Below are 55,938 nucleotides of genomic sequence, written 5' to 3' on the forward strand. Positions count from 1 at the left end.
CCGACAGCCCGGCGAGCCCGCCACCGATCACCACCACGTGGTCACTCGGACCGGTGACAGTGCGCATCAGTAGGTCCGCTGGGTCGCCTTGACGACCAGTCCGGTCAGCGCGGCGGGGGCGGGTTCGGCCAGATGCGCGCGGTCCAGCGCCGCCATCGCGGACTCGGTGAGTTCGTCGATCCGGCGTTCCACCGCGTCGACCGCGCCGACGTCCTGCAGCGCCTCGCGCACGCTTTCGACGGCGTCCTCGGACAGGTGCGCGTCGCCGATGGCTTCGGAGATGACCCGTGCGGCGGCGTCCTTGCCCTGCTCGGCCGCGCGCTGGAGACCCAGCGCGACCAGCAGGGTGCGCTTGCCCTCGCGCAGGTCGTCGCCCGCCGGTTTCCCGGTGACCGACGGGTCGCCGAACACGCCGAGCAGATCGTCCCGCAGCTGGAACGCCACACCGACCTCGTCACCGAACTCGCGCAGCGTCGCGATCAGGGCCTCGTCGGCGCCGCCGAGCGCGGCACCGAGGTGGAGCGGGCGCTGGACGGTGTACGCGGCCGTCTTGAGCTTGCAGATGTGCAGCGCGGCCTCGGGGGAGGCGTCACCGGTGGCCTGCGTGCGGACGTCGAGGTACTGCCCGGCGAGCACCTCGGTGCGCATCGCGCGCCACGCCGGGCGTGCGGCGGCGAGTGTCGCGGGCGGCAACGGGGCCTCGCCGAACATGTCGTCGGCCCAGGCCAGGGCGAGATCGCCGACCAGGACGGCGGTCGCGAGCCCGAACGTGCTCGGCGAACCCAGCCAGCCGCTGTCGGCGTGGAGTTTCGCGCCCGCGATGTGCACCGTCGGCGAACCGCGGCGCGAATCGGAGGAATCGATGAGGTCGTCGTGGATCAGCGCGCACGCCTGGATCAGCTCCAGGCTCGCCACCGCCTGCAGCACGCCTTCGACGTCCGGCCCCGCCGGATCGCCGCCCGCGCCGCGCCAGCCCCACCAGGCGAACGTGGGGCGCAGGCGTTTGCCGCCGCCCAGCACGAACCCGGCCAGTGCGTCGATCCCGACGCCGACACTCGGTTCGGTGCGACGGATTTCGGCACCGGCGCGCTCGAGGAACCCCGCCAGCGCCCGCTCGACGTGGGCGGGCAGATCGGCGTCGTAGGCGGACGTGTCCATGCCCACATCCTCCGGGAAGGACGCCTTCGTGACCCAGCCGGGTGCCGTCGAATGTGGCGGAACTCGCCGCATTGAGAGGACTAGACGCGGGTCTTGTCGTAGTGCCGCTTCGCCCGCGCCCGGTTTCCGCAGTCCGACGAGCTGCACCAGCGTCGCGACCGGTTGCGCGTGTGATCGGTGAAGACCCAGCCGCACCCCGGTCCTTCGCACTCCCGGACCCGATCGAGTGCTTCCGAGCGCAGCAGGTCCTCGGTCGCGAGCGTGAGAAAGTGCGGCAGCGCGTCGCCGTTCTCCAAGGGCACCACCCACCGCAGCGGCAAGGACGATGGGAGTGACGCGTGCCGGTACGCCTCGATCAGGGGCTTTCGCAGCGCCGTGAGGTCCGGCGGATCCGAGACGAGCACGCGGTAGAGCGTCTCGCGGAACGCCTTCACCGTCTCCAGGACGGCTTCGGAGATCTCCAGCCGTTCGCTACCCGCGCCCACCAGGACGACCCATTCGGACAGCCGCGCCGGATCCGAAAGCCGGTCGTTCCGCCTGCTGGGATCGCGTCGCCACGAAACGGTGTTGACCAGGTCCAACGGCACGCTCCCGCCGATGCTGTCGTACCCGTCCCAGTGGTCGTCCACAGGTCCTCCTAATGGTCAAACTCAGTTTAGCTTGTTAGGCTCGGTTGTATGACCACGCTCCGGCAGCACTATCTGTCCGGCGCCCGAGTCGGGCTCGGACTGGGTGTCGCGACCTTCGTCCTCGGTGTCACCTTCGGCGCCTACAGTCAGACTCTGGCGTGGGGGATCGCGGCCCCGATCGTCGCGTCGATCATCGTGTTCTCCGGCTCGGCCCAGTTCGCGATGGCCACCGCGCTCGCGGGCGGCGGCAACATCGCCGTGGCGGTCGGCGCCGCGGCCCTGATCAACGCCCGGTTCCTGCCGATGGGCGCCGCCGTCGCCGCGGACCTGCGCGGCGGGCGCCTGCGCCGCGCGTGGGAGGGCCAGGCCGTCGTCGACGGCTCGTGGGTCGCCGCCCACCTCGGCGGCGGGCGCTTCGACCGCGAGAAGCTCATCGGCTGCACGCTCGTCCAGCTACCCGCGTGGGTTCTGGGCACCGTGCTGGGTGTCCTCGCCGCCCCGTCACCGGACATCGTCGCGCGCTTCGGGCTCGACGTCGTGTTCCCAGGCTTCTTCCTGGTCCTGCTCATCGACGAGCTCCGCCGGTCGCGTGAGGCGGTCTGGACGGCGGCGCTCGCCGCCTGTCTCGCCGGCGTGCTGGTGCTGTTCGTCCCGGTGGGGCTCGCGCTGATCGGAGCTTCGGCGGCGGCGCTGGTGGGATCGGGGGCCCGGCGATGACACTCTGGATCGCCATCGTCGCCGTCGCGCTGGTCAGCATCGGGTTCAAGGCGGCGGGTCCGGTCCTGCTCGGCGACCGGCAACTGCCGCCGCGGCTGGCCGGGGTCATCGCACTGCTCGCACCCGCGCTCCTGGCCGGTCTCGTGCTCACCGACGTGACCGGTCCGGCCTGGTCCGGGGTCGACTGGACGCTCTGCGCCGGACTGGCCGCGATCGCGGTGACCTACGTACTGCGCGTGCCGGTACTCGCCGCGATCCTCTGCGGCGTCGTCGTCACCGCCGCACTGCGGTTCTTGATCTAACTCCAGAACGGGCCGCTCAGCCCGGCCTTCGCGAAGTACGCCGCCGCGGAGGCCGGGTCCCGGCGGGTGTACCCGTGGTCGAGCCTGCCCTCGTACCAACCGGCCGCGAGTCGCCACAGCGTCGCGAGATCCATGACGTAGCCCTTGTCCTGTCCCGTTTCCGTGAGCCATCCGTCCACACAGGACTCACCGCAGAACAGCCGCTGGTTGGCGCACGTGTGCACCACGTCGTCCCACATCCGCGCCGCCGGCACCAGGAAATGCGCGACCAGATCACCCTTCGGTGGTGCCTGGTCGTTCACCATCAACGCCTGCGGTTCACCGCAGCCGCGGCAGCGCGTGGACACCAGCACCTCGGGTTCGGCCTTGACCAGATGCGGGATCGCGAACGCGTCCCACGCGCAGCCGCCCCACCACAGCGTCCGCTCGCCCATCACGGAGAACCCCAGCGGGATCGCCGCGAACGGATGCGCCATCACGACGTGCTCACGGGCGTCGAGCACCAGATGCCGCTGCTCGGCGAGCCGGTGGAGCGCCTGTTTCGCCACCGCGAGCGATCCGTGGGCGGCGTCGGCCAGTTCCGGTGCCGTCGGCGGCCTCCCGTGCTCGGCGAACGCGCGGTAGACCGCGACGCGGACGTCCTCGTCCCAGCTGGTGTCGGTTTCGGCGCTCATGGCGGCTCCCTGTGCTCGCCCCCGAGTCTCCCCAGGCTCACGCCACTCGGCAACCGCTCGAGAGTGGCTGAAGTCGCATGTCCATTGCCTGAGAGGGGGCTCCCAGCCAGCGGACTTTCCCCCTTAACATGGCGGTATGACGTCGGTGGTCGAGCGGTTGCAGGGTGATGGACCCGTGTTCTCCATCGAGTTCTTCCCGCCTCGCGACGCGGCCGACGAGGCCGTGCTGTGGAAGTCGATCCGTGAACTCGAGCCACTGGACCCGGCGTACATGTCGATCACCTACGGCGCCGGCGGGTCCAGCCGCGACGGCACGATCCGCAGCATCGCCCGCGTCGCCACCGAGACCACGCTGGTGCCGATGGCGCACCTCACCGCCGTGAACCACTCGGTCTCGGAGCTGCGCAACGTCATCGGCTGGTACGCCGCCGTCGGCGTGCGGAACATCCTCGCGCTGCGGGGTGACCCGCCGGGCGACGTCTACGGCGACTGGGTCCCGCATCCGGAGGGGCTCAACTACGCCGAGGAACTCGTCGAACTGGTGCGGTCACTCGGTGACTTCTGCGTCGGCGTCTCGGCGTTCCCGTACGGTCACCCGAGGTCGGCGAACCTCGAAGCCGACACCGAGTACCTCGTGCGCAAGCTCCGCGCGGGCGCGGATTTCGCGATCGCGCAGCTGTTCTTCGAGCCCGAAGACTTCCTCCGCCTGCGGGACAGGGTCGCGGCCACCGGCTGCGAGGCGCTGGTCATCCCCGGCATCATGCCGCTGACCACGCTGCGGACCCTGCACACGTCGATCAAGCTGTCCGGCGCGCCCGCGCCGCGGCGGCTGCTGGACCGGCTCGAACCGCTGGCCGACGACCCGAAGGCCTTCCGCGCGGCGGGTATCGACACGGTGACCGAACTCTGCGAGCGGCTCATCGCCGAAGGCGTCCCCGACCTGCACTTTTACACGTTCAACCGGTCCAAGGCCACGCGCGAGGTGGTCAGCAGGCTCGGCCTGGTCCCGGCCAGGGCGTAACTCCGTACCGAAGTGGCCCGGCATCCCGGTAGCGTGCCGGGCATGGCTTCGACCGCGCAAAGTGTGCACCAGATCTGTGACCGGTACGTCGACGAGTACGCCGCGGCCGACCCGGTCGCCGCGACCACGTTCGGCATCTCCGGATACGACGACCAGCTGACCGACTACTCGCCCGCCGGGCACGCGGCGCGGGCCGCCATCGCAGCCCGCGCGCTGGCCGACATCGAAGCGGCCCAACCCGCCGACGACGGCGAGCGCGCGGCCAAGGCGGTGTTCACCGAGCGGATCGGGCTGCAGCTGGAGATCCACGACGCGGGTCTCGACATCGCGGCGCTGAACGTGATCGAAAGCCCCGTCCAGGAACTGCGCATGGTCTTCGACTTCATGCCCACCGACACCGAAAAGGACTGGGCGACGATCGCCGCCCGGATGGCGAGGGTGCCCGAGGCGCTCGACGGTCTCCGTGCCTCGCTGCTCGCGGCCGCGGGCGCCGGCCGGGTGTCGGCGTTGCGCCAGGTCAGCAAGGTCGCCGAGCAGGCGGAGACCTGGGCCGGGCTCAAGGACGAGACCGGGTTCTTCAGCACGTTGGTCTCGGGTGCGAAGGACGTGTCCGACAAGCTCCGCGCCGAACTCGACCAGGCCGCCAACGCCGCACAGGAGGCGTACGCGGAGTTCGCCGGCTTCCTCCGCGCCGAACTCGCTCCGCTGGCGCCGGTCAAGGACGCCGTCGGCGCCGAGGTCTACCGGCTGTGGTCCCGGTTGTTCACCGGAGCCACCTTCGATCTGGACGAGGCCTATGCCTGGGGATGGGCCGAGTTCACCCGTATCGAGACGGAGATGCGCGAGGTCGCCGGCCGGATCAAACCCGGCGCGACCCTCGCCGAGGCGGCCGCCGTCCTCGACGCCGACCCCAAGTACGTCGTGCGCGGCCGGGCGGAATTCCAGGCCTGGATGCAGAACCTCTCCGATAACGCGCTGAAGTCGTTGCGTGGCAAGCATTTCGACATCTCCGACCGGGTGATGGCGCTGGAGTGCAAGATCGCCCCGCCCGGTGGCACCGTCGGCGCGTACTACACCGGCCCGAGCGAGGACTTCTCCCGTCCCGGCCGCATGTGGTGGTCGCTGCCGCAGGGCCGGGACGAGTTCACCACCTGGCGCGAGGTCAGCACCGTCTACCACGAGGGCGCGCCGGGGCATCACCTGCAGATCGCGACCGCGGTGGACCAGTCGGAGTCGCTCAACAAGTACCAGCGCTTGCTGGCGTTCACCTCCGGGCACGCCGAGGGCTGGGCGCTGTACTCCGAGCGGCTCATGGAGGGCCTCGGGTTCCTCGACGACGACGGCGAACTGTTCGGCATGCTGTCCGAGCAACTGTTCCGCGCCGCGCGCGTGATCGTCGACATCGGCATGCACCTGGAACTGGAGATCCCGGCCGGGACCGGATTCCACGAGGGCGAGCGGTGGACGCCGGAACTGGGCCTGGAGTTCATGCTCACCCGTACGGTCACCGACCCGGCCCACGTACACGACGAGATCGACCGCTACCTGGGCTGGCCAGGGCAGGCGCCGTCGTACAAACTCGGCGAACGCCTGTGGCTCGCCGCGCGTGAGGAGGCCCGCGCCCGGCAGGGCGACGCGTTCGACATCAAGCAGTTCCACACGCGGGCGCTGGCGCTCGGCGGGATGGGGCTGGACACGCTGCGGGAGATGCTGGCGGCGCTGGACTGATCCGTCTCGCGTCCGGTAGTGCCATGAAAGGTCCTTTCCTTGCAAATTTTGCAAGGAAAGGACCTTTCATGGCATCTTTTCCTCTTGGTTCGCGGTGCTGACCGTCGCAAGTGGCCGACTACTCGATGAAGGAATCAGGACACTCACCGTCCCGGATCCTCCCGCGAACCCAGGCGAAGATTCACCGACGCTCAACACTCTCGACACCGCCGTGCCTCAATTCACGTGCGCCCACCGCCACCTCCTTGATACGTTCGGCCCGTGCACCGGATCTTTCTCGTCACCCCACCCCCCGCTTCCTGAGCGGGGTGTCTCCGGCCGCGCGGCGTTCCAGCCGCCCGGCCGATCCGTGCTGCACTGAAGCACCCCGCGTCGTCGACGTCCTTTCCGACAGACACAGACGCAGGAGCGTTTCCCCATGTCCGTTGCCGTACCCACGCGCGCCCGATCGTCGGCCGCGCTCGTTCTCGCCGGTGTCCTCTGGGGGACCGGCGGCCTCGCCGGATCCCTGCTGGCGTCCCGCGCGGGACTCCATCCGCTGAGTGTCGCCGCGTACCGGCTGCTGATCGGCGGCGTGATCGCCACCGGCTACCTCTGGCTCACCGGCGGTCTCCGCGGCCTTCCGCGCACGCGAGAGGTCCGCCGTCGCCTCCTGGCGGTCGGCGGCCTGTTCGCCCTCTTCCAGACCAGCTACTTCGCCGCTGTCTCACTGAGTTCGGTGAGCGTCGCGACGATGACCACCATCGGCAGCGCGCCCGTGCTGCTCGCCGTCGTGACGGTCGTCAGGACCAGGAAACTCCCCACGCGCTGGACCTTGGTGTCCCTGACCGGTTCCCTCACCGGACTCGCGCTGCTGCAGTGGACACCCGGCGAGAAAGTCGACGTCGCCGGAGTGTTGTTCGCCTTGCTCGCCGCGGCCGGGTTCGCCGCGCTGACCCTGGTGACCGCGACCCGCGTCGAGGGGCTGGATCCCTTGCCCACCACGGCTTTCGGCTGCCTGATCGGCGGCGCCGTGCTCGCCCCCGCCGCGGCGTGGTTCGGGATGGCGGTGCCGCTGCACGCTGACGTTCTCGCGCTCGTCCTGTACTTCGGTGTCGTGCCCACGGCGCTGGCGTACGCCGCGTACTTCCGCGGTCTGGAAAGCGCGCATCCCGTACTGGCCGCGTTGTCCGCCCTGCTCGAACCGCTGACCGCCGCGCTGCTGTCCATGGCCGTGCTCGGGGAACGGCTCGGCGCCGTGGGCTGGTGCGGCGCGGCGGTGCTCATCGCCGCGCTCGCCGTCGCCTATACGAGGCCTTAAAGGGGCAGCGTCCGGCCGAGGATCGCGAACGCCCGCGGATCCCCGGCGAAGTGGTAGTCCCGCAGCACATCGACGAATCCGACGCGCCGGTACAGGTTCCAGGCCCGGCTGGTGCCTTCCGGCGTGGAAAGGAGGACGTGGGCGTTGGGCACGCCGTCGAGCAGCCGTCGCAGGAGGTCCTCGCCGATCCGCTTCCCCTGGCTTTCGGGGCTGACGTGGATCTCGGTGAGCTCGAAGTAGTCGGACATCCAGTGCTCGGCGGCGGCCTGGCCCTCACGGCGGGTCAGGCCGTGGCGGACCTGCTCATGCCACCACTGGCCGCCGCGGCCCTTGTAGCCGTAGGCGAGCCCGAGCAGGACGCCGTCCGCGTCGAGCGCGGCCATGCAGCGCCAGCCCTCGCGCAGCGCGTGCGTGAGCCACATCGGCGCGCGTTGTTCCGCCGTGCCTTCGGGGTAGCGCATGGCGTTGACGTAGATGGTCAGCGCCTCGGGGAGCCGGGCGCGGAACTCGTCCGCGGACAACTGGACGTAGCGGGTGCATTCCGAGGACATCGCGGTCACGGGCGTCCATCCTGCCCGCCGCCCGCGACGGCCGCGGGAGTACCCCCGGTCAGCGCGACCAGCTCCTCGAACGTCGTGGGGAACACGGACTTCGGATGCCCGGCGGCGGCCCAGACGACGTCGTGGGCGCGCAACGCGGTGTCGACGAGGGTGGTCAACGCCTTCGGGTGACCGACCGGGGCGACGCCGCCGATCGGCTGCCCGGTGTGCTCACGGACGAAGTCCGCGTTCGCCTTGCCGATCTCGTCTGCGCCGGTCAGCGTGGCCAGCAGCCCGGTGTCGGCGCGGTGCGCGCCGGAGGTCAGGGCGAGCAGGGCCGTCTCCGTGTCGCCGGTGCGGCTGCGGAACACGAGGCTGTTCGCGATCGCGCCGACCTCGACACCGAGTGCTTCGGCGGCTTGCGCGGCCGTGCGGACTTCGGCGGGGAGGATCCGGATCCCGTCCGCGGCGGCCTGCTGACCCGCCTCGGCGAGCGCGGCCGCGACCTTGGCCACCGAGGGATGGCCGGACTGGTCGATGGTGCTCATGGAGCTATGAGATCACGTGACCGATCCCGTGTCCCGCACCACATGCGGCGATCGCCCCGTTACGGGGTCGAGGCGGCCGGGGTTGAAGAAAGGGCCACTTCGGGGTTACATTGGACTTGTTCGAACAGACGTTCGACATTCGGTGAGCGCGCACCGGTAGGTGCCCGGCGCGGGGGCGGGGGAAGCGCCTCGGCGCCGGGCACCGGCCGGCGCTCACGTACAGGAGGAGGGTCGTCATGTCCGTTTCGGTCGTGTCCCCTGACGAAGCCGAGAGGCCGGGGGGCTCCGCGCAGCCCGCCCTGCCGATGTCGTTGCGCCCGCCGGCACCACCCGCGGCGGTCTCCTTGTACGCACAGGCAAGGCGAGGCCTTGGCGAAGCAGAGCGGGAGAGCGATCCCGCGGAGCGGTTCATCGGCGCGTACCTCGCCGCGTTGCGGGGCGCGGCGGCGGTTCTGGAGGCCCGTGGCCGTCCGCACCGGGGCCGGGCCCGGCCGGCGAGCGGCTGGGTGCTGCTCGAATCCGTCGCGCCGGAGCTGAAGGAGTGGGCGGCGTTCTTCGCGGCCAACTCCGCGACGCGGGCCGCCGCGCAGGCGGGTATCACGGGCAAGGTCACCGTCGAACTGGCGGACGGGCTGGCGAAGGCCGCCACGGTGTTCCTGGAACTGGTCCGGCGGGTGGTGCACGGGCTGCCGATGGGTGATTCGGCGCATGTGGCCTAGCGCGCCACGGAGAGGGGGAGGCCGATGGCCGGGCAGGCCATGATCGACCAGGGCAGGTTCCTGGAGGTGATCGGCGCCGAAACCGAGCTGATGGCTCAGGTGGCGCACCACGCGTCCGCCGACGCGCCGGTCCCGACCTGCCCCGGCTGGACACTCGGCGAGGTGCTCCGGCACGTGGGCAGCGTGTACCGGGTCACCCGCCGGTGGATCACCGACGGGCGCCGTCCCGAGCACTGGCAGCGCAAACCTGGGCCTGGCCAGACCCTGGACGAGTACTTCCGCCAGGGCCGGGACGAACTCGTCGCCGAACTGTCCGCGCACGACGCGGACGAACCGGCGCCGACCTGGTGGCCGGCGGACCGCAGCTACGGGTTCTGGCGGCGGCGGATGGCGCACGAGGCGACGATCCACCGGATCGACGCGGAGAGCGCGGCCGGGCGGGACGTTTCGGAGATCCCGGAAGACGTGGCACTCGACGGGATCGACGAGGCGCTGGCGCTCTGGTTCGGCCAGCGGCTGCCGTTGCTGGGACTGTCCGGGACGAAGAGCGGATCGGTCGGTGTGCGCACCGCGGGCCACCACTGGATCGCCAGGGCCGGGCCGACGGAAACGGTCGCCTGGCGATGCTCGGCCGAGGACGCCCAGCGCGCGGACGATCTGGTCACCGGACATCCGGACAAGATCTACCGCTGGCTCTGGGGCCGGGCGGGTCCGACGGCGGTGACGGTCAGCGGAGACCAGGACATGGCGGGACAACTCTGGGCCCTTCTGCGGCTCGCGACCCGATGACCGGTCGGTGGGGAAGCCAAACCGGTCAAAAGTGTCGGTGGTGCCGTCTAGGTTCACCGGCGTGGTGACACGCCTGGTGAACCTGGTCTTCGACTCGGCCCTTCCCAGAGATCTGGCGGGTTTCTGGGAAGGGCTGTTCAGCTGGGATGCCCCGTTCGACCCGGCCTTCCGCTCCGAGGCCGGGCCCAAACAGGGCAAGAACCGGCTGCATCTGGATCTGGCGAGCCGCTCGCCGGAACATCAGGCCGGACTGGTGGACCGTGCGCTGTCCCTCGGCGCACGGCACATCGACGTCGGCCAGGGCCCGCCGGAGGAGAAACGGGTGCCGTGGGTGGTACTGGCGGATCCCGAGGGCAACGAGTTCTGTGTCCTCGAACCCCGCGAGCAGTACGCGGGCACCGGGGCGATCGCCTCGATCGTCATCGATGCCCGTGCCCCGGAGCGGCTCGCGCGGTTCTGGGCGGCCGCGCTCGGCTGGGAGATCGCCGTCCGGGAGGCGACGATCGTGGGCCTGCGGCCGCCGGGCGGTCGCGGTCCCTGGCTCGAATTCCTCGCCACCGAGGACGAGAAACGGCACCGGAACCGGCTGCGGTTCGAGCTCGCGCCGCGGCGAGGCGGAAGCCGGGCCGCCGAGGTCCGGCGCCTGCGGGAACTCGGCGCGACAGGGGCACACGGCGAGGCCATGGCAGACCCGGAGGGCAACGAGTTCAGCGTGCTTTCCCCGCGCTGAGTGTTTCGCCGGGGTTGCGCGGTGGTGCCGAACGCTGACCTGAGCGAAACACCGGCGCCGTGGGCAGGCAACAACCGGCGGGGACCGTTGAGGCCATGGAGACCTATCGAATCCGGCCCACCCAGGTCCATCCCGGTGAAGAGACGGCGGCCGCGTCCGCCTGGCGGGTCCGGATCCGCGTGGACGACCGGCCGGGCACCCTCGCCAGGATCGCGATCAGGCTGGCCGACCTCGAGTGCAACATCCTCGGGCTCTCGGTGCTGCCGGTCCCCGGTGGCGTGCTGGACGAGATCGTCCTGCGGCCCGCCGCGGGCCTGCCCCGGCAACTGCTCATCGACGCGATCCGCGACGAAGGCTGCGAATGCTCCGCCGTCATCGACGCCGACCTGGCCGAACTGGTCGATCCGGCCACCGCGACGTTCACCGCGGCCAAACAAGCCGTCGAGGATCCCGGCGGACTCGCGGAGGTGCTTCGCGGCGTCCTCGCGGCCGATGTCGTCACGAAGGTTCCCTCCATCGAGGCCAACCCCGCGCGGACGGAGGGCGGGCATCGGGCGGTGTTCCCCGCCGGGGACGGAACCGCGTTCGTCGCTCGCCGCCGGTGGTCGCCCTTCGTCGAACTGGAACTGAGCCGGGCCGTCGCGCTGATCGGCCTGATGACGGCCGTCCGCGACAACGTGACCGGACCGATCGTGCTCGACCGGCCCGACGGCGCCGCGATCGTCCTGCGCAAGGGTGTGCCCGGTGACGCGGAGGCGGTGTCCGCACTGCACCAGAGATGCTCGATGACCACGCTTTTCCACCGGTACCACACGGGGCTGCGCGCCGTGCCGCGTCGCTGGCTGCACCGGCTCCTGATGCCGCCGCGCGGGGTGAGCCTGCTCGCTGTCTGCGGCCGCGACGTGATCGGTCTCGGCCAGTTGATCCCGGCCGCCGGCGGCGGGGCGGCCGAAGTCTCGCTCCTGGTCGAGGATTCCTGGCAGCGCCAGGGCGTCGGCACGGCCTTGCTCGCCCGGCTCGCCGTTCTCGCCACGGCCAAGGGGGAACGCGAACTCGCCGCCGTCTGCCTTCCCGGCGACGACTCCCTCTACCGCACCGCGGCCAGGGCGGGGCTCCGCCCCGAACGCCTCCCCGGCGAGTCCGGCACCCTGCGCTTCACGCTCCCCAACCCCCGCGTTCAGTCCTCTTGATGCGGTTCTCAACGCGAGGGGAGGTCAGCGCTTCCAGAACCAGTCTTTGCCGCGGGCCTCGCCCAGCGCGCGCTTCTTGCGCTCGGGGGTGAGCCGGTCCAGGTACAGCTTGCCGTCGAGGTGGTCGGTCTCGTGCTGCAGGCACTGCGCGAGCACGTCGACGCCTTCGACCTCGACCGGTTCGTTGCGCAAGTCGACACCGCGCACGACGGCCCGCTTCGCGCGGACGACCGGGAACCACAGTTCCGGCACGGAAAGGCAGCCCTCGCCGATCTCGTGTGTCTCCTCGGAAAGCTCGACGAGCTCCGGGTTGATCACGTATCCGGTCAGCCCGCCGACGTCGTAGCTGAACACGCGAAGGCCGACCCCGATCTGCGGCGCCGCGAGACCCGCGCGTCCGGCCGGTTTCACCCCGTCCATCAGGTCGGTGACCAGCGACTCGATCTTCTTGTCGAATTTCGTGACCGGGTCGCATACGGTCTTGAGCACGGGATCCCCGAAGTAGCGCAGGTCGCGCATCACCATGTTCGAACGTCCTTCTCCACTGGCCTGAGCGGCAATTCTAGGCCCGCAGGCGCAGGCCCTTCGGAGTCGCCCGGAATCCCGCCTCCTGGAGCACCGCCGACAGCTCGGAGGTGAGCGCCACTTCACCGTCGGCCTTCTGCACCGCGAGCTGCCCCAGCCAGCCTTCCCGTACCGCTGTGGACAGTGCCCGCGCGGCCGACCGCAAGGTCTCCTGATCCTCGGTGAAACTCAGCAGCGACCGGCCACCACGTTCGACGTACATCGCCGGGACACCGTCCACGAGCACCGCCAGCGCGCCCGCTTTCCTTGCGGGACGGTGCTTTGTGTCACCCGTCGCGGCAGGCCACGGCAACGCGGCGCCGTAAGGCTGGGCCGGGTCGGCGGCGGCGAGCACGACCGCCCCCTCCCGGGTGGTGCGCTGGTTCCCGGACTGCGCGCGCAGCCTGTCGACGGCGCCCTTCGCCGCGAACTGCGCGGCTCCGAGTCCCTCGACGACGTAGCCACGGACGACCTGGCCCGAGTCCTCCATCCCGCGCAAAACCTTGTAGATCCCGGAAAAACCGCCGGTCACCCGCTCGGTGTCGAGCGCGCCGCGGGTGAGGACGCCGTGCCGTTCCAGGAACGCCTCCGTCCGCGCGAGCGCACGTCTGGTCGGGTCCGGTGCGCGTTCCGGGGTCAGCGCCCAGCGTCCGGCGACCGTCGGTGGACCGGTGCGCGACGGCATCGCCGGCCTTCCGGCCCGAAGCCGCGCGTACCGGCCGCGAGGAGCCTGCCGTCGTGGCTTGTGCGCCGCGCCCGAACCGGAGACCTGCGCCCGCAACGGGCCAAGCGTGTCCCCGGTGACCAACCCTGCCCACACCAGATCCCACAGTGCGGCAACGACTTCACCGTCGTTGGGCGGGGTTTCGACCAACGGTGACGCCCGGTCCACGAGCTGGCGGAAGAACTGCGCCCCACCCTCCAAAGTGGACAGAATGGCCTCGTGGAGCGGACCGGAGGGCAGATCGTCGTCGAGGTCGGGAAGCAGCAGATCGGCGACGTCCGTCGGCGCGAGCGCCAGCCAGCCGTCCCCGCCGGACAGGGAACCGCATCCGCACCAGGTGACCTCGCCCGCCGTGGTCAGTTCGTCGAGCAGCGACGGCGTGTAGCCGGGCAACCGGCTCGGCAGGATCAGCGACTCGACCGCGCTCGCCGGCAGCGGGGCCCCGGCCAGCTGCTCGACCACGGACAGCACGTCGTCCGCCGTCGGCGCCGAACGCACTCGCGCGCCGATGCCGTGCCAGGACGGCAGGAACCGCCCCAGGGCCGCCGGTTCGACCGGTTCGACCTCGGCACGCAGCCGCGCCAGTGACGCCCTCCGGAGCCGGCGCAGCACCGACGCGTCGCAGAACTCCACCCCGACGCCGTGGGTTTCCGGATGGCCGACCGGGCTCAGCTCACCCCGCACCAGCCTGCCTTGCGCGGTCAGCCTGTCCAGCACGCCGGTGACCACGGCCGTGCCCAGCCCGAACCGCTCGGCGGCCTGCCGGGCACTGAACGGGCCACGACTGCGCGAGTAGCGCGACAGCAGGTCACCGACCGGGTCCTCGACCGGTTCCGTGAACGCTTCCGGCACGCCGACGGGCAGCGCGGTGCCCAGCGCGTCCCGCACCCGGCCCGCGTCCTCGATGGCGATGAAGCGTTCACCGCCGCCGATGCGGACCCGGAGCACCCGCCGCGCGGCTTCCAGTTCCTCCAGCCATTCCCGCTGGATACCGCGCGCGGCGGCCTCCTCGATCGAGAGATCTCCGAGGAACCGCAACAGATCCGCGGCTTCCTCGGCGTTGCGGGCGTGCCTGTCGGGATCGAGCCGCTGCAGCGACCGCTCGACCTCGGCGACCACCTCGGCGTCCAGCAGTTCCCGGATCGCCTCGGTGCCGAGCAGTTCGGCCAGCAGCGTCGAATCCAGTGCCAGCGCCGCCGCGCGCCGTTCCGCGAGCGGGGCGTCGGTCTCGTACAGGAACATCCCGACGTAGCCGAAGAGCAGGCTGCGCGCGAACGGCGACGCGGACGGCGTCTCGACCTCGACCAGCTTGACCTTCCGTGACCGGACGTCGGCCATCAGTTCGCGCAGCCCGCCGACGTCGTACACGTCCTGCAGGACTTCCCGCATCGCTTCCAGCACCACGGGGAACCGCTCGTACTTGGCCGCGACCGAAAGCAGCTGCGACGCGCGCTGCCGTTGCTGCCACAGCGGGGTGCGGCGGCGCGGATCCCGGCGGGGGAGCAGCAGCGACCGTGCCGCGCATTCCCGGAACCGGGCGGCGAACACCGCCGAACCGCCGACCTCGGCCACGATCAGCTGCTCGACCTCTTCCGGATCGAGCAGCACGTCTTCGACACCGATGGTGATTTCCGAGCCCTCGGAGTCCAAGGCCTCCGGCAGCCGCAGCACGATGCCGTCGTCGGAATGCGCCACCTGGGCGTCGACCCCGCGGTTCTCCCGCAGCCGGGCCGCGATCGCGAGCGCCCACGGCGCGTTGACCTGAGCGCCGAAGGGGGAGTGCAGGATGACCCGCCAGTCCCCGAGTTCGTCGCGGAACCGTTCCAGCAGGACGGTCTTGTCGTTCGGGACGTGCCGGGTCGCCGACTTCTGTTCTTCCAGATACGCCAGCAGGTTGTCGCACGCGTACTCGTCCAGCCCGGCGACGGCGGCGCGCTCCCTGGCCACCGAAGGCTCCGAAGTGGACAGTTCGCGGACGAACGCGCCCAGCGCCCGCCCCAGCTCCAGCGGACGGCCGGGGGCGTCGCCCTTCCAGAACGGCATCCGCGCGGGCTCACCCGGCGCGGGTACGACGATCACCCGGTCGTGGGTGATGTCGGTGACCCGCCAGGAGGAGGTGCCGAGCAGGATCGTGTCCCCGACGCGGGATTCGTAGACCATCTCCTCGTCGAGTTCACCCACCCGCGACCCGGGTTTGTCGTCGGCGCCCGGCGTCATCACCGTGAACAGGCCGCGATCGGGGATGGTGCCACCGGAGGTCACCGCCAGCCGCTGCGAACCCGGACGGCCGTGCAGTTCGCCGCTGACCCTGTCCCAGGTGATCCGGGCGCGCAGTTCACCGAACTCCTCGCTCGGGTACCGGCCGGCGAGCATGTCGAGGACCGCCAGCAACGCGTCATCCGGCAGGGACGCGAACGGCGCCGCGCGGCGGACGAGGGAGGCCACGTCGTCGACCGTCCACGATTCCAGCGCCACCATCGCCACGATCTGCTGCGCGAGCACGTCCAGCGGGTTGCGCGGGTACCGCACCGCCTCGATCGCCCCGGACGCCATCCGTTCCGCGACCACCGCGCAGGAGACGAGGTCGCCCCGGAACTTCGGGAACATCACCCCGCTCGACACCGCGCCGACCTGGTGCCCGGCCCGGCCGACCCGCTGCAGACCCGAAGCGACCGTCGGCGGCGCCTCGATCTGCACGACGAGATCCACCGCGCCCATGTCGATGCCCAGTTCCAAGGAGGATGTCGCCACGACACAGGCGAGGCGGCCCGTCTTGAGTTCCTCTTCGACGTGGGTGCGCTGCTCCCGCGACATCGAGCCGTGGTGCGCCCGCGCGATCACCGGCGCCGCGCCGGTGGTGAGCCCGGACTGACCGATCGCTTCGGCCGGGTACCGCTGGTCGGGCTCCAGTTCGGATCGTTCCGCGACGAGTTCGTTGAGCCGCGCCGTCATCCGCTCGGTCAGCCGCCGCGAATTGGCGAACACGATCGTCGACCGGTGGGACTGGATCAGTTCGAGGACCCGTTCCTCCACGGCGGGCCAGATGGACGGCCTGCGCGGTGCGCCGTCGATCTCCTCCAGCGAACCGGGCAGCCGGGCGAGGCCCGCGTCGAGGTCTTCGTTCTGCTTCGGCCCCTGAGGACTGTCGAGATTGGACATGTCCTCGACCGGGACTTCGACGCGGACCTCGATCGTCTTCGCGAGCTTCGGCTGGACGACGGTGACCGGCCTGCCGCCGGCGAGGAACGAACCGACCTCGTCGATCGGCCGGACCGTCGCCGACAGACCGATCCGCTGGGCAGGCTTCTCCAGCAGCGCGTCGAGCCGTTCGAGCGAAAGAGCCAGATGCGCGCCGCGTTTGCCGCCGGCGACCGCGTGCACCTCGTCGACGATCACCGTCTCCACGCCGCGCAGCGAGTCGCGGGCGGAGGAGGTGAGGATGAGGAACAGCGACTCCGGCGTGGTGACCAGCACATCCGGCGGTGTCTTGCCGAAGGAGCGCCGTTCGGCGGCCGTGGTGTCGCCGGTGCGCATGCCGACACCGATGTCCGGCACCGGCAGCCCCAGCCGCCGCGACGCCTGGGAAATACCGGCCAGCGGAGCCCGCAGGTTGCGCTGCACGTCGACAGCCAGCGCCTTCAGCGGCGAGACATAGAGGACACGGCAGCGTTTCCGAGGCTCGGCGGGCGGCGGTTCGACCGACAGCCTGTCCAGCGCCCAGAGGAAGGCCGACAGTGTCTTACCGGACCCTGTCGGGGCCACGACCAGCGCGTGTTCCCCGGCGTGCGCGGCTCGCCAAGCCCCTTCCTGCGCGCGGGTGGGCGCGGCGAAGGCCCCGGTGAACCAGTCCCTGGTCGCGGGGGAGAAGAGGTCGAGTACGTCTGCCACGCCCTCCATAGTGCGCCGGACCCCCGACAGTTTCGCTCCGAGGCCGCTCCGGTACCTGGTCGGGGACGAGTTTGGCGGGTCCGCACGTACGGTGACCTCGCTCATGGGAGCATCACGGCCAGCGCGACCGGATCAGTGCTGGGGCGGTCGCCGTTCGTCTGTGAAGGGGAAAGAGCTGTGCGGATCCTGTCGGTGGACCTCGGGACGTCCAACACCGTGGCCGTCCTTTCGGCGCACGGGAGGCCGCCGCGGGTGGTCGAGGTCGACGGTTCGGCCAACATGCCCTCCGCGGTGTTCGCCACCGAAGACGGCACGATCATGGTCGGCCGTGACGCCGAACGCCGTGCCCGGCTCGACCCGACCCGCTTCGAGCCCAACCCCAAGCGCCGTATCGACGAGCAGACGCTGCTGCTGGGCACCGACGTCATCCCGGTCACCGAGGTGCTGGCCGCGATCCTGCGCCGCGTCCTCGACGAGACCACCCGCCAGCTCGGCGGCGAACTGCCCGACGAGGTCCGGCTCACCCATCCCGCGCAGTGGGGCCAGACGCGCCGCAACGTGCTGCTGTCCGCCGCCCGGCTCGCCGGGATGGGCGGCAACCTGGTGCTCGTCCCCGAACCGGTCGCCGCGGCGGCGCATTTCGCGTCGTTCCCCGGCAAGACGCTCGCCCCCGGGCAGGCGCTCGCCGTGTACGACCTCGGTGCCGGCACCTTCGACGTCGCCATCGTCGGCGCCACCCCGAACGGCGGCTTCACCGTCGTCGCCGAAGACGGCCTTCCCGACCTCGGCGGTCTCGACGTCGACCAGGCCCTGCTGGTGCACGTCGGCCGCGAGGTCTCGCACAAGGATCCCCAGCGCTGGCAGCGGGTTCTGCGGCCCGAGTCCACTCCGGACCGCCGCACGCGGCGCGCGCTGCAAGAGGACGTGAAGGCGGCGAAAGAGGCCCTTTCGCGGCACCCGCAGACCGAGGTTCCGATGCCGGAGCCGTTCGAGGACGTACTCGTCACCCGCGGCGAGCTCGAGGCGCTGGTGCGGCCGTCGATGCTGCGCAGTGTCGAGCTGATGGCGCGAGTGGTCCGCTCGGCCGGGATGACGCCGGACCGGCTCGCCGGTATCTACCTCGTCGGCGGTTCGAGCAGGCTTCCGCTGGTCGGCAGCCTGATCGCGGAAAAGCTCGGCGTCGTACCCGGCAGTCTCGACCAGCCCGAGACCGCGGTCGCGCTCGGTGCTCAGCACGTCGCTTCCGACGGCATCAGCTCCCGGACGCAGGGGGTGGAAGGGCAGGTCGCGGCCGGAACCGGCGCACACCCCGGCGTTTCGGGCCCGTACGCGCCGCCTCCGCAGCAGGTCGCGTCGATTCCCGGCTATCAGGGCGCCGGCCCCGGCCACTCCGGCGGCTTCCCGCAGTCGGGCTATCCGAACAGCGGCCCGCAGCAGGTGCAGCAGCAGCCCGCGCCGGCGAACTTCCCGACGTACTCCCTGGCAAGCGGTGACACCGGCGACAAGGCGACCGCGGGCAAGAAGAAGCCGCTCGTCATCGGCGCGATCGCGGCCGTCGTCGTGCTGATCGCCGCCGGGCTCGTGTACTTCCTGACCTCTTCGTCGGTGACCACTTACACCGCCGACGAGTGCAAGGCGCCCGGGGCGGCCGACGACAAGGGCCTTACCGGCTGCCTGCGTCAGCTCGCCGGCAAGATCGCCGACACCGGTGACTGCAAGCCCGGGATGGGCAACGGACCGGCGAAACCGGCGGAAGACCTCGGCGTGACGTCGACCTGCTCCGCGCCTGGCCGCGCCGGCACCCAGGTGACCTACCTGCAGAGCGACTCCCCGGAGAAGCTCAAGGCCTACACCGACCAGCTGCTCGCCTTCGCCGGCGGTGACCGCACCGAGGCCAAGTGGGCGGGCAACGCCCTGGAAGGCCAGTACTCCTCGGCCGCCGGGCGGAACGCGGCCGTGCTGGTGTTCACCGTCACCGACCGGCCGCTGGTGGGCTTCATCTACCAGGTCCCGGCCGAAGGACAGAACCCGACGCCGGGCGAACTGGCCGACTACTTCGAAAAGAGCATCCAGCCGGGCGAGTAGGCCTTAACACGGTTCGCGTCGAGGGGCACTCTCGGCAAAACGGCTCCCCGGCGACAAGGATCATGGGAAAGTTCGCGTATGAAGATGACACTGGGGCGAGCCGCGGTACTGGCGGTGGCGATCGGGGCGGTGCTGGTTTCGGTTTCGGGCACTGCTTCGGCAGGCGAGGTAAGGGGCACCTACGGGGCGGATCAACTGGCCTGGTGCGAGGCGGACGCGACGAAGTACCGCAGCAGCGACGTCGGCGCCGAGTGCCAGTTCATCGACCAGCCCGAGCCCAAGTCCGACTACTGGCGCCTGTGGGTCTGGTCCATCGGCGGCTGATCCACCTCTGCGCGTGAAGGCCCCCTTCCCTCGGCTCAGCCGAGGGAAGGGGGCCTTCACGCGTTTCGGGCCGGGCCCGGGGCTAGACTTCGCCCGATGCGTATCACGGTCTTCCGGCGGCTGATGGCCGACGAATTCGGTCCCGGACGTGCGGAAACCCTCGCGAGGGATCACGTCTTCGGCGAACTCGGGGGCCGGACCGTCGAACAGGCCCTTGACTCGGGAATCTCGGCCAAGGACGTCTGGAGGGCGGTCTGCGACGCCTTCGAGATCCCGCCGGAGCGGCGCTGACCTCGGGATGAAGGCGAGCACCCTAGCGCGACGGCGTGTCGGTCACAGGCTCGAACACACGTTCGTCTATGGTGTTGTCCACAACGGGGTCAGCGATCCACAGCTTGGGCGCGAGGCCTGGAATTGTCGGTGGTCGCCCGTAGCGTCGAGCCCGACAGCTCAGAACTGAAACAAGCCCTACCGGCTCAACCAACGAGGTGGACTCCATGGCACCAGCAGCACCCGACAAGGACAAGGCCCTCGAACTGGCCCTCGCCCAGATCGACAAGCAGTACGGCAAGGGTTCGGTCATGCGCCTCGGCGAAGAGGGGCGCGTGCCGATAGAGGTCATCCAGACCGGTGCCATCGCGCTCGACGTCGCGCTCGGGATCGGCGGCCTGCCCCGCGGCCGCGTCATCGAGATCTACGGTCCGGAGTCCTCCGGTAAGACCACCGTCGCGCTGCACGCGGTCGCCAACGCGCAGCGGAACGGCGGCATCGCCGCGTTCATCGACGCGGAGCACGCGCTGGACCCGGACTACGCCAAGAAGCTCGGCGTCGACACGGACGCGCTGCTGGTCTCCCAGCCGGACACCGGTGAGCAGGCGCTCGAGATCGCGGACATGCTGATCCGTTCCGGCGCGCTCGACATCCTGGTCATCGACTCGGTCGCCGCGCTCGTGCCGCGCGCCGAGATCGAGGGCGAGATGGGTGACAGCCACGTCGGTCTGCAGGCGCGGCTGATGAGCCAGGCGCTGCGGAAGATGACCGGTGCGATGAGCAACTCCGGCACCACCGCGATCTTCATCAACCAGCTGCGCGAGAAGATCGGCGTCATGTTCGGCTCCCCGGAGACCACGACCGGTGGTAAGGCGCTGAAGTTCTACGCGTCGGTCCGTCTGGACGTCCGCCGGATCGAGACGCTGAAGGACGGCGGCGAGCCCGTCGGTAACCGCACCCGCGTCAAGGTCGTGAAGAACAAGGTCGCGCCGCCCTTCAAGCAGGCCGAGTTCGACATCCTGTACGGCAAGGGCATCTCCCGCGAGGGCTCGCTGATCGACATGGGTGTCGACCAGGGCATCCTGCGCAAGTCCGGTGCCTGGTACACCTACGAGGGCGACCAGCTGGGCCAGGGCAAGGAGAACGCGCGCAAGTTCTTGCTCGAGAACCCGGACATCGCCAACGAGGTCGAGAAGCGCATCAAGGAGAAGCTCGGCATCGGTGCCGTCGTCGACGCCGAGGCCGCCCCGGCGCCGGTCGACTTCTAGGAGGAACGGGTTTGCGAGCGCCCAAGGTGGATCCGGCGGAGTTGCCGCCGGACGAGCGGAGGAAGAAGGCCAAGGAGATCTGCTTCGATCTCCTGGCCGCGCGCCCGCGCTCCACGGAGGAATTGCGTCAGGCTCTCAAGCGTAAAGGCTTCGACGACGAGACGACGGAGACCCTGCTCGGTAAACTGGACCAGGCAGGGCTCGTCAACGACGCCGAGTTCGCTGAAATGTGGGTTCGTTCCCGCCACGCCAACATGGGCCTGGCACGGAACGCGCTCGTGGCCGAACTCAAACGCAAAGGAATAGATGGGGATATCGCCGTCCAGGCCGCCGAAGAGGTGGACCGAGAGGCAGAGGAGCAGCGCGCCCGAGAGCTGGTACGCAAGCGCATGCGCTCCTTGGGCAACGTCGACGAACAGACGGCGATCCGTCGCCTGCTGGGCGTCCTCGCCCGCAAGGGCTATCCCCAGGGGCTGGCCTACACCGTGATCCGCGACGAACTCCGCGAGTTCGGTGCCGAGGCCGCCCTCTTGGACGACCCCACCCTCGACTGAACCACCTTTCACCTCCGCCGCACCGGCCGAGCGGGCAGCGGACCCGCTCGGACGTGGGTCGTGCGCGCCCTCCAGCCCCTGCCGAACCCCAGGCCACGATCCGTAAAGGCTCTCTCGCCGCGTCTGGCGTCAATGCCAGGAAATTATTGAGGGGTAAGGGAAGCATGGCGTGCCTCGGCGCGGACCGGGCTGACTGGCGGAAGCCGGGCCGGGCCCCGGCGTCCACAAGGGACACCTTTCCGAAGAAGGCCGTCCGACTTGGGCGGTTTGTGCGGTTTGGGGCGGGGGTCGTGAGTGGCGATGAGGGTTCTATAGAGAGGTAAGGCAAACGTGGCAGGCCGTGCACGCGGGGGCCGCGCCCGCGTCGCGGAGCCGGTGTCCCCAATGACGCTTTGAGGGACTCGTATTTGTCTACCTACTGGTGTGGAGCGTGTGCGGGTTGCCGGGGCGGTCCGGGTGGGGAACATTCCGGACGTTGAGTGTCCCGGATCTTCCGTTGATCAAGGGACGAGACCGGGCGACGATGCTCGCGGAACCACCCTCGTCCCGGTCAGGCGTAGGTACACAAATGCGGGTTCCCCTTGGAGACCTTGAGCGTCCCAATGCCGCATTGGGGACACCGACGTGCCATACCCGCACTACCCTCACGAGAACACTACTTATGGACGGGTAAGGCGAAGGTGGCGTGTTCGGGTGGGATGGTGCCTGGTGACGGGGTGCCGCACTCGCGTGCTTGGAGCCGGGACAGCCGAGTGCGGGATCCAGGCACGCGAGTCACGCCTGCGAACAGGCCGCCCACCATCACGACACGTTTGACTTACCCCCGATAAGCCTGTCATGCGGGTGCGGTTCAGAGGTGTTCGTCCTGGTGGGCAGGCTGTGGAAGGGCCGCGGACGAGCCGTCCGCGGGCGATCGATCGTGATCATGTATCGGCGGAGGACGTGGGTTCCGTGCAGCACTGACCAGCATCGACGCGACCGATCAGGAATCAAGAAGCACCGCATGCCCTCCGCGAAATAGCGTTACCGGCATGAACTTCATCGACGCCATCACCCTCGAAGTGACCGACACCGCGGCCGCCGAAAGCTTCTACACCACCGCCTTCGGCCTCAGCTCCCAGTTGCGCCTGCGGGCCTCGCAGGAGCCCACAAGCGGCTTCCGCGGCTATACCCTTTCCCTCACGGTGTCGCAGCCCGCCAACGTCGACGCCCTGATCGAAGCCGCCCTCGCCGCGGGCGCGACCGCGATCAAGCCCGCCGCGAAGTCGATGTGGGGCTACGGCGGTGTCGTCCAGGCCCCGGACGGCGCGATCTGGAAGATCGCCACCTCGGCGAAGAAGAACACCGGCCCGGCCACCCGCGAGATCGACGACATCGTGTTGCTGCTGGGCGTCGCCGACGTCCCCGCGAGCAAGAGGTTCTACGTCGAGCACGGGCTCACCGTCGGGAAGAGCTTCGGCCGCATGTACGTCGAGTTCGAATCCGGGTCGAGCCCGGTCAAGCTGGCGCTGTACCGGCGCAAGGCCCTGGCCAAGGACGCCGGCGTCGCCCCGGAGGGCACCGGATCGCACCGGATCGCGGTCAGCGGCCCCGCCGCGCCGTTCACCGACCCGGACGGCTTCCGCTGGGAGACCTCCACCCTCGCCGCCCAGTCCTGATGTGCCACTACCGGATGCCCCCGCTCGCCGCCTACCAAGGAGAAAACACCGTGAGCAGCACCACTTACGAAGGATTCTCGGCCGAAGAAAAGGCCGCGATGAAGGAACACGCCCAGGACATGAAGAAGGCGGCCGGCCGCAGTTCGGCCGCGGACAAGGCCGCGGCCGCTGAGCAGGATGTGGTCGAGAAGATCGCGGAGATGTCCGACGACGACCGCGCACTGGCCGAACGCGTCCACGCCATCGTCAAGGCCAACGCCCCGATGCTCGCGCCGAAGCTCTGGTACGGCCAGCCCGCCTACGCGCTCGACGGCAAGATCGTCTGCTTCTTCCAGGCCTCGACCAAGTTCAAGACGCGCTACGCGACGCTTGGCTTCAACGAGGCGGCCAAGCTGGACGATGGCGAGATGTGGGCGACCGCGTTCGCGCTGACCAAGATGACGGCCGCCGTGGAGAAGCGCATCGCCGCGCTCGTGAAGCAGGCCGTGAGCTGAGTCGCGGACAGCACGAGTGGCACTGCGCTTTTCCGCACGAGTGGCCACTCTCAGCGGTGAGGTGAATCCCTAGGCTCGGGTGATCACTGGGAGGACACCATGATCACCATCGCCCCGCCGGAGCCTGAAGACCGCGAAGCTTGGGAGAACCTGTTTCGCGCCTACGTCGCCTTCTACGAACGGGTTTCGCCCCAAGAGGTCTACGACCGCGCTTGGCGGGAATTCCGCTCGGGGGAGCGGATGCACGCGCTCGTCGCCCGCCTGGACGGCGAGCTCGTCGGAATCACGCACTTTCTGGTGCACCCCAGCACTTCCGCACTCACCGACGTCTGCTATCTCCAGGACCTCTTCACCGCTCCGCAAGCTCGGGGCAAGGGCGTGGCGCGGGCGCTGATCGAGGCTGTCGCGGACTGGGCGCGCCGCCGCGAATGCGACCGGGTTTACTGGCACACCAAGGAAACCAACGCCACCGCGCGCCGCCTGTACGACCAGGTCGCGGTCAACCGAGGCTTTATTCAGTACCAGTTACCACTCTGAAAACGGTGAAGGCCGCCCTTGTACGGGGCGGCCTTCACAGCACGGATCAGAGCTTCGACGCCTCCGCGGCGAACGCCTCGATCTTCCCGAAGTCTTTGGCGGCCAAGGCATCCTTCGGGGTCAGCCACGAACCGCCGATACAGCCCACATTGGACAGCGCGAGGTAGTCCGGCGCGGTCTTCACGGTGATCCCGCCGGTCGGGCAGAAACGCAGCCCCGGCAACGGCCCGCCGATCGACTTCAGGTACGCCACGCCGCCGCTGGCCTCGGCGGGGAAGAACTTCAACGCCGTCAGCCCGCGTTCGGCCAGCCGCATCGCCTCCGAAACCGTGCTCGCGCCCGGCAGGAACGGCAGCCCGGTGTCGAACGCGGCGTCGAGGACCGAGTCGGTGCAGCCCGGGGTCACCAGGAACTTCGCGCCGGCGTCGGCGGCCTGCTTGGCGTGCTCCGGAGCGGTGACCGTCCCGGCGCCGATGACGATCTCCGGGACCTCCGCGGCGATCCGCTCGATGGAGGCGAGGGCCGCCGGGGTGCGCAGGGTCAGCTCGATCACGCCGATGCCGCCCGCGAGCAGGGCCCGCGCGGTGGGCACCGCGTCGGCGGCGTCGTCGAGGACGACGACGGGCATCACAGGGGACAGGCCGAGCAGGTCGGCGCCGGTGGTCACTGACTTACCTCCACAGGGTTCAACGTGTGCGCCGGAGCGCCGAAGTGTTCCGGCGTGAGCGGTCCGAACACGCTCGCGCCTTGATCGGCGGGGCCGACCGCGCGGCGCAGCGCCGCGAACAGCTCCCGGCCGGTGCCGGTCCAGGATGCCTCCGAAGGCGGGGAATCCACCAGCTCACGACGGGCGAGTTCTTCGTCACCCACGAAGACGTCCAGGGTCCCGGCCTGCGCGTCGAGCCGGACGACGTCGCCGTCGGCGATCCGCGCGATCGGGCCGCCCACGGCGGCTTCCGGGGTCACCTGGATCGCGGCGGGGATCTTGCCGGACGCGCCGGACATGCGGCCGTCGGTGAGCAGCGCCACCTGGTGCCCGCGGTCCATCAGCACCCCCAGGGCCGGGGTGAGCCCGTGCAGCTCGGGCATCCCGTTGGCCTGCGGTCCCTGCTGCCGGATGACCACGACGACGTCCCGGTTCAGCTCGCCGGCCTCGAAAGCGTCCTTGAACGACTTCTGATCGGTGAACACCCGCGCCGGGGCCTGGACGACGCGGTGTTCGGGCGCCACCGCGGACACCTTGATCACCGCGCGGCCGAGGTTGCCCGCGACCATCCGCAGCCCGCCGTCGGCGGCGAACGGCCGTGACGCCGGGCGCAGGACGTCCTCGTCGAGGCTGCGCGTCGGCACTTCGCGCCAGACCAGCCCGTCCTCGGACAGGATCGGCTCCTGCCGGTAGCGGCTCAGACCCGGCCCGGCGACGGTCTGGACGTCCTCGTGCAGGAGGCCCGCGTCGAGCAGCGTGCCGACCAGGAACTGGATGCCACCGGCGGCGTGGAAGTGGTTGATGTCCGCGCTGCCGTTCGGGTACACCCGCGCCAGCAGCGGGATCACCGACGACAGGTCGGAGAAGTCGTCCCAGGTGAGCTGGATGCCCGCGGCCGCGGCGATCGCGACCAGGTGCATCGTGTGGTTGGTCGAACCGCCCGTGGCGAGCAGCGCGATGACGCCGTTGACGACGGCTTTCTCGTCGATCACCCGCGAGACCGGGGTGTACTCCTCGCCGCGGGAGATCCGCACGACGCGGCGCCCGGCCTCCTCGGTGAGCGCGCGGCGCAGCGACGAGTTCGGCTGCACGAAGCTCGCGCCCGGCAGGTGCAGGCCCATCACCTCGACGACCATCTGGTTCGAGTTGGCTGTGCCGTAGAAGGTGCAGGTTCCCGCCGAGTGGTACGAAGCCGCTTCGGCGTCCAGCAGGTCTTCGCGGGTCGCCTTGCCCTCGGCGTACAGCTGGCGCACGCGCGCCTTCTCCTTGTTCGGCAGGCCCGAGTTCATCGGCCCGGCCGGCACCAGGATCGCCGGGAGGTGCCCGAAGGACAGCGCGCCGATCAGCAGGCCCGGCACGATCTTGTCGCAGACGCCGAGCAGCAGCGCGGCGTCGAACATGTCGTGGGACAGGGCGATCGCGGTCGACATCGCGATCACCTCGCGGCTGAACAGCGACAGCTCCATGCCCGGACGGCCCTGGGTGACGCCGTCGCACATCGCGGGCACGCCGCCGGCGAACTGGGCCACCCCGCCCGCCTCGCGGACCGACCCCTTCAGCATGGCGGGGTACTCCTGCATCGGCTGGTGCGCCGAAAGCATGTCGTTGTAGGAGGAGACGATCGCGACGCCCGGCGCCCGTACGGCGCGCAGTGCCGCTTTGTCGACGCCCTCCATCGCGGCGAAGCCGTGCGCGAGATTGCTGCAGTCGAGTCCGCGCCGAACCGGACCTTCTTCGTAGGCGGCGGCGACCCGTTCGAGGTGCGCGGCGCGGGTTTCGGCGCTGCGGGCGGCGACGCGTTCGGTGACTTCGGCGATGATGGGGTGGACGTTCGGGGCGGTGCGCATTGTCCGGCTCCGGATCACTGGTCGTGGTGGTCCGCGGGACGGCAACGCTGACGTCGCTGGGTCGTGACAGTGGCCACAGTACCTCGGGGGAAACCGCGAATCAAAATCGATACAGAAGATCGACTCGCGTGACCTCCGTCACGTCACTAGGTTCCACTGTGCTACTTGTCACATTGCACAATGCGCGGCAGAGTCGAGACGGCGAGGATCGCTTGCCTTCGAAGGCTCGAGCGGCCAACCGAACCGACCATCGGGAGGTACCGATGTCCACCACAGAGATCGCCGAACTTCGGCGAGCCATCGGTCAGCTGAGGCAGTGCGTCGGCACGCTGCGATCCCGATACGGCGACGCGTCGGCGGTACGACGCCTGGCGAACGACGTGGAGCGGCTCGACATCGACGCGGCCGATCTCGACACGACCCCGAACGCGGTACCCGCGCAGGCGAAGGCCGCCGATCGGGTCCAGATACCCGACACGCCCTACGACCCGGCGCTCTGGCAAGGCGCTGATGACGAAGGCGTCGGCGGCTACAAGCGCGACCAGCGGTGAGCGCCCCCGCCGGCAACGAGGCCGGACGGGGTACGGGGGTCCGCGCACCGTCGCGGGCCCGGATCGCCGAGAAAACGCTGCGCACCGACCGGTGGTGGCTCTCCCCGCTGCTGACCGTCCTCGGCCTCTCCGCCTTCATCATCTACGCGACGATCAGGTCCTTCGTGCGCACCGCCTACTGGGTGCCCGAGTACCACTACCTGACGCCGTTCTATTCGCCCTGTGTCTCGGAATCCTGTGTGGAAGGCTCCCGGCATTTCGGGGCCTGGTTCGGCGAACTGCCGGGCTTCATCCCGCTCGGCTTCCTCGTCCTGCCGTTCCTACTGGGCTTCCGCCTGACCTGCTACTACTACCGCAAGGCCTACTACCGGGCCGTCTGGTTCTCGCCGCCCGCGTGCGCGGTCGCCGAACCGCACGCGAAGTACACCGGTGAGACGCGGCTGCCGCTGATCATCCAGAACGCCCACCGCTACTTCTTCTACGTCGCCGTGGTCGTCTCGCTGATCAACACCTACGACGCGATCACCGCGTTCCACGGCAAGACCGGCGGTTTCGGTTTCGGGCTCGGCAACGTCGTGCTGCTCGGCAACGTGATCCTGTTGTGGGCCTACACGTTGTCGTGCCACTCGTGCCGTCACGTGACCGGCGGCAGGTTGAAGCACTTCTCGAAACATCCGGTCCGCTACTGGATCTGGACGCAGATCACGAAGCTCAACACCCGGCACATGGCGCTGGCGTGGACGACGCTGGGCACGCTCGTGCTGACCGACTTCTACGTGATGCTCGTGGCCAGCGGGGCGATTTCGGATCTGCGGTTCATCAACTAGTGGCACGGGAATCCCCCATCCCCGACAACGGCGTCCAGCTTTGAGGTGGCTTTTTCTATGACCGAGGTCGAACGGCTCAACTACGACGTGGTGGTGATCGGGGCAGGCGGCGCCGGTCTCCGCGCGGTCATCGAGGCTCGTGAGCGCGGCTTCAGCGTCGCGGTGGTGTGCAAATCGCTGTTCGGCAAGGCGCATACGGTGATGGCCGAAGGCGGCTGCGCGGCGTCGATGGGCAACGCGAACTCCAACGACAACTGGCAGGTCCACTTCCGCGACACGATGCGTGGCGGGAAGTTCCTCAACAACTGGCGGATGGCCGAGCTGCACGCCAGGGAGGCGCCGGACCGGGTCTGGGAACTGGAGACCTACGGCGCGCTGTTCGACCGCACGAAGGACGGTCGGATCAGCCAGCGCAACTTCGGCGGGCACACCTATCCGCGGCTCGCGCACGTCGGCGACCGCACCGGGCTCGAACTGATCCGCACCATGCAGCAGAAAATCGTTTCGCTGCAACAAGAGGACTTCAAGGAGACCGGCGACTACGAGGCGAGGATCAAGGTCTTCGCCGAATGCACGATCACGGAACTGCTGACTGACGACGGCCGTATTTCCGGCGCGTTCGGGTACTGGCGGGAAAGCGGCCGGTTCATCCTGTTCGAGTCGCCGGCGGTGGTGCTGGCCACCGGCGGTATCGGGAAGTCGTTCAAGGTCACCTCGAATTCGTGGGAGTACACCGGTGACGGGCACGCGCTGGCGCTGCGGGCCGGGGCGACGCTCATCAACATGGAGTTCGTCCAGTTCCACCCGACCGGCATGGTCTGGCCGCCGAGTGTGAAGGGGATCCTGGTCACCGAAGGCGTCCGAGGTGACGGCGGGGTCCTCAAGAACACCGAGGACAAGCGGTTCATGTTCGAGTACGTCCCCGACGTGTTCAAGGGGCAATACGCGGACAGCGAAGAAGAGGCCGACCGCTGGTACACCGACCAGGAGAAGAACCGCCGCACCCCGGACCTGCTGCCGCGGGACGAGGTGGCGCGGGCGATCAACTCCGAGGTCAAGGCGGGCCGGGGATCGCCGCACGGCGGGGTCTTCCTCGACATCGCCAGCAGGCTGCCCGCGGAGGAGATCCGCAAGCGGCTGCCGTCGATGTACCACCAGTTCAAGGAACTCGCCGACGTCGACATCACGAAGGAGCCGATGGAGGTCGGCCCGACCTGTCACTACGTGATGGGCGGGATCGAGGTCGACCCGGACACGGCGTCGTCGAGCGTGCCGGGCCTGTTCGCCGCCGGTGAATGCTCCGGCGGGATGCACGGCTCGAACCGGCTCGGCGGGAACTCGCTTTCGGACCTGCTCGTCTTCGGCCGCCGCGCGGGGCTCGGCGCCGCGTCCTACGTGGCGGAACTGAAGGACCGCCCGAAGGTCAGCCAGTCCGATGTGGACGCCGCCGCGGCGATGGCGCTCGCGCCGTTCGACCCGCCGGGTGACGGCGTCGAGGAGAATCCGTACAGCCTGCACACCGAACTGCAGCAGTCGATGAACGATCTGGTCGGCATCATCCGCAAGGCCGAGGAGATCGAGCGGGCGCTGGAGAAGCTCGGGGAACTGCGCGAGCGGATCAAGCGGGTCACCGTCGAAGGGCACCGGCAGTTCAACCCCGGCTGGCATCTCGCCGTCGACCTGCGGAACATGCTGATGGTGAGCGAATGCGTGGCCCGCGCCGCGATGATGCGCACGGAGAGCCGGGGCGGGCACACACGGGACGACCACCCGGGGATGGATCCCCAGTGGCGCAACAAACTCCTCGTCTGCTCGGCCACCCCCGGCGACAATCCGGTGGTGCCGGACATCGGGGTCACGGTCAAGACGCAGATCCCCTTGCGGCAGGACCTGCTGGAGCTGTTCGAACTGTCCGAGCTGGGCAAGTACTACACCGACGAAGAACTGGCCTCGCACCCCGGGAGCCCGGCATGAGCTACAAGGCGAGTTTCCGGGTCTGGCGTGGCGACGCCGACTCGGGTGAGCTGAAGGACTACAGCGTCGAGGTCAACGAGGGCGAGGTCGTCCTTGACATCATCCACCGCCTGCAGGCCACCCAGGCCTCGGATCTGGCGGTGCGGTGGAACTGCAAGGCGGGCAAATGCGGTTCGTGCTCGGCGGAGATCAACGGCAAACCGCGGCTGCTGTGCATGACCCGGATGTCGACCTTCACCGAGGACGAGGTCATCACCGTGACGCCGATGCGGACGTTCCCGGTGATCCGCGACCTGGTGACCGACGTGTCGTTCAACTACACCAAGGCGCGGGAGATCCCGTCGTTCACGCCGCCCCCGGAGCTGAAGCCGGGGGAGTACCGGATGCAGCAGGTCGACGTCGAGCGCTCGCAGGAGTTCCGCAAGTGCATCGAATGCTTCCTGTGCCAGAACACCTGCCACGTCGTGCGCGACCATGAGGAGAACAAGGAGGCCTTCGCCGGGCCCCGGTACCTCATGCGCATCGCCGAACTGGAGATGCATCCCCTCGACGTCGCCGACCGGCGGGACGCGGCACAGGAGGAGCACGGGCTCGGCTACTGCAACATCACCAAATGCTGCTCGGACGTGTGCCCGGAAGGCATCCACATCACCGACAACGCGCTCATCCCGATGAAGGAACGCGTCGCGGACCGGAAGTACGACCCCATCGTTTGGCTGGGGAACAAGCTCTTCCGGCGGGACAAGTAGCCCAAGCCTCGTGGGTGGCGATTCGGGTTCTGGCCAAGGGTGTTTCCGGTACCACGGCGGGCGAGCCTTGGTAGCGGCCGGGCCGTGAAGGACTCCTTGAGGGACTCAGAGTCCCTCAAGGAGTCCTTCACGGCCCGGAAGGGCATCTCGAGTCTCGGCAGCACCACCTGCCGTAACGGCTGCGTGTGAAGGCCCCCTTCCCTCGGCTCAGCCGAGGAAACTCGACCTTCACACCTTCCATCATGCATCTCAAGCCGGCAAGTCCGCAGGACACGAGCAGGTACCTAAGAAAGGGTTCGCTCTAACCCTCATTACCACCCACGAGGCTTTTAATCGTTTGCCCATGCGCACCGGGCCGTCGCATACTTACGTCATGAACGTTGGCATGGAAGAGAAACACGGCTCTCCGACGTCGCCCTAGCGCGACGTCGACAAGGGAGCCGCCCTTCGGGAAACCGAACCGGGCGGCTTTTTCGTTGTGCGTTCTTCCCTTTACTTCTGGAACGAAACGTCCTCGGTGCACGGTGTGTGCCGGAGACGTGTTCCAGGCCAAGGCGCATTGGTCCAGCGGTACGGATACCGGGTTTTCACCCCGGTGACAGGGGTTCGACTCCCCTATGCGCTACGCCCCGGCACGGCGGGGAAACCTGTTTCGTCGTTCCGGTGCGGCGGTGTGGGGTCCGTGTGGTCCACACCGCCAGACGCGCACGGTCCGGTGACCGGCCGGGATTCATAGCCCCGGCCAGCCTGGCTCGACACCAGGGTGCGCGACTCAGCCGCCTTTGCGGGCGCTGTGCACGTCACCGTGTTCGTCGCGCCGCAGCACGATGTCCTGGAAACCGTTGTCGCGCAGGCCCTTTTCCAGGGTGAGGCCGTTCGTGGCGACGACGACGAGATGTCCGCCCGCCACCAGGCTTGCGGCGATGCGGCCGAGGTGGTCGGAGGCATCCAGGAAGGCCAGGACGATGTCGAAGGTCCCCATCACCGGCAGCCGGTCGAGGTGATGGACCTCGTACGAGATCCCGACGGGATCGCGTTCTTCTTCGCGCTGCGCGACCGCGATCAGCCTCTGATCCGCGTCGACCCCGACGACCCGGCGGGCGCCTCGGGCGCGGAACAGCCGGGGATAGCGGCCATCGCCGCACCCGACGACCAGGACCGACCTGCCCGCCAGGTCCGGCAGCGCTTCGATCAGCGTCGTGGCCTGGTCCGCCATACGGCCGACGCTAGCCGAGCGGTCACCGTCCGGACAGGACCAAGAGGCCGTATCCCGGAGTACATGAAGGCCCCCTTCCTGTACCTGGGCGTAAGGAAGGGGGCCTTCATGTACTTACGGAGCTACAGTGACCGACCGGTGTTGAAGTCGGTGGCGTCGACGACGGACGCGGGAGCGTCGTGCACCGGCTTCGCGCCCTTGGGCGCCTTCTTCCGCCGGGCCAGCTTGTTCTCCAGCCACGACGCGAACCAGCTCAGGAGCAGGTTCAGCACGATGAAGATGATCGCGATGACGATCAGCGTCGGGATCGTGTTGCTGTAGAGGCCGGTGAGCGGTCCGGAAGAACGGATCAGCTCATTGAAACCAATCGTCAACTGACCAGCCAACGCGGTGTCCTTGAGAATGACCACCAGCTGACTGACCAGGGCGGGCAGCATCAAGGTGACCGCCTGCGGTAGCAGGACAGTCATCATGATCTGGGTCTTACGCATGCCCAGTGCGGACGCGGCCTCACCTTGGCCTTTGGGCAGCGACAGGATACCCGCGCGGAACACCTCGGCCATGACCGAGCCGTTGTAGAGGACCAACCCGGTCACCGCGGCGAACAGCGGCCGGATCTCGGCGTCGATGTCGGTGTAGAACGCATAGAACGCCGCGGCGAAGACCATCAGCAGCAGCACGGGGATAGCCCGGAAGAACTCGACGACCGCGCCGACCGGAACCCGGATCCACTTGTGCTCCGACAGCCGCCCGATACCCAGCAGCGCGCCGATCGGCAAAGCGATCACGATGGAAAGCCCGGCCGCCTTCAAGGTGTTGAGCAGGCCAGGGAGGAGGAACTGCGTCCACGTCGCACCGTCGAGGAAGGGCTTCCACAGAGCGCCCGCCCACTGGCCCTTCTCGTCGAAGCCCGCGTAGATGTAGTAGATGACCAACGCCAGGACGAGCACGAAAAGTACGCTGTAGAGCCAGTTTCGCGCCCGCGCCTTGGGGCCGGGGATGTCGTAGAGAACGGTCTGCGCGCTCATCGCTTGACCTCGACCTTCTTGGCGACCCAGCCCAGCAGCAGGCCGAGGGGGAGGACCAGGACGACGAAACCGGCGGCGAAGAGGAGGAAGACCAAAAGCAGCGAGTCGGACTCGTTTTCGATCATCTCCGACATCAGAAGCGATGCCTCAGCCACACCGATGATCGACGCGACCGTGGTGTTCTTCAGCAGCGCGATCATGACGTTCGCTAGCGGCGCGATCACCGATCGGAACGCTTGCGGCAGCACGATCATCGTCAGCACCTGGAGGAAACCGAGACCCAGTGCCCGGGCGGCTTCGGCCTGACCGACCGGCACGGTGTTGATACCCGACCGTAGCGATTCGCAGACGAACGTCGCGGTGTAGGCGATAAAACCGAGGATCGCGAGCCGGAAAGCGTTGTCCTCCAGCGACGTCGTCGACTCGGACGAGGCCAGGCTGACTCCCAGCGTGGAGGACAAGCCCAGTGACGTGAAGACGATGATCACCGTCAGCGGGGTGTTCCGGAAGATGTTGACGTAGGCGGTGCCGAACGCCCGCATGATCGGAACCGGGCTCACCCGCATCCCCACCAGGATCGTGCCCCAGATCAGGGAACCGATCGCGGAGAAGAAGGTGAGCTTGATCGTCATCCAGAAGGCGCCGAGCAAGTCGTAATTGGGATTGTCGAGGAAATCGAACAAGGTGCTCAACCCAGCCTCGGTATGGGAACGGTGCGCCGCGGTACACGGCGCACCGTTCGATTCCTTCAGTTCAGCGGCTCAGCGAGCCGGGTGTCAGGAGACGGCCGGGGGCTCCGGGATCTTGTAGCCCGACGGACCGACGTTCTTCTCCAGAGCGGCCTTCCACGCGCCGTCCTGCTGCATCTTCTTGATGGCGTTGTTGATCGCGGTGACGCTCTCGGTGTCGTCCTTCTTCAGGCCGATGCCGTACTTCTCGTCGGTGAAGCCCTTGCCGACCAGCTTCAGCTTGCCGGGCTGCTGCGCGGCGTAGCCGGCGAGGATGACGTCGTCGGTGGTCATCGCGTCGACGGTCTTGTTCAGCAGCGAGGTGACGCAGTCGGTGTACTTGCCGCGCTCTTCGAGCTGAACTTCCTTGGCGTACTTCTCCTTGACGTTCTGCGCCGGGGTCGAACCCTTGACCGAGCAGAGCTTCTTGTTGCCGGTGAGCGACTCCGGGCCGGTGATGTCGGTGGAGTCGGCACGCACCAGCAGGTCCTGGTGGGCGATGAAGTACGGGCCCGCGAAGGAGACCTCGTTCTTGCGCTTGTCGGTGATCGAGTAGGTGGCGACGATGAAGTCGACCTCACCCTTCTTGATCAGGTCCTCACGCTGCGCGGACTGCGCTTCCTTCCAGGTGATCGCCGACTCCTCGACGCCGAGCTCCTTGGCGATGTACTTCGCCACGTCGACGTCGAACCCGGCGTAGGTGCCATCGGCCTGCTTCTGGCCGAGGCCCGGCTGGTCGAACTTGATGCCGATGGTCAGCTTCTTGTCGTTCTTGGCCTTCGCCACCACGTTCTTGGCGCCGCTGGAGCCGCTGCCGGCGTCCGACCCGCCGCCGCCACAGGCGGAGAGGGCGAGACCGGCCGCCACGACGGCCGCGCTCATTCGCAGAACTCGGTTCAACCGCATTCTTTTCAGTTTCCTTCCGAATCTTGTCCAGCCATACCGGCCGGCGGGGAAGTCCTTAGCGTCTGCTGGTGAACCCGCGGCCGCGATCGACGTCGGCAGGACGCGGCCTGATCTTCCACGTCACGTGGTCGATCAGGGCGTCCTGCCACCGCGATAGCGGGGCCTTCGGCCGGGGCGGGTTCACGCATGTGGTCCCTTTTCGAGGCGAGTCTTCAGCTTCGCCAGCAGGCGCTTAGTGGGTAAGGATCTTGCCGAGGAAGTCCTTCGCCCGGTCGGTCTTGGGCTTGGTGAAGAACTCGTCCGGGGTGGAGTCCTCGACGATCTCACCGTCGGACATGAAGACCACCCGGTTCGCCGCACGCCGCGCGAAGCCCATCTCGTGGGTGACGACGAGCATCGTCATCCCGTCCTTCGCGAGCGTGGTCATGACGTCGAGGACCTCCTGGACCATCTCCGGGTCCAGCGCCGAGGTCGGCTCGTCGAACAGCATCACCTTGGGGCGCATCGCCAGCGCGCGGGCGATCGCCACCCGCTGCTGCTGTCCGCCGGAGAGCTGCGCCGGGTACTTGTCGGCCTGGTTGGCGATGCCGACGCGTTCGAGCAGGTCCATCGCGGTCTTGCGGGCTTCGGCCGAGTTGACCTTGCGGACCTTCATCGGCGCGAGCATGACGTTCTCGACGATCGTCTTGTGCGCGAACAGGTTGAACGACTGGAACACCATGCCGACGTCGGCGCGCAGCGCGGCCAGCGCCTTTCCTTCGGCGGGCAGCGGAACGCCGTCCACCGCGATCTCGCCGGAGTTGATGGGCTCCAGCCGGTTGATCGCCCGGCACAGCGTCGACTTGCCAGACCCGGACGGCCCGAGCACGACCACGACCTGCCCACGCGGCACCTCGAGGTTGATGTCCTTGAGCACGTGCAGGTCGCCGAAGTACTTGTTCACGGCGGCCGCCTTGATCATCGGCGCCGCCACCTCCGCGGTCATCTGGCCTCCAGGAGCGTTCGTTTGCAGGGGACTGCGGGGTCAGGCACCACGCGATGGCGGAAACCTACTCCCGTCGGACCGCTTGTAAAGGCGGCTTGACCAATACTTAGGGTTTCAAGTCCGTATCGTTCCAAGCCACCGGACGGCCCCGATCCACGCCCGTCCGGCGCTGATCAGCCTAGACAAGGCCGGGATGCCCCGTAACCGGGGTCACAGGGAATCTGTGACGCATCGTGACCATTACCGCCTGCGGTGGGGTGGTCACTGGGCCGGACGGCCGATCGGTACGGGGAGCGCCGGAGGTGACTCACCCCATAGAGTCGTTCTTCAGTCGTCGCGGTGCGGGGATGGCGGGGAAGGGAAAACACGGGTGCGGGTACTGCTGGTGGAGGACGACGACCGGGTCGCGGGCGCGCTGACGCCCGCGCTGACCCGCCGCGGTCTGACGATCAAACGCCTCGCCTCCGGGGCCGGGGTGCTCGACCTGGTGCACGACGTCGACGTCGTGCTGCTCGACCTCGGCCTTCCCGATATCGACGGGATCGTGCTGTGCCGCCGGATCCGCGCGGTCAGCGATGTCGCGGTGATCGTCGTCTCGGCGCGGGGAGAGGTCGACGACCGGATCCAGGGCCTGCGATCCGGTGCCGACGACTATCTCGTGAAGCCCTACGACGTCGACGAACTCGTCGCCCGCGTCGAGGCCGTGCGCCGCCGCCGGGGCGAACGCCCGGCCGGGCCCGAACCGGCGGGCGTCATCCGGGCGGGTGATGTCTCGGTCGATATCGGACGGCATGAGGTTCACGTCGACGGGCAGCCGGTTTCGTTGTCGCGCAAGGAGTTCCAGGTACTCGCGCTGGTGGTCACCGCCCGCGGCGCGGTCTGCGCCCGCGACCATGTGCTGAGCGAGGTCTGGGGCCATCGCGGTCCCGCGGAGAGCCGCTCGCTCGACGTCCACGTCGCCACCTTGCGGACCAAACTGGGCAGGCCCGCGCTGATCGAGACCGTCCGCGGCGTGGGGTACCGCCTCGGCGGCGCCTACGGCCCGGAAGAGGGCTGAGCCGGTGCGCGTCCGGCTCCAGGCGATCGTGCTGACGCTGGTCGCGGCGCTCGTGTTCGGCCTCGGCATCCCGCTCGCGCTCAGCGTGGCGGCCAGTGTGCAGCTCGACCTCTTCCTCGACAGGCTCACCGACACCTCCCGATTCGCTTCGCTGGCGCAGCGCCCGCTGGTGGAGAACCGGCCGGATCTGATCGAGGACGAACTCCGCCGCTACACCGAGGTCTACAACGTCCCGGTGGTGATCGTCGACCAGGACGGCGAGGCCGTGGTGAGCGCGCTAGGCGGCGGACCCGGCGCCGCCGCCCGCATCAATCTGAAGGACGCCGCCATCGCCTCGCATATCCAGGCGGCCTTGGCCGGACGGCGGTCGGAACCCGGCCCGCTGCTGATGCCGTGGAACACCGAGCCGCTGGTGCTCGCGGAACCGATCCTCATCGACGGCGAGGTCCGGGGTGCGGTGATCACCCTGTCCTCGACCGAACGCGCCCGGACCGAACTGCTGTGGTGGTGGCTGCTCATCGCGGCGGGCGCCGTGCTGGCGTTCGGCTTCGCACTGCTCATCGCCGTGCCGGTGGTGCGCTGGATCCTCCGCCCGGTCCGCCGCCTGGACGAGGCGACCGGGGAACTGGTCGCCGCCGTGGTCAGCGGCCAGGAGGTACAGCGGGTGGGGGAGACGGGCGGGCCGCCGGAACTGCGGCAGCTCGAACGGTCCTTCGACCGGATGGCCGCGAGTGTCGACGAGGCTCTTTCGGCGCAGCGCGCCTTCGTCGCCGATGCCTCCCACCAGCTGCGGAACCCGTTGACCGCGTTGAAGATCCGGCTCGGAAACCTCGACGGGCACGTCGACGACGACCTTGCCGCGGCCGACCTCGAAGCCGCCGTCGTGGACGCGCGGCGGCTGAACCAGATCCTCGACGAACTCCTCTCCTTGGCTCGCGCCGAGGCCTCGGGCGGCGAATTGGTGCCGGTCGCCCTCGACGAGGTGGTGGGCGCCCGGGTCGCCGATTGGACGGTGGTCGGCCGGACCCGGGACATCTCGCTGGTCGCCTCCGGGCTCGGCGGCGGCCTGCGGGTGCTCACCCCGGCGCGCGGACTCGAAGTCGTGCTCGACGCGCTGCTGGACAACGCGCTGAAGTTCACCGAGCCGGGGACCGAGGTGCGGGTCACCGTCACCGAGGCGGACGGGAAGGTCGACATCGCCGTCCGCGACCACGGGCCCGGCCTGCGCGAAGACGAACTCGAGCGGGCGGCGGACCGGTTCTGGCGCAGCACCTCGCATCAGAATGTCCCCGGATCCGGGCTGGGCCTGGCGATCGTCACGGAGATCATGGCCCGCTCGGGCGGTTCGCTGCGGCTCGGCTCACCCGAGGGCGGCGGGCTCGAAGTGACCGTGACGCTGCCCGTCGTCAGTCCTTGAGCGAGCGGAAGTAGCGCAGCGCGCCGGGATGCAGCGGCAGCGGCGAGGTCTCGATGGCCGGGTGGACGTCGATCGACAACGCGGCCCCGGCGGCCTTCACCAGCTCACCGCGTGCGTCGAACAGCCCGCGGACCAGCGCTTCCGCGAGGTCGTCCGGCATCGAGGCCGGCACGACCAGGAAGTTCGGCAGCACGAGCGTGGTCACCGGCGCCTGCAGGTGATAGGCCGTCACCGGGATGGTCGCCGTGCGGTACACCGGATTCCTCGCCCGCAGGTCGTCCGCGAGATCGGTGATGTCGAGCAGCCGGACCTTGCTCGCGCGCTCCGTGATCGACGGCGTCGGCAGGCCACCGGACCAGATGACGGCGTCGATCTGGCGGTTCTCCAGCGCGGGGAGCGCTTCGGTGAGCCCGAGGTTGCGCCGGTCGACCGCGCCGGTCAGCCCGGACACCTCGAGCAGCTGTTTCGACAGGAACTCGACGCCGGAGTCGGGGGAGCCGATCGCGACCTTGAGGCCCCGCAGCTGCGCGAACGAGGTGATCGTGGAGTCGGCCCGGACGACGACGTGCAGGTAGTCGTCGTGCACCCGGGCCAGCGCGGCGAGCCCGGCGGTCTTCTCGGTGGCGACGTCGGCGGCCACGAAGGCGACGTCGGCCTTGCCCGCGCGGACGCGGCCGATGTTGTCCGGCGAGCCCTGGGTCTCCTGGATCTCGGGCCGCTCGGCGCCGAGCTGCGCGGCCCACGCGTCGGCCAGCGCCTCGGCCAGCTTGTCGTAGACGCCGCCGTTGAGCCCCGCCGCGATCCGCACGTGGGTCCCGGACAGGTCCGGCCCGCACCCGGCGACCAGGGCGCAGGCCACGGCGATCACCACCGCCAGCACCCCTGGTCTCCTCATGAGGGTCGATCGTGCCATGGAACCCCGCCCGCGTACCCTCGAAGGCGAGATGAGCGCGCGCACATACCAGATCCGCACCTTCGGCTGCCAGATGAACGTGCATGACTCCGAACGTCTTGCCGGGCAGCTCGAGGACGCCGGCTACGTACCGGGTGACGGCGAGACCACACCCGACCTGATCGTGTTCAACACCTGCGCCGTGCGGGAGAACGCGGACAACAAGCTCTACGGCACCCTCGGCCACCTGCGGCCGCAGAAGACCGCGAAGCCGGACATGCAGATCGCCGTCGGCGGCTGCCTCGCCCAGAAGGACCGCGGCGAGATCGTCAAACGCGCGCCCTGGGTCGACGTCGTGTTCGGCACGCACAACATCGGCGCGCTGCCGACGCTGCTGGAACGCGCGCGGCACAACGCCGAGGCCGAGGTCGAGATCCTCGAAGCGCTCGAAACCTTCCCCTCGACGCTGCCGGCCCGCCGTGAGTCCGCGTACGCGGGCTGGGTGTCGATTTCGGTGGGCTGCAACAACACCTGCACCTTCTGCATCGTCCCGGCGTTGCGCGGCAAGGAACGCGATCGCCGCCCCGGCGAGATCCTGGCCGAGGTCGAGGCGCTCGTCGCCGAAGGCGTGCTCGAAGTGACGCTGCTCGGTCAGAACGTGAACTCCTACGGCGTCGAATTCGGCGACAGGCTCGCGTTCGGGAAGCTGCTGCGCGCCTGTGGCGCGGTGGAAGGCCTGGAGCGCGTCCGGTTCACCTCACCGCATCCGGCGGCGTTCACCGAGGACGTCATCGACGCGATGGCCGAGACACCGAACGTGTGCCACCAGCTGCACATGCCGCTGCAGTCCGGCTCCGACCGGGTGCTGCGCGAGATGAAGCGGTCCTACCGCTCGGCGCGCTACCTCAAGATCCTCGACAGCGTGCGCGAATCGATGCCCGACGCCGCGATCACCACCGACATCATCGTCGGCTTCCCCGGCGAGACCGAGGAAGACTTCCAGGCCACGCTCGATGTCGTCGCGCAGGCCCGGTTCTCCAGCGCGTTCACCTTCCAGTACTCGATCAGGCCCGGCACGCCGGCCGCCGAGATGGACGGGCAGCTGCCGAAGGAGGTCGTGCAGGAGCGCTACGAACGGCTCGTGAAGCTGCAGAACGACATCTCCTGGGAAGAGAACAAGAAGGTCGTCGGCCGTCGCGTCGAGCTGCTGGTCGCCTCCGGCGAGGGCCGCAAGGACACCGAGACGCACCGGATGAGCGGCCGCGCCCGTGACGGGAGGCTCGTCCACTTCGCGCCGACGGGTCCGCTGGTGGACCGCGCCGTGCGGCCGGGCGACATCGTCGAGACCGTCGTGACCTACGGCGCCCCGCACCACCTTGTCGCGGACGGCGATCTGCTGTCGCACCGCCGGACCAAGGCGGGCGACAACTCCGAGGCCGGGCTCCGGCCGAAGACCAACGGCGTGACCCTGGGCCTCCCGGGCTTCGGCGCCCCGGCCGTAGCGCCGGAACCGGTGAGCGGATGTGCGCTGTGACCGAACCGAAGATCGACGAACTCGCCGCCGAGATCGACGAAGTGGGTGAACGCGCGGCCAAGACGATCGAGCTGGGCAGGCGCGGATTCTCCATCGCCGTGCTGGTGTTCGTGCTGCTGGTGGCCCAGTTGCTGCCCTGGGTCGGCGACCACGCCGGCTGGGAGGTGCTGCTCGGCCGCGGTGGTGGGATCCCGCAGCTGTTCGCCGCGACCTCCACCGGGATCGGGGTGTTCGCCTCCGCCGTCGCGCTGGTGACCCGCCGCTGGTGGCTGGCCTGGGTCTGCGCCGCGGGCGGCTGGTTCGCCTCGGTCGACGGACTGCTCGCTATCTGGTCGCAACAGTCCTCACACGCGACCGGCGCGGCCGGTGGCGGTCCGGGCGTCGGGCTGATCGTCGCCTGGATCGCCACCGTCGCGCTGGCCGTCTACTGGATGCGGGCGGCCTTCTCGCGGAGCTAGCCGACTCGCAAAGTGAGGTTGCTGGACGTGTAGGCACTCGCGTACAACGACGTCTCGGGGTGGTAGGCCCGCAGTGTGATGACCGCACTGAAGGAGAAGCTGAGCCTCAGGGAGAACGTCGAGTTGGGGCGGCAGGTGGTGTCGGCGATGTTCACCCAGACACTGCCCTGAAGCTGCTGCACGATGATCGCCTCGAGGCTGTCCGTTCCGTCGGCGCGGGTGCCGCCGTCGACCTGCAGATTCCCCTTGAGGGTGACCTTTTCGTTGACCTTGGCCTGGTTCTTGCTGAGCGAGGCGTCGAGTTTGACCTTCTTCTTGCTGATTTCGGGAGATGCCGGGACCGGTGCCGGAGAACCGATCGCCGACGCGGCGGGCGCGAGCCCGGCCACCAGAGCGCAACTGATCGCCAGGGCGGCGAGCGCCCGGCGTACTGGGGGAATCAGTGTCTGGTTCATGATCGAAGTTGAGCACGGTTGAGCGCGGAGAGCGCCCGAATACGCACTAATGAGCGACACGTCCCTCCACAGTGGAGCTACCGCCGGGCAGTGAACGGCCTCTTGGGGTCCAGTGCCGCGACGGTGGCGCTGGGCGGTAGCTCGTCAATGAAGGAATTGGGACACTCAACGTCCCAATTCCTTCATTGACGAGGTGGCAGCACCGCCCCACGATCCACCCCCCAATCCGCAGGTCAGGGGGTAGGTACGTGACGACACGGCCCAATAACGCCCAGTCTGACAAATCGTCCGCAGCGGATCCCGAAGGACAGTTGGAGAGCCTCAGGGACCGCCTCGCTCAGCGGTTCGCGATGGCCGCTTCCGCCGCCTCGAGCCACTCACGCCACTGCGCGGCCTGCTCGTCGGCCTTCTTCGCGCGCCGCTCGTCACCGGCCGCGCGGGCCTTCGCCGCCTGCGACTCGAACTGCTCGACCCGCTCGCGGAACTGCGCCGCCCTGGCCTGCGCCTCCGGATCGGTCCGCCGCCACTTGCTGTCCTCGGCCGACTTGATCGCGTCCTGCACCGCCTTGAGCCGTCCGTCCAGCTCGCGGATGCGCTCACGCGGGACCTTGCCGATCTCGTCCCACTGATCCTGGATGCGCCGCATGTGCTGCTTCGCCGCTTCGAGGTTCGCCGCGGGGTCGATCTTCTCGGCCTCGACGAGCAGTTCTTCCTTCTGCTGCGCGTTGGTCGCGAATTCGGCGTCCCGCTCGGAGAACACCGCGGATCGCCGGGCGAAGAACTTGTCCTGCGCGGCGCGGAAACGCTGCCAGAGCGCCTCGTCGCTGTCCTTGGGGGCGCGACCGGCGGCCTTCCACTCGGTCATCAGATCCTTGTAGCGGCCCGCGGTCTCGCCCCAGTCCGACGATTCCGACAGCGCCTCGGCTTCGGCGATCAGCTCTTCCTTGCGCTGCTTGGCCCCGGCCCGCTGCTTGTCCAGTTCGGCGAAATGCGACCCGCGGCGGCGATTGAACGCCTCGCGCGCCTTGGAGAACCGCTTCCACAGCTCGTCGTCGGTCTTGCGGTCGACGCCCTTGACGGTCTTCCACTCGTCCAGGATCGCGCGCAGCCTGTCCCCGGCGGCCTTCCACTGGGTCGACTCGGCGGCGAGTTTCTCGGCTTCGTCGGCGAGGGCCTGCTTGCGGACGACAGCGGCGGCGCGGGCCTCTTCACGCTCCTGCTTGGCCGCGGCCAGCGCCTTCTCCGCGTGGGAGATGACCTGCTCGATCCGGCCGCTCAGCGCGGCGATGTCGCCGACGACGGCGGCTTCGGCGAGGCCGTCGCGCAGCTGCGTGGCGGTCGCCAGCGCGTGCTTCGGGTCACCCGCGCCGGATTCCAGCCGCGTTTCCAGCAGCTCGACCTCGGTACGCAGGTCGTCGAACCGGCGCGCGTAGTGGAGCAGACCCTCGTCCGGGCTCCCGGCCTGCCAGACCCCGACCGCGCGTTCGCCGTCGGGCGTGTTGACGTACACCGTGCCTTCGTCGTCGACCCTGCCCCAAGCGGACGGGCTGGGCTCGGCCGGCGGCACGGGGGGTGCGGGGTGTCCGCCACCGAGCGCGTGCGGTACCGGGTGCGGAGCCGGGGTACCGGTGGACGTGTTCTCCTGGGCCATCGCAGGCTCCTTATCGCCTGTACGCCCGCTGGCGCGGGCGCCCCGCCTAGCGGCGGGGCCGGGTAATGCGTTGCCGTCTTGCTTCGGGGGTATCAACCCCTTGCGGCATTCAAGCAGCTCAGCGTCCACCGTGGAACCGGATGAACCACCAGAGGGCAGTGATCCTACTTCCGGAGGACGTTCCGTGGCGGTCGGTCGCCGGTCGGTTGCGGGCGGCTTCGGGCCGGGAAGGTAACGTCGGCGGCCGTGATCCGCCGTGTCGCCGTGCTTCCGCAACCCCCACTCCTCATTCCCGAACTCGCCGCCGGAGCTGCGGATGAATGCGCCGAGCTGCGCGAAGCATGCCTTCAAGCCGTGGAGCGCCTGGCCGGTGCTTCGCTGGACTGGGTCGTCGTCGGCGCGGCCGCGGGCGCACCCGAGGTGCCGGAACACGCGAGTGGCTCCTTCCGCGGGTTCGGCGTCGACATCGGCGTCTCACTCAGCCGGGTGACAGCCGCGGAAACCGAGCTGCCGTTGCCCGCACTCGTGGCGGGCTGGCTGCGTGAGCGGGTGAACGCCTCATCCGTCCGTGTCCATCTCGTCGATCCCGCCGCCCCGGCCGAGCACTGCGCGCTGGCCGGCCGTGAGCTGGGGGAGCCCGCCGCGGTCCTCGTCCTCGGCGACGGTTCGAGCAGGCACGGGCCGCGTTCCCCCGGCGGCGAGGACGAACGCGCGGAGGGGTTCGACGCCGGGATCCGCGACGCGCTGGCCAAAGCCGACACCGGCGCGCTCGCCGCGCTCGACCCCGTCCTCGCCGCCGAACTCGGAGCGGGCGGCCGCGCCCCCTGGCAGGTCCTCGCCGGGCTGGCGGCCGACGGAGACTGGGCCGCCGACGTGCTCTACTCGGCCGCGCCGTTCGGCGTCGGCTACCACGTCGCCGTCTGGGAGCACGCGTGATCCGGCCGGTCGCGGTCGTCGGGCCCACGGCGACCGGGAAGACCGCGCTGGCGGTCGAACTCGCGCTCACCCTCGGCGGCGAGGTGGTCAACGCCGACGCGCTGCAGCTGTACCGCGGGATGGACATCGGGACGGCCAAGGCGACCGTCGAAGAGCGGCGAGGCGTGCCGCACCACCTGCTGGACGTCCTCGACGTCACCGAGACGGCCTCCGTGGCCGCGTACCAGCGCGACGCGCGCCGGTGCGTCGAAGAACTCCTCGACGCGGGCCGCGTGCCGATCCTCACCGGCGGATCCGGGCTCTACATCCAGGCCGTGCTCGACGATCTCAAGTTCCCGGGCACCGATCCCGCCGTACGCGCGCGGTTGACCGCCGAGGCCGACGAGGTCGGCGCCGCCGCGATGCACGCCCGGCTCACCGGACTGGACCCGATCGCCGCCACGGCGATCCTGCCGACCAACACCCGCCGCATCGTGCGCGCGCTGGAGGTCATCGAGATCACCGGAGAACCGTTTTCGGCGAATCTGCCGAAACCGGGACCCGCGCGCTACGGCACGGTCATGATCGGCGTGGATCGCGAACCCGGCGAACTCGACGCCCGCGTCGACCGGCGGGTGGAGGTCATGTTCGAAGCCGGTCTCGTCGACGAAGTCCGGACGCTGCTGGGACAAGGGCTTCGCGACGGGCTCACCGCGTCGAGGGCGCTGGGCTACCAACAGGTGATCGCCGCACTCGACGGCGACGGTGACTTCGCGGCCGCCGCCGAGGCCACCGCGCAGGCCACCCGGAGGTTCGTGCGGAGGCAACGCTCCTGGTTCCGGCGGGACAAGCGCATCGAGTGGTTCGACGGCGGTTCGGAGCGGCTGGCCGAGCGCGTCCTCGAGGTGACGGCCCAGTAGCCTGAACACCATGGGCGGCATCGAATTCCTTAAGGGACACGGCACACAGAACGATTTCGTGCTGCTTCCCGACCCCGACGGCCGCCTTGAGCTGACCGAGGCACGGGTGGCGGCGCTGTGCGACCGCCGGCGCGGCCTCGGCGCCGACGGCGTGCTGCGGATCGTGCGCTCGTCCGCGCTGGGGATCGAGTCCGGTGGCGAATGGTTCATGGATTACCGCAACGCCGACGGTTCCATCGCCGAGATGTGCGGGAACGGCGTCCGGGTCTTCGTGCGCCACCTGGTCGATTCCGGGCTCGTGGCCGAGCGCGACTTCGTCATCGGCACCCGCGCCGGGGACCGGCCGGTACGGATGCACGCCGATGGTTCGGTCACCGTGGAGATGGGACCGGCGACGATCACCGGGACCTCGGTCACCGTGGTCGCCGGGAAACCGTTCTCCGGTGTCGCGGTCAACGTCGGCAACCCGCATCTGGTTTCGGTCGTCGAGGACGACGTCGACGAACTGGACCTGCGTGACCAGCCCGATTTCGACTCCGACGTGTTCCCGGACGGGGTGAACCTCGAGTTCATCAACCTGCTGGGCGACAACGCGCTGAAGATGCGCGTCCACGAACGCGGCGTCGGCGAGACCCGGTCCTGCGGCACCGGCACGGTCGCCGCTGTCGCGGCCGCCCTGCATCTCGCGGGCACCGACACCGGCGAAGCGACCGTCGACATCCCCGGTGGCCGGGTGATCGTCGAGGTCCGCCGCGGCGCGTCCACCCTCACCGGCCCCGCCGAGATCGTCGCGCGCGGCGAACTCGACGAAAACTGGTGGGCCGGTCTCGGCGCTTAGCCCACCGGCTGGGCGATCGGTTCGCTCGGCAGGTCGCGAAGTTTCCGAAGCGGGGAGAAGACCACCCACAGGAGTGCCGCGGTCTCGCCGCCCACGGCGACCCACAGCGTGCCCCTGATCCCGATCGCCTCGCCGAGCACCCCACCGAGCAGCCCGCCCAGCGGCAGCATCCCCCAGACCACGAACCGCACACTCGCGTTCATCCGGCCGAGCAGCCGGTCCGGGCAGACGGCCTGCCGGTAGGAGACCTGCGCGACGTTGTAGACGATGATCCCGAACCCGGCGATCATCGTGGCCACCGGGAACAGGCTGATCCGCCAGCCCGGCGCGGCCAGCGGTAGCAGCAGATAGAACGGCCAGGTCAGCAGGGGAACGAGCCAGATCGACCTGGCTTGCCCGATCCGCCGCGTGATGGCGTTGGCGAAGATCGCGCCGACGATCCCGCCCACCCCGCCGGTCGCGAGCACGACGCCGACGGCCGCGGGGGACAGGCCGAGATCGCGGTTGAGGAACAGGATCTCCACCGCGAGGAAGACGCCGTTGAACAGGTTGGCGGTCGCGGTGCAGGCGACGATCGAGCGCAGCGCGGTGTCGGTGAACACGAACCGCAGACCCTCGACGATCTGGGGGAGCAGCTTCGCGTCTTCGTGCCGTTCGGGCTCCGGTTCGACGGTGCGGATCCGCAACAGGCACAGCGCCGAGGTGAGGAAACCGAGCCCGGTCGTGAGCACGGCGTTGGCCGCGCCGATGAGTTGCACCAGTCCGCCGCCGATCCCCGGACCGGCCAGGAACGCCACGGATTGGCTGGCTTGGAGCTTCGCGTTGCCTTCGAGGAGATGCTCGCGGCCGACCAGTGTCGGCAGATACGACTGGTAGGCGATGTCGAAGAACACCGTCGCGGTACCGACGAGTGTGGCGACCACGATGAGCTGGGTCAGCGTCAGCACTTCCGCCCACCAGGCGACCGGGATGCTGAGCAGCAACGCGGCGCGGACGAAGTCGGCCCGGAGCATCAGCGTGCGGCGCCGCATCCGGTCCACCCACACCCCCGCGGGCAGGCCGATGATCAGGAAGGCCACCGTCTCCGCCGCGGTGAGCAGCCCCATTTGGAACGGCGTCGCGGTCAGCACGGTGGCCGCGAGCAGCGGGATCACCGTATGCCCGGCGAACGCGCCGACCTGGCTGGCCGTGTCACCCGCCCACAGCCGCCGGAAGTCAGCATGGAAGAAGAGGGAGTCTCTGCGCACCGGGCCACCCTGGCGCGAGTGATTGGAAAGTGTCAATCACTTTTCGTCCTAGGCTGTCGCCGTGCCTACCTCACGACGTGCCGCCACCGAGACCGAAGCTGCGGCCATGGCCTCCGGAATAAGGCTGCGCATCATCCGGTTGACCTACTCGGAGGCGCTGACCAACAAGGAACTCGCCGAGCGGCTCGGCCGCGACCCGGCGACGACCCTGCACCACGTGCGCAGACTCGTCGACACGGGTTTCCTCGAAGCTCTCCCGGCACGGCGCGGCAAACGCGGTGCGAAAGAAATTCCGTATCGCTCGACCGGGTTGTCCTGGCATCTTGATTCCAGCGACAGGGGGATCGATCAGGCGATCTTCGAGGCGTATCTGGCCGAGATCGCCGAGACGGGGTTCGACGACTTACGCCAGACGAGGCTGGTCCTGCAGCTGCCGGAGGAGCAGATCGCCGAGCTCGAAGGCCGGATCACCGAGGTGCTCGACGAGTTCCTCGCCCGGCCGATGGACACGAACGCGCGGCGAACGGCGATATACCTGTCGAGGTATCCCAGCGGCTAATGAATTCGGTCCCGACGCAGAAACGTGGGACCATGGAGGCACGATGACGGAACTGACACACAACGATCTGAACGACATGGACCCATCGACCGGTGAACTGGAGCTCGAGGACCGCGCCTCGCTCCGCCGGGTAGCGGGCCTGTCCACCGAACTCGCGGATGTCACCGAGGTCGAATACCGGCAGCTGCGCCTGGAGCGCGTCGTTCTGGTCGGGGTGTGGACCGAGGGCACCGCCCTCCAGTCCGAGGCCTCGCTCGCCGAACTCGCCCGGCTGGCCGAAACGGCGGGCTCCGAGGTGCTGGAAGGCCTGGTGCAGCGCCGGCTCCGGCCGGATCCCGCCACCTACATCGGCTCGGGCAAGGTCAAGGAGCTGCGCGAAATCGTGGCGGCCACCGGAGCCGACACGGTGATCTGCGACGGTGAACTCTCCCCGGGCCAGCTGCGCCAGCTGGAGGAGAAGGTCAAGGTGAAGGTCATCGACCGCACCGCCCTGATCCTCGACATCTTCGCGCAGCACGCCAGCTCCAAGGAGGGCAAGGCACAGGTCGAGCTGGCCCAGCTGCAGTACCTGATCCCGCGGCTTCGCGGGTGGGGTGCGGCGCTGTCCCGGCAGGCCGGTGGCCGCGCCGGTGGCGCCAACGGTGGTGTGGGTCTGCGTGGCCCCGGTGAGACGAAGCTCGAAACCGACCGGCGGCGGATCAGCAAGCGCGTGTCGAAGCTGCGCCGGGAGATCGCCGCGATGGACACCATCCGCGAGACCAAACGCGGTCGCCGGGTGGCCAACGAGGTGCCGAGCGTCGCGATCGTCGGCTACACCAACGCCGGCAAATCGAGCCTGCTCAACGCGCTGACCGGCGCCGGGGTGCTGGTCGAGGACGCGCTGTTCGCCACGCTGGATCCGACGACACGGCGGGCACAGACGCCTGACGGCCGCACCTACACGCTGACCGACACCGTCGGTTTCGTGCGGCACCTGCCGCACCAGCTGGTGGACGCGTTCCGGTCGACGCTGGAGGAGGCGGCGAGCGCCGACCTGCTCGTGCACGTCGTCGACGGTGCCGACCCGACGCCGGAAGAGCAGGTCAACGCGGTGCGCGAAGTGCTCACCGAGATCACGAAGCGCCGTTCTGAGCCGCTCCCTCCGGAGCTGCTGGTGATCAACAAGGCCGACGCCGCCGACGAGGTGTCGCTGGCCCGGTTGCGGCACCAGATGGCCGGTTCGGTGCAGGTGTCGGCGCGGACCGGCACCGGGATCACGGAGCTGGCCGAAGCGATCGCGGAACGGCTGCCGAGGCCGGAGCTCGTGGTCGAGGTGCTGATCCCGTACTCGCGGGGCGAACTCGTCTCCCGCGCCCACGCCGACGGCGAGGTGCTGGAAGAGGAGCACGTCGAGACCGGTACCCGGCTGGTCGTCCGGGGCAGGCCTGAACTGGCCGCGGCGCTGAGCGACTTCCAGACAAACGGCTCGGCTCTGTAAGCAAGGATCCGAAGGCCCCCTTCACCTCGCGTGAAGGGGGCCTTCGTGTACCCGGAGACTGCCGCATTCAGAGGACTGAACGCAGGGTCGGCTCGACGTGGCGAGACAGGTGTTTCACGTACCTCAAGCCAGCGAGTCCGCGGGCCACGAGTAGGTATCCCTTGTGGACAGTCATGCGACGCGCCCGGCCGCGTGCCTGCCGTCAGGTAGTGAAGGCCTCCTTCGCTACCTTGAGGGTAGGTAAGGGGACCTTCACGGCAGCGAGCCACGTCTGACGCTCGAAGTGGCCTTCGTGACATTCCGGACTGTCTCGGCGTTCGCACCGAACTGCGCGCCGTCCCGGACGTCTCCGTAGTGTGGGGCTTCAGGGGTTCCACGGTACGGAGGTGGATGTGCGGGGGATTGTCGCGGCGGCGGTCGTGCTGGGGACGTTCGTCGGCGGGACCGCTCCCGCCGTGGCGCAGGAGGTCCCGGCGCCGCAGCCGGTGTGCGCGAACCGAGACTCCCGGCTCAGTGAGCTGTCAGGCCTGGTTTCGGACGGCGAGCACCTGTACGCCCTGAACGACGGCGGCACCAAGGTGCAGGTCTTCGTGCTCGACCGGGACTGCAAGGTCCAGAAGGTCATCTCGGCCGCGACGGATCCGTACGACCCCGAAGACCTCGCCCGCACCGCGGACGGCACCTTCTGGCTTTCCGACACCGGTGACAACCGCAAGAAGCGAGACACGGTCGCCTTGATCTCGCTGACCCCTCAGGGCAAGGCGACACTGCACCGGCTCACCTACCCCGACGGCCAGCACGACGTCGAAGCGCTGATCATGGACCGCTCGGGTACGCCGTACTTGATCACCAAGGACTTCTTCGGCGACTCGAAGGTGTACCGGCCCACCGGGCCGCTCGCCAGCCCCGGCCCGACCCCGCTGGAGAGCGTGGGATCGCTGCGGATCAAGGAGACCTCGACCCCGGGCGGGCCGGCGGGCTCGATCGGTTCGATGACGGTCACCGGGGCGGCGTCGATGGCCGACGGGTCGGTGGTCGCGTTGCGCACCTACACCGACGCTTATCTCTACGCCGTCACCGACGGCGATCTGGCGGGCGCCCTGCGGCGCGAACCCGTACGCGTACCCCTGCCGAACGAAAAGCAAGGGGAGGCGGTCGCCTTCGATCCGGACGGGACGCTGCTGTCCGGCGGGGAGGGCGTCGGAGAGCAGATCCGTGCGGTGAAGGGCGCGGCCGCCCTCGCCGCGGCCAAGGCCGAGGGCAGCACGTCGGGCGGGACTTCCGCGGCCGGTGGCGAGGGCCAAGGAACCGACTTCCCGTACGTGCAGGTCGGCATCGCCGCGATCGTCGTGATCGGCGGTCTCCTCCTGGTCGGCAGGCTGCGCAAACGGCGCGCCTGAGGAGAAGGTGGCCGGGACCACCGAAGCTTGCCGGGTCTGACCCGTGGTCTCGTGACCTGGGATCCCGGCGCGCTCCGGTTCCGGACCGAATCCTGACTAGAGCCTGCGGAGAACGGCCACGACCTTGCCGAGGATCGTGGCGTCGTCACCCGGGATGGGCTCGTAGGCCTCGTTGTGCGGCATCAGCCAGATGTGGCCGTCCTTGCGCTTGAACGTCTTGACCGTGGCCTCACCGTCGATCATCGCCGCCACGATCTCGCCGGGATCGGCCGTGGGCTGCTGGCGCACGACCACCCAGTCGCCGTCGGTGATGGCGGCGTCGATCATCGAGTCACCGGTGACGCTGAGCAGGAAGAGCTCACCCTCGCCGACGATTTCCCTCGGCAGGGGGAAGACGTCTTCGATGGCCTGCTCGGCCAGAACCGGCCCACCGGCGGCGATCCGGCCGACGAGCGGCACGTACGCGGCCTTCGCGGCCGACTGCGGCTGCTCGACATCGATGCCCATCGGGTTGTCGTCCGTCACGGCGAGGACGCCCACCGCACGCGGGCGGTTCGGGTCGCGTCGCAGATATCCCTTGCGCTGCAGGGCCTGCAACTGGTGCGACACCGACGAGGTGGAGGTCAGCCCGACCGCCTCGCCGATCTCCCGCACGCTCGGCGGGTAGCCGAACCGGCTCACCCACAGCTTGATCACGTCGAGCACCTGCTGCTGCCGCACGGTCAGGGTCTCGTCCACCTCGTAGACCTCGGGCAAGGCGCGCACCTTGCCCGAGCGCCTAGGCGCGTTCCCTGCCTTGCTCTCCTTAGCCACCGTCTCGCTCCTTCATCTCCTGCGTCGCCTCCCAGTACGTCCGGTCTCCCGGACCGACTTCGCGTGTCCTCCGCTGTCTTCGCCGGTGGCGGACGATCTTCCCGCCCACGGCACCGGCGGCGTCCGCACAGCAGACGCCCTGGTCAACGACGTTAGCCCGCCGGGACGACGATTTCAAACATCTGTTCGATGGACACGCCGTGTCGCTCGATTTTTGTCGGTGGGAGGTGGTACACATTCGCACGGGCGTTCGATAGAACGCGTGTTCGACCTTGATCGCCGGGTCCGCCCGGCGCTGGACCTGAGTGAAGCAGGATGCGAGGAGGTTCCGATGTCGATTCTGGCCGATCGAGGACTGGTGCGACCCAGCACCCCCGGGCCCGTTCCGGCAGGGCTGACCCGGCCGGTGCGGGTGGTTCGGGGCAGGCGTGCCGAGCCGCTGCGGCCCCCGTCGCGGGCGCGGGTGGTGGCGGGCCACAGGCCCGGCGTCGCCACCCTCTCCCCGGGCTGCCCGGCGCCCCGGCGGCTCCCGCTTCGCTGGCCGTCGCTCGTCACGATGGCCTTGCTCGTCGCCGGTGTCGTCACCGGATTGGGTCTGTTCTTGGCCGGGGTTCCCGGCGCCGCGGTGCCCGAGCGGACCACCACGGTGTCCGTTTCGGCGGGGGAGTCGCTGTCGGATCTCGCCGCCCGCTTCGCGCCAGGGAGTGACACTGGCGCGGTCGTCGCCAAGATCAAGGAGCTCAACTCCCTGGGAGACGCCGTTCTGGTCCCCGGACTGCCGCTCACCGTCCCGGTCGCGGCCGAGGTCGCCGAGGGTGGGAGGTGAGCCTGGAGACCGCTCTCACCCACCGCGGGTGATGTCCCCTTTCGTGTCTGATCGGCCCCGCGGTTGCGCTTGCGTGCGCCCCACCTGCGATCTAGTCTCCACCGCTATATGTAGTAGTTACATGGCTGTAGTTGGTCCATAGCTTGGGGTAGACTCGGTACCAGTTGTCCACAGCTGGCCGGTGTTCACCCACCGGATGTCCACAGATCGATCCACATGTCGATCTTTTCCGTCGTTGCGTGGCGACGGGGGCGGCGTCCACTCGGGGACCGGCCGGCGCGGAGGGGAAGGTGATCGGCGGATGAGGTGCCCGTTCTGCCGGCATGCGGACTCTCGGGTCGTCGACTCCCGAGAGGTGGATGAGGGTCAGGCGATCCGGCGGAGGCGCTCGTGCGCCGCTTGCGGCCGGCGCTTCACCACTTCGGAGACGATGGTGCTCGCCGTCGTCAAGCGGTCCGGGGTCACCGAGCAGTTCAGCCGGGACAAGGTGGTCCGGGGGGTGCGACGCGCCTGTCAGGGCAGGCCGGTCGACGACGACGCGCTGCAGCAGCTCGCGCAGCGGGTCGAGGAATCGATCCGGTCGGCGGGGCTGGCGGAGATCCCGAGTCACGAGGTAGGCCTGGCGATCCTGGGTCCCTTGCGTGAACTCGACGGCGTCGCGTATCTCCGGTTCGCCAGTGTCTACCGCTCCTTCTCCTCGGTCGAGGACTTCGAGAAGGAGATCTCGGACCTTCGTGAGGCCATGGCTGCCGCACCGGACGAGAGCGATCAAGACGCGAAAGACGGCTGATGCCGCCTCCCGCGTGGGAGTGAGGGAAAGACCCATGACCGAGACCGTGGGAACAGGTAACCCGGCCACAACGCGGACGAACGGGAAGAAGAAGCAGGCCGGCGGGCTCACCGTGCGGCGTGTCTTCACCACCGAGGGCGTCCACCCGTACGACCAGGTCACCTGGGAGAAACGGGACGTCGTGATGACGAACTGGCGCGACGGTACGGTCAACTTCGAGCAGCGCGGTGTCGAGTTCCCCGACTTCTGGTCGGTCAACGCGACGAACATCGTCACCAGCAAGTACTTCCGCGGCGCCGTCGGTTCGGCCCAGCGCGAGCAGAGCCTCAAGCAGCTGATCGACCGCGTCGTCCACTCCTACGTCAACGCGGGTCGCGAACACGGCTACTTCGCGAGCCCCGCCGACGCCGAGGTCTTCGAGCACGAGCTGACCTGGATGCTGCTGCACCAGGTGTTCAGCTTCAACTCGCCGGTGTGGTTCAACGTCGGCACGACGTCGAGGCAGCAGGTCTCGGCGTGTTTCATCCTCGCGGTCGACGACACCATGGAGTCGATCCTCAACTGGTACCGCGAGGAAGGCCTGATCTTCAAGGGCGGCTCCGGGGCGGGCCTGAACCTCTCCCGCATCCGTTCTTCGCGTGAGCTGCTGTCCTCCGGCGGTACCGCGTCCGGTCCGGTCTCGTTCATGCGCGGCGCGGACGCCTCCGCGGGCACCATCAAGTCCGGCGGCGCCACCCGGCGCGCGGCGAAGATGGTCGTGCTCGACGTCGACCACCCGGACGTCGAGGAGTTCGTGCAGACCAAGGCCCGCGAAGAGGAGAAGATCAAGGTCCTCCGCGACGCCGGGTTCGACATGGACCTCTCCGGCTCCGACATCACCTCCGTCCAGTACCAGAACGCGAACAACTCGGTCCGCGTCTCCGACGAGTTCATGCAGGCCGTCGAGACCCAGGGCGAATTCGGCCTGCGGGCCAGGATGACCGGCGAGGTCATCGACCGGGTCGACGCCAAGAAGCTGTTCCGCACCATCGCGCAGGCCGCCTGGGAGTGCGCGGATCCGGGGCTGCAGTACGACGACACGATCAACGACTGGCACACCTGCCCCGAATCCGGCCGGATCACCGCGTCCAACCCGTGTTCGGAATACATGCACCTGGACAACTCCAGCTGCAACCTGGCCTCGCTGAACCTGCTCAAGTTCGCCACCGCCGACGGCGGTTTCGACGCGCCGTTGTTCGCGAAGGCGGTCGAGCTGGTCATCACCGCGATGGACATCTCCATCTGCTTCGCCGACTTCCCGACCGAGGCGATCGGCGACACCACGCGCAAGTTCCGCCAGCTGGGTATCGGGTACGCGAACCTCGGCGCCCTGCTGATGGCGCTGGGTCACGCCTACGACTCCGACGGGGGCCGCGCGCTCGCCGCCGCGATCACGTCGCTGATGACCGGTGTCTCGTACCGGCGTTCCGCCGAACTCGCCGCGGTCGTCGGGCCGTACGAGGGATACGCGCGCAACGCCGAGGCGCACCAGCGGGTCATGCGCAAGCACGCCGCCGCCAACGAACTGGTGCGGACCTACCACGCGAACGACGCCGCGGTCCGCGCGCTCGCGACCCAGGAATGGAAGCGCGGCATCGAACTCGGCGAGACCAGCGGCTGGCGCAACGCGCAGGCCTCGGTGCTCGCGCCCACCGGCACCATCGGCTTCATGATGGACTGCGACACGACCGGTATCGAGCCGGACTTCTCGCTGGTCAAGTTCAAGAAGCTGGTCGGCGGCGGGTCGATGCAGATCGTCAACCAGACCGTCCCGCGCGCCCTGGCCGCGCTCGGCTACCAGGGCGAACAGATCGAGGCGATCGTCGAGTACATCGCCCAGCACGGCCACGTCGTCGACGCTCCCGGCCTGCGCCAGGAGCACTACGAGGTGTTCGACTGCGCGGTGGGGGAGCGGTCCATCGCGCCGATGGGGCACGTCCGGATGATGGCCGCGGTGCAGCCGTTCCTGTCCGGCGCGATCTCCAAGACGGTCAACATGCCGGAGTCGGCGACCGTCGAAGAGGTCGAGGAGATCTACTTCCAGGGCTGGAAGTACGGCCTCAAGGCGCTCGCGATCTACCGCGACAACTGCAAGGTCGGCCAGCCGCTGTCCACCGGCAAGAAGGAGAAGGCCGAACCCGAGGCCGAAAAGGTCGTCGAGTACCGGCCGGTCCGCAAGCGCCTGCCGAAGAAGCGCCCGAGCCAGACGGTGTCGTTCACCGTCGGCGGCGCCGAGGGGTACCTGCACGCCGGTTCCTACCCGGACGACGGGCTCGGCGAGATCTTCGTGAAGCTGGGCAAGCAGGGGTCGACCCTCTCGGGCGTGATGGACGCGTTCTCGATGTCGATCTCAGTGGGCCTGCAGCACGGGATCCCGCTGGAGTTCTACGTTTCCAAGTTCTCCAACCTGCGCTTCGAGCCCGCCGGGATGACCGACGACCCGGACATCCGGATCGCCACCAGCGTCATGGACTACCTGTTCCGACGGCTGGCGCTGGACTACCTGCCCTACGAGAAGCGTTCACAGCTCGGCATCTTCACCGCCGACGAACGCTCGGCACAGGTCGAGGCGAACTACGGCTCCGCTCCCGCCGCGGAACCGGAGAACGTCGACATCGACGCCCTGCGGTCCACTGTGGACTCTTCTGTCGCGGAGCCCGCCAAGGTGGCGCATTCGACGGCGGAACTGGTGGAGCTGAACCTCGGCACCGCCTCCGACGCGC

The 55,938-nt window shown here is 69.1% G+C and carries 54 protein-coding genes and 1 tRNA gene (2 of these 55 only partly in view); 35 read left to right on the plus strand and 20 right to left on the minus strand.

Features of this window, described 5'->3' with window-relative positions; translation table 11 throughout:
• The 3 genes from crtI to ACZ5ZX_RS24365 all read right to left on the minus strand — a co-directional run.
• Positions 1–67: the 5' end (the start) of a phytoene desaturase family protein gene (crtI, locus tag ACZ5ZX_RS24355; RefSeq protein ID WP_465504287.1), read on the minus strand. Its footprint begins 1,409 nt before the window's first position; only the first 67 of its 1,476 coding nucleotides appear in the window; it begins with the start codon at positions 65–67; its stop codon lies beyond the left edge, outside the window.
• Complete coding sequence (locus ACZ5ZX_RS24360; protein ID WP_465504288.1) at positions 67–1,158, minus strand: polyprenyl synthetase family protein; 1,092 nt, start codon at positions 1,156–1,158, stop codon at positions 67–69. The genes crtI and ACZ5ZX_RS24360 overlap by 1 nt, the downstream gene beginning before the upstream one ends.
• An 80-nt stretch (positions 1,159–1,238) precedes the next feature.
• A complete protein-coding gene (locus tag ACZ5ZX_RS24365; protein ID WP_465504289.1) occupies positions 1,239–1,787 on the minus strand; it encodes a CGNR zinc finger domain-containing protein in 549 nt (182 codons plus the stop codon).
• Between the two features lie 48 nt (positions 1,788–1,835).
• Between ACZ5ZX_RS24365 and ACZ5ZX_RS24370 the strand changes: the two genes are divergently transcribed.
• Together ACZ5ZX_RS24370 and ACZ5ZX_RS24375 are read left to right on the plus strand one after the other, a co-directional pair.
• Positions 1,836–2,504 carry an AzlC family ABC transporter permease gene (locus ACZ5ZX_RS24370; protein WP_465504290.1) on the plus strand — a complete coding sequence of 223 codons (669 nt, stop codon included), beginning with the start codon at positions 1,836–1,838 and terminating at the stop codon, positions 2,502–2,504.
• On the plus strand, positions 2,501–2,806 hold the full coding sequence (locus ACZ5ZX_RS24375; protein WP_465504291.1) for an AzlD domain-containing protein: 306 nt from the start codon (positions 2,501–2,503) through the stop codon (positions 2,804–2,806). Before ACZ5ZX_RS24370 ends, ACZ5ZX_RS24375 begins: the two co-directional genes overlap by 4 nt.
• On the opposite strand, the gene merB is transcribed toward ACZ5ZX_RS24375, so the two are convergent.
• Positions 2,803–3,480 (minus strand): organomercurial lyase, encoded by a 678-nt coding sequence (gene merB, locus ACZ5ZX_RS24380; RefSeq protein WP_465504292.1) that lies wholly within the window; start codon positions 3,478–3,480, stop codon positions 2,803–2,805. The genes ACZ5ZX_RS24375 and merB overlap by 4 nt on opposite strands.
• A 136-nt stretch (positions 3,481–3,616) precedes the next feature.
• Here merB and metF point away from each other — a divergent pair, with 136 nt between their 5' ends.
• From metF to ACZ5ZX_RS24395, 3 genes are all read left to right on the plus strand, one after another.
• Positions 3,617–4,501, plus strand: coding sequence for a methylenetetrahydrofolate reductase [NAD(P)H] (metF, locus tag ACZ5ZX_RS24385; RefSeq protein ID WP_465504293.1), 885 nt, complete (start codon positions 3,617–3,619; stop codon positions 4,499–4,501).
• A gap of 42 nt (positions 4,502–4,543) precedes the next feature.
• Positions 4,544–6,229, plus strand: coding sequence for a DUF885 domain-containing protein (locus ACZ5ZX_RS24390; RefSeq protein WP_465504294.1), 1,686 nt, complete (start codon positions 4,544–4,546; stop codon positions 6,227–6,229).
• 418 nt (positions 6,230–6,647) lie between these two features.
• Positions 6,648–7,529, plus strand: a complete 882-nt coding sequence (locus ACZ5ZX_RS24395; RefSeq protein ID WP_465504295.1) for a DMT family transporter — start codon at positions 6,648–6,650, stop codon at positions 7,527–7,529.
• On the opposite strand, the gene ACZ5ZX_RS24400 is transcribed toward ACZ5ZX_RS24395, so the two are convergent.
• A complete protein-coding gene (locus tag ACZ5ZX_RS24400) occupies positions 7,526–8,089 on the minus strand; it encodes a GNAT family N-acetyltransferase (protein WP_037304242.1) in 564 nt (187 codons plus the stop codon). The two genes, ACZ5ZX_RS24395 and ACZ5ZX_RS24400, sit on opposite strands and share 4 nt — an antisense overlap.
• A complete protein-coding gene (locus tag ACZ5ZX_RS24405; protein ID WP_465504296.1) occupies positions 8,086–8,616 on the minus strand; it encodes a YbaK/EbsC family protein in 531 nt (176 codons plus the stop codon). Before ACZ5ZX_RS24405 ends, ACZ5ZX_RS24400 begins: the two co-directional genes overlap by 4 nt.
• 236 nt (positions 8,617–8,852) lie before the next feature.
• On the opposite strand from ACZ5ZX_RS24405, the gene ACZ5ZX_RS24410 reads away from it, so the two are divergent.
• From ACZ5ZX_RS24410 to ACZ5ZX_RS24425, 4 genes are all read left to right on the plus strand, one after another.
• Positions 8,853–9,335 carry an SAV_6107 family HEPN domain-containing protein gene (locus tag ACZ5ZX_RS24410; protein ID WP_465504297.1) on the plus strand — a complete coding sequence of 161 codons (483 nt, stop codon included), beginning with the start codon at positions 8,853–8,855 and terminating at the stop codon, positions 9,333–9,335.
• A 24-nt stretch (positions 9,336–9,359) separates the two neighbouring features.
• Positions 9,360–10,124, plus strand: a complete 765-nt coding sequence (locus ACZ5ZX_RS24415) for a maleylpyruvate isomerase family mycothiol-dependent enzyme (protein ID WP_465504298.1) — start codon at positions 9,360–9,362, stop codon at positions 10,122–10,124.
• Positions 10,125–10,185: 61 nt separating this feature from the next.
• Complete coding sequence (locus ACZ5ZX_RS24420; RefSeq protein WP_465504299.1) at positions 10,186–10,854, plus strand: VOC family protein; 669 nt, start codon at positions 10,186–10,188, stop codon at positions 10,852–10,854.
• 95 nt (positions 10,855–10,949) lie between these two features.
• Entirely contained in the window at positions 10,950–12,044 is a 1,095-nt protein-coding gene (locus tag ACZ5ZX_RS24425; protein WP_465504300.1) for a GNAT family N-acetyltransferase, read from the plus strand.
• 24 nt (positions 12,045–12,068) lie between these two features.
• Here the strand turns inward: ACZ5ZX_RS24425 and def are convergent, their stop codons facing one another.
• Complete coding sequence (gene def, locus ACZ5ZX_RS24430) at positions 12,069–12,569, minus strand: peptide deformylase (RefSeq protein ID WP_044854209.1); 501 nt, start codon at positions 12,567–12,569, stop codon at positions 12,069–12,071.
• A gap of 37 nt (positions 12,570–12,606) precedes the next feature.
• On the minus strand, positions 12,607–17,229 hold the full coding sequence (locus ACZ5ZX_RS24435) for an ATP-dependent helicase (RefSeq protein WP_465504301.1): 4,623 nt from the start codon (positions 17,227–17,229) through the stop codon (positions 12,607–12,609).
• A 168-nt stretch (positions 17,230–17,397) separates the two neighbouring features.
• Between ACZ5ZX_RS24435 and ACZ5ZX_RS24440 the strand changes: the two genes are divergently transcribed.
• The 8 genes from ACZ5ZX_RS24440 to ACZ5ZX_RS24475 all read left to right on the plus strand — a co-directional run bounded on the left by ACZ5ZX_RS24440 (position 17,398) and on the right by ACZ5ZX_RS24475 (position 24,410).
• Complete coding sequence (locus ACZ5ZX_RS24440; RefSeq protein WP_465504302.1) at positions 17,398–19,305, plus strand: Hsp70 family protein; 1,908 nt, start codon at positions 17,398–17,400, stop codon at positions 19,303–19,305.
• Between the two features lie 78 nt (positions 19,306–19,383).
• Positions 19,384–19,629: a hypothetical protein gene (locus ACZ5ZX_RS24445; RefSeq protein ID WP_465504303.1), complete on the plus strand. Its 246-nt coding sequence runs from the start codon at positions 19,384–19,386 to the stop codon at positions 19,627–19,629.
• Positions 19,630–19,725: 96 nt separating this feature from the next.
• Positions 19,726–19,920 carry a DUF3046 domain-containing protein gene (locus ACZ5ZX_RS24450; RefSeq protein ID WP_465504304.1) on the plus strand — a complete coding sequence of 65 codons (195 nt, stop codon included), beginning with the start codon at positions 19,726–19,728 and terminating at the stop codon, positions 19,918–19,920.
• 206 nt (positions 19,921–20,126) lie between these two features.
• Positions 20,127–21,167 carry a recombinase RecA gene (gene recA / locus ACZ5ZX_RS24455; protein WP_061984048.1) on the plus strand — a complete coding sequence of 347 codons (1,041 nt, stop codon included), beginning with the start codon at positions 20,127–20,129 and terminating at the stop codon, positions 21,165–21,167.
• 26 nt (positions 21,168–21,193) lie between these two features.
• The gene (locus ACZ5ZX_RS24460) at positions 21,194–21,721 is read left to right on the plus strand and encodes a regulatory protein RecX (RefSeq protein WP_465504456.1); all 528 of its coding nucleotides are present in this window, start codon (positions 21,194–21,196) and stop codon (positions 21,719–21,721) included.
• Between the two features lie 1,031 nt (positions 21,722–22,752).
• Positions 22,753–23,379 (plus strand): VOC family protein, encoded by a 627-nt coding sequence (locus ACZ5ZX_RS24465; RefSeq protein WP_465504305.1) that lies wholly within the window; start codon positions 22,753–22,755, stop codon positions 23,377–23,379.
• A gap of 14 nt (positions 23,380–23,393) precedes the next feature.
• Positions 23,394–23,873, plus strand: a complete 480-nt coding sequence (locus ACZ5ZX_RS24470; RefSeq protein ID WP_465504306.1) for an iron chaperone — start codon at positions 23,394–23,396, stop codon at positions 23,871–23,873.
• Positions 23,874–23,972: 99 nt separating this feature from the next.
• On the plus strand, positions 23,973–24,410 hold the full coding sequence (locus tag ACZ5ZX_RS24475; protein ID WP_465504307.1) for a GNAT family N-acetyltransferase: 438 nt from the start codon (positions 23,973–23,975) through the stop codon (positions 24,408–24,410).
• 46 nt (positions 24,411–24,456) lie between these two features.
• Here the strand turns inward: ACZ5ZX_RS24475 and eda are convergent, their stop codons facing one another.
• Positions 24,457–25,077 (minus strand): bifunctional 4-hydroxy-2-oxoglutarate aldolase/2-dehydro-3-deoxy-phosphogluconate aldolase, encoded by a 621-nt coding sequence (eda, locus tag ACZ5ZX_RS24480; protein ID WP_005164729.1) that lies wholly within the window; start codon positions 25,075–25,077, stop codon positions 24,457–24,459.
• Positions 25,074–26,963 (minus strand): phosphogluconate dehydratase, encoded by a 1,890-nt coding sequence (gene edd / locus ACZ5ZX_RS24485; protein ID WP_465504308.1) that lies wholly within the window; start codon positions 26,961–26,963, stop codon positions 25,074–25,076. Before edd ends, eda begins: the two co-directional genes overlap by 4 nt.
• A gap of 263 nt (positions 26,964–27,226) precedes the next feature.
• On the opposite strand from edd, the gene ACZ5ZX_RS24490 reads away from it, so the two are divergent.
• The 5 genes from ACZ5ZX_RS24490 (at position 27,227) to ACZ5ZX_RS24510 (ending at position 31,689) form a co-directional block, all read left to right on the plus strand.
• On the plus strand, positions 27,227–27,514 hold the full coding sequence (locus ACZ5ZX_RS24490) for a hypothetical protein (protein WP_465504309.1): 288 nt from the start codon (positions 27,227–27,229) through the stop codon (positions 27,512–27,514).
• Entirely contained in the window at positions 27,511–28,341 is an 831-nt protein-coding gene (locus tag ACZ5ZX_RS24495) for a hypothetical protein (protein WP_465504310.1), read from the plus strand. Before ACZ5ZX_RS24490 ends, ACZ5ZX_RS24495 begins: the two co-directional genes overlap by 4 nt.
• Positions 28,342–28,398: 57 nt before the next feature.
• Entirely contained in the window at positions 28,399–30,315 is a 1,917-nt protein-coding gene (locus tag ACZ5ZX_RS24500; RefSeq protein ID WP_465504311.1) for a fumarate reductase/succinate dehydrogenase flavoprotein subunit, read from the plus strand.
• Complete coding sequence (locus tag ACZ5ZX_RS24505; RefSeq protein WP_465504312.1) at positions 30,312–31,064, plus strand: succinate dehydrogenase/fumarate reductase iron-sulfur subunit; 753 nt, start codon at positions 30,312–30,314, stop codon at positions 31,062–31,064. The genes ACZ5ZX_RS24500 and ACZ5ZX_RS24505 overlap by 4 nt, the downstream gene beginning before the upstream one ends.
• 553 nt (positions 31,065–31,617) lie before the next feature.
• Positions 31,618–31,689 (plus strand) — tRNA-Glu (locus ACZ5ZX_RS24510).
• Between the two features lie 147 nt (positions 31,690–31,836).
• Here ACZ5ZX_RS24510 and ACZ5ZX_RS24515 read toward each other — a convergent pair.
• From ACZ5ZX_RS24515 to ACZ5ZX_RS24535, 5 genes are all read right to left on the minus strand, one after another.
• Positions 31,837–32,280 (minus strand): class I SAM-dependent methyltransferase, encoded by a 444-nt coding sequence (locus tag ACZ5ZX_RS24515; protein ID WP_465504313.1) that lies wholly within the window; start codon positions 32,278–32,280, stop codon positions 31,837–31,839.
• Between the two features lie 122 nt (positions 32,281–32,402).
• Complete coding sequence (locus ACZ5ZX_RS24520) at positions 32,403–33,308, minus strand: amino acid ABC transporter permease (RefSeq protein ID WP_465504314.1); 906 nt, start codon at positions 33,306–33,308, stop codon at positions 32,403–32,405.
• Entirely contained in the window at positions 33,305–34,000 is a 696-nt protein-coding gene (locus ACZ5ZX_RS24525; protein WP_465504315.1) for an amino acid ABC transporter permease, read from the minus strand. Before ACZ5ZX_RS24525 ends, ACZ5ZX_RS24520 begins: the two co-directional genes overlap by 4 nt.
• A gap of 84 nt (positions 34,001–34,084) precedes the next feature.
• Entirely contained in the window at positions 34,085–34,942 is an 858-nt protein-coding gene (locus ACZ5ZX_RS24530) for a glutamate ABC transporter substrate-binding protein (protein ID WP_465504316.1), read from the minus strand.
• A gap of 232 nt (positions 34,943–35,174) precedes the next feature.
• Positions 35,175–35,903 carry an amino acid ABC transporter ATP-binding protein gene (locus ACZ5ZX_RS24535; protein ID WP_465463644.1) on the minus strand — a complete coding sequence of 243 codons (729 nt, stop codon included), beginning with the start codon at positions 35,901–35,903 and terminating at the stop codon, positions 35,175–35,177.
• A gap of 394 nt (positions 35,904–36,297) precedes the next feature.
• Between ACZ5ZX_RS24535 and ACZ5ZX_RS24540 the strand changes: the two genes are divergently transcribed.
• Both ACZ5ZX_RS24540 and ACZ5ZX_RS24545 read left to right on the plus strand, forming a co-directional pair.
• Entirely contained in the window at positions 36,298–36,984 is a 687-nt protein-coding gene (locus ACZ5ZX_RS24540) for a response regulator transcription factor (protein WP_465504317.1), read from the plus strand.
• 4 nt (positions 36,985–36,988) lie between these two features.
• Positions 36,989–38,401, plus strand: coding sequence for a sensor histidine kinase (locus tag ACZ5ZX_RS24545; RefSeq protein WP_465504318.1), 1,413 nt, complete (start codon positions 36,989–36,991; stop codon positions 38,399–38,401).
• Here ACZ5ZX_RS24545 and ACZ5ZX_RS24550 read toward each other — a convergent pair.
• Complete coding sequence (locus ACZ5ZX_RS24550) at positions 38,391–39,296, minus strand: TAXI family TRAP transporter solute-binding subunit (protein WP_465504319.1); 906 nt, start codon at positions 39,294–39,296, stop codon at positions 38,391–38,393. The genes ACZ5ZX_RS24545 and ACZ5ZX_RS24550 overlap by 11 nt on opposite strands.
• 16 nt (positions 39,297–39,312) lie before the next feature.
• Between ACZ5ZX_RS24550 and miaB the strand changes: the two genes are divergently transcribed.
• Positions 39,313–40,827, plus strand: a complete 1,515-nt coding sequence (gene miaB, locus ACZ5ZX_RS24555) for a tRNA (N6-isopentenyl adenosine(37)-C2)-methylthiotransferase MiaB (protein ID WP_465504457.1) — start codon at positions 39,313–39,315, stop codon at positions 40,825–40,827.
• Positions 40,815–41,285 carry an Rv2732c family membrane protein gene (locus ACZ5ZX_RS24560; protein ID WP_465504320.1) on the plus strand — a complete coding sequence of 157 codons (471 nt, stop codon included), beginning with the start codon at positions 40,815–40,817 and terminating at the stop codon, positions 41,283–41,285. Before miaB ends, ACZ5ZX_RS24560 begins: the two co-directional genes overlap by 13 nt.
• Here the strand turns inward: ACZ5ZX_RS24560 and ACZ5ZX_RS24565 are convergent.
• Together ACZ5ZX_RS24565 and ACZ5ZX_RS24570 are read right to left on the minus strand one after the other, a co-directional pair.
• Entirely contained in the window at positions 41,282–41,740 is a 459-nt protein-coding gene (locus ACZ5ZX_RS24565) for a hypothetical protein (RefSeq protein ID WP_465504321.1), read from the minus strand. The genes ACZ5ZX_RS24560 and ACZ5ZX_RS24565 overlap by 4 nt on opposite strands.
• A 337-nt stretch (positions 41,741–42,077) precedes the next feature.
• Positions 42,078–43,391, minus strand: a complete 1,314-nt coding sequence (locus ACZ5ZX_RS24570) for a DUF349 domain-containing protein (protein ID WP_465504322.1) — start codon at positions 43,389–43,391, stop codon at positions 42,078–42,080.
• Positions 43,392–43,637: 246 nt separating this feature from the next.
• Here ACZ5ZX_RS24570 and ACZ5ZX_RS24575 point away from each other — a divergent pair, with 246 nt between their 5' ends.
• From ACZ5ZX_RS24575 to dapF, 3 genes are read left to right on the plus strand one after another with little or no spacing between them, the layout of a single operon-like run.
• Complete coding sequence (locus tag ACZ5ZX_RS24575; protein WP_465504323.1) at positions 43,638–44,327, plus strand: class III extradiol dioxygenase subunit B-like domain-containing protein; 690 nt, start codon at positions 43,638–43,640, stop codon at positions 44,325–44,327.
• On the plus strand, positions 44,324–45,226 hold the full coding sequence (gene miaA, locus ACZ5ZX_RS24580; RefSeq protein ID WP_465504324.1) for a tRNA (adenosine(37)-N6)-dimethylallyltransferase MiaA: 903 nt from the start codon (positions 44,324–44,326) through the stop codon (positions 45,224–45,226). Before ACZ5ZX_RS24575 ends, miaA begins: the two co-directional genes overlap by 4 nt.
• Positions 45,227–45,236: 10 nt before the next feature.
• The gene (gene dapF, locus ACZ5ZX_RS24585) at positions 45,237–46,064 is read left to right on the plus strand and encodes a diaminopimelate epimerase (RefSeq protein ID WP_465504325.1); all 828 of its coding nucleotides are present in this window, start codon (positions 45,237–45,239) and stop codon (positions 46,062–46,064) included.
• Here dapF and ACZ5ZX_RS24590 read toward each other — a convergent pair.
• The gene (locus ACZ5ZX_RS24590) at positions 46,061–47,311 is read right to left on the minus strand and encodes an MFS transporter (RefSeq protein ID WP_465504326.1); all 1,251 of its coding nucleotides are present in this window, start codon (positions 47,309–47,311) and stop codon (positions 46,061–46,063) included. The two genes, dapF and ACZ5ZX_RS24590, sit on opposite strands and share 4 nt — an antisense overlap.
• Positions 47,312–47,372: 61 nt before the next feature.
• Between ACZ5ZX_RS24590 and ACZ5ZX_RS24595 the strand changes: the two genes are divergently transcribed.
• The 3 genes from ACZ5ZX_RS24595 to ACZ5ZX_RS24605 all read left to right on the plus strand — a co-directional run bounded on the left by ACZ5ZX_RS24595 (position 47,373) and on the right by ACZ5ZX_RS24605 (position 50,747).
• On the plus strand, positions 47,373–47,870 hold the full coding sequence (locus tag ACZ5ZX_RS24595; RefSeq protein ID WP_465504327.1) for an ArsR/SmtB family transcription factor: 498 nt from the start codon (positions 47,373–47,375) through the stop codon (positions 47,868–47,870).
• A 43-nt stretch (positions 47,871–47,913) separates the two neighbouring features.
• Positions 47,914–49,347: a GTPase HflX gene (gene hflX, locus ACZ5ZX_RS24600; RefSeq protein ID WP_465504328.1), complete on the plus strand. Its 1,434-nt coding sequence runs from the start codon at positions 47,914–47,916 to the stop codon at positions 49,345–49,347.
• A 392-nt stretch (positions 49,348–49,739) separates the two neighbouring features.
• The gene (locus ACZ5ZX_RS24605; protein ID WP_465504329.1) at positions 49,740–50,747 is read left to right on the plus strand and encodes a hypothetical protein; all 1,008 of its coding nucleotides are present in this window, start codon (positions 49,740–49,742) and stop codon (positions 50,745–50,747) included.
• A gap of 96 nt (positions 50,748–50,843) precedes the next feature.
• Here ACZ5ZX_RS24605 and lexA read toward each other — a convergent pair whose 3' ends face one another.
• Positions 50,844–51,560, minus strand: a complete 717-nt coding sequence (gene lexA / locus ACZ5ZX_RS24610; protein WP_465463495.1) for a transcriptional repressor LexA — start codon at positions 51,558–51,560, stop codon at positions 50,844–50,846.
• Positions 51,561–51,891: 331 nt separating this feature from the next.
• Between lexA and ACZ5ZX_RS24615 the strand changes: the two genes are divergently transcribed.
• From ACZ5ZX_RS24615 to ACZ5ZX_RS24625, 3 genes are all read left to right on the plus strand, one after another.
• Complete coding sequence (locus ACZ5ZX_RS24615; protein ID WP_465504330.1) at positions 51,892–52,386, plus strand: LysM peptidoglycan-binding domain-containing protein; 495 nt, start codon at positions 51,892–51,894, stop codon at positions 52,384–52,386.
• A gap of 301 nt (positions 52,387–52,687) precedes the next feature.
• Positions 52,688–53,176 (plus strand): transcriptional regulator NrdR, encoded by a 489-nt coding sequence (nrdR, locus tag ACZ5ZX_RS24620; RefSeq protein ID WP_037304189.1) that lies wholly within the window; start codon positions 52,688–52,690, stop codon positions 53,174–53,176.
• Between the two features lie 34 nt (positions 53,177–53,210).
• Positions 53,211–55,938, plus strand: the 5' portion of a protein-coding gene (locus ACZ5ZX_RS24625) for a vitamin B12-dependent ribonucleotide reductase (RefSeq protein WP_465504331.1). The gene runs 89 nt beyond the window's last position; 2,728 of the gene's 2,817 nt are visible here — the first part of the coding sequence; its start codon is at positions 53,211–53,213; the stop codon falls past the right edge of the window.

The organism is Amycolatopsis sp. NPDC033938, assembly GCF_055575975.1.

Coding starts and splice junctions, on each gene's coding strand:
- ACZ5ZX_RS24515 (WP_465504313.1), bottom strand. CDS start 32,280: ATGGCGGACCAGGCCACGACGCTGATCGAAGCGCTGCCGGACCTGGCG.
- edd (WP_465504308.1), bottom strand. CDS start 26,963: ATGCGCACCGCCCCGAACGTCCACCCCATCATCGCCGAAGTCACCGAA.
- ACZ5ZX_RS24405 (WP_465504296.1), bottom strand. CDS start 8,616: ATGAGCACCATCGACCAGTCCGGCCATCCCTCGGTGGCCAAGGTCGCG.
- recA (WP_061984048.1), top strand. CDS start 20,127: ATGGCACCAGCAGCACCCGACAAGGACAAGGCCCTCGAACTGGCCCTC.
- hflX (WP_465504328.1), top strand. CDS start 47,914: ATGACGGAACTGACACACAACGATCTGAACGACATGGACCCATCGACC.
- ACZ5ZX_RS24435 (WP_465504301.1), bottom strand. CDS start 17,229: ATGGAGGGCGTGGCAGACGTACTCGACCTCTTCTCCCCCGCGACCAGG.
- ACZ5ZX_RS24615 (WP_465504330.1), top strand. CDS start 51,892: ATGTCGATTCTGGCCGATCGAGGACTGGTGCGACCCAGCACCCCCGGG.
- miaB (WP_465504457.1), top strand. CDS start 39,313: ATGGAACCCCGCCCGCGTACCCTCGAAGGCGAGATGAGCGCGCGCACA.
- ACZ5ZX_RS24520 (WP_465504314.1), bottom strand. CDS start 33,308: ATGAGCGCGCAGACCGTTCTCTACGACATCCCCGGCCCCAAGGCGCGG.
- ACZ5ZX_RS24395 (WP_465504295.1), top strand. CDS start 6,648: ATGTCCGTTGCCGTACCCACGCGCGCCCGATCGTCGGCCGCGCTCGTT.
- ACZ5ZX_RS24560 (WP_465504320.1), top strand. CDS start 40,815: ATGTGCGCTGTGACCGAACCGAAGATCGACGAACTCGCCGCCGAGATC.
- metF (WP_465504293.1), top strand. CDS start 3,617: ATGACGTCGGTGGTCGAGCGGTTGCAGGGTGATGGACCCGTGTTCTCC.
- ACZ5ZX_RS24415 (WP_465504298.1), top strand. CDS start 9,360: ATGGCCGGGCAGGCCATGATCGACCAGGGCAGGTTCCTGGAGGTGATC.
- ACZ5ZX_RS24475 (WP_465504307.1), top strand. CDS start 23,973: ATGATCACCATCGCCCCGCCGGAGCCTGAAGACCGCGAAGCTTGGGAG.
- ACZ5ZX_RS24490 (WP_465504309.1), top strand. CDS start 27,227: ATGTCCACCACAGAGATCGCCGAACTTCGGCGAGCCATCGGTCAGCTG.
- ACZ5ZX_RS24565 (WP_465504321.1), bottom strand. CDS start 41,740: ATGAACCAGACACTGATTCCCCCAGTACGCCGGGCGCTCGCCGCCCTG.
- ACZ5ZX_RS24570 (WP_465504322.1), bottom strand. CDS start 43,391: ATGGCCCAGGAGAACACGTCCACCGGTACCCCGGCTCCGCACCCGGTA.
- ACZ5ZX_RS24370 (WP_465504290.1), top strand. CDS start 1,836: ATGACCACGCTCCGGCAGCACTATCTGTCCGGCGCCCGAGTCGGGCTC.
- ACZ5ZX_RS24505 (WP_465504312.1), top strand. CDS start 30,312: ATGAGCTACAAGGCGAGTTTCCGGGTCTGGCGTGGCGACGCCGACTCG.
- ACZ5ZX_RS24375 (WP_465504291.1), top strand. CDS start 2,501: ATGACACTCTGGATCGCCATCGTCGCCGTCGCGCTGGTCAGCATCGGG.
- ACZ5ZX_RS24500 (WP_465504311.1), top strand. CDS start 28,399: ATGACCGAGGTCGAACGGCTCAACTACGACGTGGTGGTGATCGGGGCA.
- ACZ5ZX_RS24550 (WP_465504319.1), bottom strand. CDS start 39,296: ATGAGGAGACCAGGGGTGCTGGCGGTGGTGATCGCCGTGGCCTGCGCC.
- merB (WP_465504292.1), bottom strand. CDS start 3,480: ATGAGCGCCGAAACCGACACCAGCTGGGACGAGGACGTCCGCGTCGCG.
- ACZ5ZX_RS24360 (WP_465504288.1), bottom strand. CDS start 1,158: ATGGACACGTCCGCCTACGACGCCGATCTGCCCGCCCACGTCGAGCGG.
- ACZ5ZX_RS24445 (WP_465504303.1), top strand. CDS start 19,384: ATGAAGATGACACTGGGGCGAGCCGCGGTACTGGCGGTGGCGATCGGG.
- ACZ5ZX_RS24410 (WP_465504297.1), top strand. CDS start 8,853: ATGTCCGTTTCGGTCGTGTCCCCTGACGAAGCCGAGAGGCCGGGGGGC.
- ACZ5ZX_RS24450 (WP_465504304.1), top strand. CDS start 19,726: ATGCGTATCACGGTCTTCCGGCGGCTGATGGCCGACGAATTCGGTCCC.
- ACZ5ZX_RS24470 (WP_465504306.1), top strand. CDS start 23,394: ATGCCCCCGCTCGCCGCCTACCAAGGAGAAAACACCGTGAGCAGCACC.
- dapF (WP_465504325.1), top strand. CDS start 45,237: ATGGGCGGCATCGAATTCCTTAAGGGACACGGCACACAGAACGATTTC.
- nrdR (WP_037304189.1), top strand. CDS start 52,688: ATGAGGTGCCCGTTCTGCCGGCATGCGGACTCTCGGGTCGTCGACTCC.
- ACZ5ZX_RS24530 (WP_465504316.1), bottom strand. CDS start 34,942: ATGCGGTTGAACCGAGTTCTGCGAATGAGCGCGGCCGTCGTGGCGGCC.
- def (WP_044854209.1), bottom strand. CDS start 12,569: ATGGTGATGCGCGACCTGCGCTACTTCGGGGATCCCGTGCTCAAGACC.
- ACZ5ZX_RS24390 (WP_465504294.1), top strand. CDS start 4,544: ATGGCTTCGACCGCGCAAAGTGTGCACCAGATCTGTGACCGGTACGTC.
- ACZ5ZX_RS24465 (WP_465504305.1), top strand. CDS start 22,753: ATGAACTTCATCGACGCCATCACCCTCGAAGTGACCGACACCGCGGCC.
- ACZ5ZX_RS24425 (WP_465504300.1), top strand. CDS start 10,950: ATGGAGACCTATCGAATCCGGCCCACCCAGGTCCATCCCGGTGAAGAG.
- ACZ5ZX_RS24535 (WP_465463644.1), bottom strand. CDS start 35,903: ATGATCAAGGCGGCCGCCGTGAACAAGTACTTCGGCGACCTGCACGTG.